The following is a 57,671-nucleotide window of genomic DNA, read 5'->3' on the forward strand; positions in this document are numbered from 1 at the left end:
GGCCCAGCCCGATCAACAGCGCGCCAGCGTAAAGCATTGCGGCGGACTCAAACGGTCCCGCAAACAGCACCAGAAGGAAGGCATTGACGCCGATGACTAAGCCGAGCCCTGCTAAGCGAAGTGGGTCCGCGCCCAGCGACATTTTGCGGCCTGAATAGACAAAGCCAATCAGTGCGCCCAATGCCCATGCGCCGGTAAGACCGGTTGTTGCGCCTACGGACAGCCCAAGAATTTCGCCGCCAAACGGCTCGAGCAGCGCATCCTGCATCGCAAAACCTGCCGCGCCAATTCCGATGGCGGTGAGGAGCCGCGCATTGCGGCCATCGCGCACAAACGCGTTCCACAGCTCGCTAAAGCTGGGTGCATCAGGGTCCGCTTTGGTGCGTTCAGGCGCGCGTGCCTCTTGCTTCCACAATGCGATGAGGTTGAGCACCATGGTGAGCACCGCAGAGCCTTGGATCACCTGCACAAGGCGCGTTGGTGAGAAGTCGATCAGCAGCCCGCCGATCACGAAGGCTGCGAGCATCATGCCGACAAGCAGCATTACATAAAGAAGTGCGACCGCGCGCGGGCGTTTGTCTTCAGGCGCAAGGTCTGTCGCCAGCGCCAAGCCCGCCGTTTGCGTCACATGGAAGCCAAGCCCGGTGAGCAGGAACGCGGCAGCAGCAGCGACAAGGCCAAACTCAAACCGGCCCTCAAGCTCAAGCAGGAGCAGCGCAAAGGGCATGATCGCAAGCCCGCCAAATTGCATCATTGTGCCAAACCAGATGTAAGGCACACGCCTCCACCCGAGAGCTGAGACATGGCGATCAGACTTGTGCCCGATAAGCGCGCGGAAAGGCGCGACCAACAAAGGCACGGCGATCAGGAGAGCAATCAGCCAAGTCGGCGTGCCGAGCTCCACCACCATCACGCGGTTGAGCGTCCCGCTCAGCAAAACCATCGCCATTCCCACGCTCACCTGAAACAGCGACAAACGCAAAAGCCGCGACAAAGGCAGCTCTTTGCTCGCTGCATCCGCAAACGGCAAAAGGTCCGCCATCAAGCGGACGAATTGATAGGGAGGGCGGGGCGCTTGGCTCATCTGTTCTTGATCAGCTCCAGCGCTTGGCTCTTGTAGAAGCCGCTAGAGATCCGTTCAGTGCGGCCAATGCTCCACCCGTTGAGGCGTTGGAGACGCTCGCGAAGGTAGTCCTCTGCAATAGGAACAATCGCTGGCGAACGGTCGCTCTTGGGAAAGACTTTGCCCACCGAATGCATCGCGCCGAGCAGTGCGGTGTGCGGGGCGAAGGTGAAGAGGATTGAGCCGGTTGTTCGTGTGCTGAGCTCCTCCAGCGCATCGACCAGATTGTCGGGCGAATAGTGAATGAGCGAGTCCATCGCCACCACATGCGCAAACTCGCCATGCGCCGGATCAAGCATATCGCCAGCGCGCCAACGCACTTTGCCGTGTCCGCAAAAACCGTTTGCTCTGGACTTGGCGACTTCGACGAGCCCACCTGCCACATCGACAGCGGTCACATCTGCGCCAAGGCAAGCCGCTTCCAAAGCAAGCGCCCCGGTGCCGCAGCCAGCATCAAGCAGGCGCGTGCGTCTCAAATCGCGAGGAAGCCAGCTCACCAAAGTGCGCCGCATCTGCTCACGCCCTGCGCGGACGGTCGCGCGAATACCGCTGACCTTGGTATCAGAGGTTAGGTCGATCCACGCCTGCTTGGCAGTGGAATCGAAATAGGTCGCCAGCGCCTCGCGCCGGGCGGCGTAGGGGGCATCGAGGCTAGGGCGCTCAGGAGCGTGTGTCGCCATCACTCAAACCCCAGAAAGTCGAAGATGTCGCGGTCTTTCATGGGTTGAGCCGTCGAAGGCTCCACACCTGCCCACAACATCGCGGCAAGCCGCATATATTCGTCCTGCGCTTGGATAACCTCAGGGCTATCAGGCATTTCGAACAGGGTGCATTTCTTCAGGCGCGATTTGCGGATTTCATCGACATCGCGGAAGTGCGCAAGGCGCGGCATGCCCACCGCGTCGCAGAAGCGGTCGATCTCGTCGGTCTCACGGCTGCGATTGGCGACGACCCCTGCAAGGCGCACGTCATAGTTCTTGGACTTCGCACCAATCGCCTGAACAATCCGGTTCATCGCGAAGATGCTGTCAAAATCGTTCGCGGCAACCACAACCGCGCGTTCGGCATGTTGCAAAGGCGCGGCAAACCCGCCGCAGACAACATCACCAAGCACATCAAAGATCACCACATCGGTGTCTTCGAGCAAGTGGTGCTGCTTCAAGAGCTTGACCGTCTGCCCGACCACATAGCCGCCGCAGCCGGTGCCAGCAGGAGGTCCGCCAGCTTCCACGCACATCACGCCGTTGTAGCCTTCAAACATATAGTCCTCAGGCCGCAATTCTTCGGAATGGAACTCAACGGTCTCAAGCACATCGATCACCGTCGGCATCAGCTTCTTGGTGAGCGTAAAGGTGCTGTCGTGTTTGGGGTCGCAGCCGATTTGCAAGACCCGGTGGCCCAATTTCGAGAAAGCGGCAGACAAGTTCGACGAAGTGGTCGATTTGCCAATCCCGCCCTTGCCATACACGGCAAAGACCTTTGCGCCCTTGATCTGGTCGCTCGGGTCCAACTGCACTTGGACCGAGCCTTCGCCATCGGCGCGGCTGAAGCCTTTGTTGGGTGTGTGAAGGTTCATGGCTTGCCTCTATCCCTTATTATTCAGCCACAAAGACGCCTTCGAGGCGGTCTTCGAGTTCGTCATTGGCCTCGCGAAGCGCTTCGAGTGTCGCTTCATCGGGCTCCCACAATTGCCTGTCACACGCCTCCAAAAGACGGCCCGCAACACGCGCGCTCGCCTTTGGGTTCAGCTTGGCCAAACGCCGGCGCATTTCTTCGTCGAGCACAAATGTCTCGGAGATTTTTTGGTAGACCCATGGCTGGACCTGACCCGTGGTGGCGGACCAGCCGAAGGTTGAGTTCACATGGCCCTCAATCGCGCGCACACCTTCAAAACCGTGGTCGAGCATGCCCTCAAACCACTTGGGGTTAAGCGTGCGGGTGCGTGCTTCGAGGTCAATCTGCTCAGAGAGCGTACGAACCTTTGCCTTACCGCGCGTCGCATCGAGGATGTAGACCGGCGCGTCCTTGCCCTTGGCTTTGGAAACCGAGCGGCTGACCCCGCCAAGCCCGTCGACATATTGGTCAACATCGTTGATGCCCAGTTCCACGCTTTCAAGGTTCTGGTACGTGAAATCGACGCTAGCGAGATGACTTTGTAACAGTTCGCGTTGTTGCACAGGTTTGCCGCCAACGCCGTAGGCAAAGCCCTTGTTGACCTCGAATGCATTGGCGAGTTCGTCAGGGTCGGCCCAAACACCGCCTTCGATCATCTGATTGACGTTCGCGCCATATGCGCCTTCGGCATTGGAGAAGACGCGAAGCGCGGCCGTTTCAATATCGCAACCGTGCTGTTCTTGCTGAGCAAGCGAGTGTTTGCGAACAAAGTTCTGCTCCAGCGGCTCATCGGCCTGAGAAGCGAGCAATGCAGCCTCCGCCAGCATCCGTGTTTGCAGCGGCAAAAGATCGCGGAAGATGCCCGAGAGGGTCATCACAACGTCGATGCGCGGCCGGCCCAATTCCTCCAGAGGGATCAGCTCAGCGCCTGCTAGGCGCCCGTAGGAATCGCGACGCGGCCGCGCGCCCAAAAGGGTCATTGCTTGCGCAATCTGGACCCCTTCGGTTTTCATATTATCGGTGCCCCAAAGCACCATTGCGATGCTTTCAGGGAAGGGCTCGTCATTCGACACATGGCGCGCGATCAGCTTCTCCGCTTGATCCTCGCCTTGCATACAGGCGTAGGCGGATGGGATGCGGAAGGGGTCGAAGCCGTGGATATTGCGGCCCGTTGGCAGGACCTCCGGGTTGGCGACAATATCGCCGCCGGGCGCGGGTTGGACGTATCCGCCATCAAGCGCATGGATCAGCGAGCCGAGTTCATCGCACTCGTCGATCTTGGCGTTGAGCGCGGCGCGGTCGCCGTCCGAGCCATCGTCTTCGCTTGCTTCCATCATGGCATCAAGCATGTCTTCGCGTTGCTGCCCTTGCGGGTTGCTGCCGAGGACGTGAAGGCCATGGGGGATAAGCGTTTGCTCAAGCTCATAGAGGCGGCCTGAAAGCTCACCGATATCGCCCATTTCAATGTCGAGCGCATCGCATTGGTCAGCGATAAGCTGCGCCAGATCCGCGCGTTCCGCTTCGTCCGAGCCCATGCGCCAGCGTTCAACGCTGGCCTTGAGTTCGGCCAAGTCCTTGTACAGCCCAGCCTGTGCGAGAGGCGGCGTCATATAACTGATGAGCGTCGCCGCAGACCGGCGTTTGGCCAGCATCCCTTCCGACGGGTTGTTGGCGGCATAGAGATAGAAGTTTGGTAGATCGCCGATCAAGCGCTCAGGCCAGCAATGGCCACTCATACCCGCTTGCTTACCCGGCATAAACTCAAGCGCGCCGTGGGTGCCGAAATGCAGCACTGAATGCGCGCCGAAGTCCTCGCGGATCCAGCGGTAGAAGGCGCTGAAAGCATGGGTGGGTGCAAAGCCGCCTTCAAAAAGGAGACGCATCGGGTCGCCCTCATATCCGAATGCAGGCTGCACGCCGACGAAGACATTGCCGAAGTGAGCGCCGTAGATGTGGATGTTGCTGCCGTCGCTTTGCGCTTTGCCCGGCGCTGGGCCCCAAGCGGCTTCGATTTCGGAGAGGTAGGTTTCCTGGCGAACATGCGTGTCGGCTGGAATGCGCGCGGCGACATTCGCGTCCGAGCCGAAGCGCTCGGAATTGCCCTTGAGGATCGCGTCCTGGAGCGCTTCGAGGCTTTCGGGCACTTCGACGCAGTAGCCTTCGTCCGCGAGCCTTTGGAGCGTTGCGTAGAGCGACTGGAACACAGAGAGAAACGCCGCTGAACCCGTCGCGCCTGCATTGGGTGGGAAGTTGAAGAGCACCACCGCAAGTTTGCGTGTGGCGCGTTCTGCACGGCGTAGACCCACCAGTTTGACGACGCGAGCGGCCAAAGCCTCGGCGCGCTCTGGGCAGCCTTGCATGGGGCGCGCTTGGTCCGAGGCCGCACGTTCGCAATGACGATCACAGCCGTTGCAAACTTTGCCAGTCTCGCCAAACCGCCCGCCAAAGACGCTGGGTACGGTCGAGCCGTCTAGTTCGGGCAGCGCGACCATCATCGTCTGCTCAAGCGGGAGGAGCCCTTGCTCGCGCTTTTGCCATTCCTCGATCGACTGAAACTCAATCGCGTGCGCCGCGAGATAGGGCACATCCATATCGCCCAGCACTTCGCGTGCGGCTTCATTGTCGTTGTAAGCGGGGCCTCCGACGAGCGAAAACCCGGTGAGGTTCACAATCGCGTCGACCGTGGGCTTGCCCTTGTCGACGAAGAATTTCTCAATCGCAGGGCGCGCATCAAGGCCGCTTGCAAACACAGGCACAACCTTCAGGCCCGCCGCCTCAAACGCCGCAATTGCGCCGTCATAGTGCCCCGCATCGCGGCCAAGCAGATAGGAGCGCAGTAGAATAAGTCCCACCGTCCCGTTCTTGCCGCCGCCGTCTTTGGCTCGCGCTTTCGGTAGGATGCGAAGGCTCTCCGAAATCCGCTGCTCTGCGCCGGGGTGATAGACACCCGTTTCGGGGTATTCGACCGGAGCCTCTGCCGCAGTCTCACCGCGCCGATCTTCGCGCTCACCGGCCGCATAACGGTCGATCAGAGCGCGCACCATGGCGATCACGTTCTCATCCGAACCCGACAACCAATATTGCAGCGTCAGGAAATAGGCGCGCACATCTTGCGCTGTGCCGGGAATGAATTTGAGGATTTTGGGAAGACGCCGCAGCATCTTCATCTGACCCGCGCCAGAGCTTGCGCCCTTCTTAGGCGATCCGCGCAGTTTCTTAAGCAGCGCCAATGGCCCTTTTGCAGGGGCATCCATCCGGTAACCGCCCATGCGCGTGAGCTTCACGATTTCGCCCGCCGACATAAGGCAGACCATGGCATCGCAATTCTCGCGGCGCGCTTCCAAGGCTGGCAGAATTGCGCGCATATGATCGTCGAGGAAGATCATCGTTGTGATGACGATATGCGCCTCGGCAATCGCCTCTTCGCATTTGGCGAGTTCGCCGGTTTCCGCGCCCCATTCCGAGGCTGCGTGCAGGGTGAGGCAGATGTTGTCTTGGGCAAGCTCTGCATTCGCGCGCTCAACCGCGCCTTTAAGGTGATTGTCGAGCGTGACAATCACAACATTGACCGGTGCCTTGGCACGGATCGTAGAGGCGGTCGCCTTACCGTGCATAATGCGCCTTGGCGTCGTAGAGCGTATCGAGGTCTATCTCCCCCCGGCCAAATTCGGCGGCGAAGGCCTCTGTGTTGCGCTTGGCTTTGCCGCGCACGAAGAACGGGATTTTCTTGAGCTCTTTGCTCGCCTCTTGGGTCCAAGCAGGGCTGTCGAGCTCGGTGACTTCGGGCTCTAGGATCACTTCCTCTTCGACCGCCACCGGAGCCTTGTGAGCCGTGCTAGGCGCATGCGCCGCGTGGTGCGACGGGCCAGCATCGTCGGAAAACTCAAAGTCCTCGCGGAACATGGTGAGAAGGTGCTCTTCAAGGCCCATCACCAGAGGGTGGACCCATGTGTCGAAAATGACATTTGCGCCCTCAAAACCCATCTGGGGCGAGTGGCGCGCTGGGAAGTCCTGTACGTGCACCGGCGAAGAAATCACCGCGCAGGGGATGCCCAAACGCTTGGCAATGTGCCGCTCCATTTGCGTGCCCAGCACCATTTCAGGCGCAGCTTTCGCAATCGCGTCTTCGACCTCGAGATGGTCGTCAGTGATAAGCGGCTCGACCCCGTGGTCCTTGGCAGCTTCGCGAATGTCGCGGGCGAACTCGCGGTTGTAGCAACCAAGCCCGCAAACCTCGAAGCCAAGCTCATCGCGGGCAATGCGCGCGGCGGCCACCGCGTGAGTCGCATCGCCAAAGATGAAGACGCGCTTGCCGGTGAGATACGTCGAATCGACGCTTCGGCTCCACCACGGGAGCCGGGAAGAGGTGTCGCCGAGGGCAGGCGTGGGATCTGCACCCGCCAGCTCGGCGACTTCGGATATGAATGCACGAGTGGCACTCACACCGAATGGGATTGAGCGGACACGTGGCTGTTTGAACGTGCGTTCCAGCCAGCGGGCCGCCTCATCTGCTATTTCTGGGTAGAGGACGATGTTGAAGTCGGCATTGCCGATCGTTGTGATGTCGGAAGGCCGCGCATTGAGCGGCGCCACCAAGTTCACGTCAACGTCCAATTGTTCGAGAATTTTGCGGACCTCGATGAGGTCATCGCGGTGTCGGAAACCCAATGCGGTGGGCCCGAGAATGTTTGCTCGCGCGCGCCTTTTACCATTGGACCCTTCGCGAGGGCCCGGCGTGACCGATGGGTCAGCAAGATGCCGCACGATCTGGTAGAAGGTCTCCGCCGCGCCCCAGTTTTCTTTGCGCTGATAGCTTGGAAGCTCAAGCGCAATAGCGGGGCAGGGCAGGTCCATCGCCTCAATCAGGCCGCCCGGATCATCCTGGATCAGCTCAGCCGTGCAGGAGGCACCGACAATGATCGCCTCTGGGTTGAAGCGGTCAATCGCGTCCAGCGCCGCGTCCTGAAACAGCTGCGCTGTATCCTTGCCAAGGTCGCGCGCTTCAAAGGTGGTGTAGGTCACAGGCGGGCGATGATTGCGCCGCTCAATCATGGTGAAGAGCAGGTCCGCATAGGTATCCCCCTGCGGCGCGTGGAGCACGTAATGTAGCCCCTTCATCGCGGTGGCGACACGCATAGCGCCAACGTGAGGCGGGCCTTCATATGTCCAGACGGAAAGCTGCATCTCTACACCTCCAGCCTGTCGCGCCGACGCATAGGCCGTGCGAAGAGTTCGGCGAGGTCACCCGCTTGATCGAACCCGTGGATGGGGGAGAAGACGAGCTCAATCGCCCATTTGGTGGTGAAGCCTTCTGCCTCCAGCGGATTAGCAAGACCAAGGCCGCACACGGTGAGGTCAGGCTTGTCTTCGCGTACGCGATCAAGCTGGCTGTCGACGTGTTGCCCTTCGCTGATGCGGGTGTGTTTGGGCAGACGCTCAAGCTCACCTTCGCAGTGTTTTGCGTGGAGGTAAGGCGTGCCCACCTCAATCGGCTCCATGCCAAGCTCAGTGTGGAGGAAGCGCGCAAGCGGCACTTCCAATTGCGAATCTGGCAGGAAGCTGATGCGCTTGCCTTCTAGGGCCGCTTTAGAGTGCTCGATCGCACGCGCAGCGCGTTCACGGCCCGGTGCAATGACGCTTTCCACTAAAGCCTGATCAACGCCAAATTCATGGCCAATGGCGCGCAGCCAGTCGCTTGTGCCCTCGACGCCGAATGGAAAGAGCGCTTCGATGCGGCTCGCCCCGCGGTCCTCAAGGGCCATGGCCGTGTCTGACAGGAAAGGCTGGGCCAGAATATAGCGCGTGTTCGGGCCAATCGGCGGCAGATCGCGAGCATTGCGCGCGGGCAACACGCCGACGTTCTCAATGCCAAGCTGACCGAAGAGGCGCAGGAACTGGTCTTCAACAATGTCGGGAAGAGCGCCGACCATCAGCAATTGCTTGGGCGCGCTCGCTTCTTGTACCGGCATCTCTGGGACGAGGCATGCGAGGCAGGCATCTTCGCCTTGGGTAAAGGTCGTCTCAATGCCGCTGCCCGAATAGTTCAGGATGCGAACCTTGGGCATATATTGCGCACCAAGACGCTCTGCTGCTTTGGCCAAATCGAGCTTGATGACCTCAGACGGGCACGAGCCCACGAGGAAAAGCGTTTTGATGTCAGGGCGACGATCAAGGAGCCTTTGAACCACGCGGTCCAACTCATCCTGCGCATCGACCATGCCAGCAAGATCGCGCTCTTCCATAATGGCGGTCGCAAAGCGCGGCTCTGCGAAGATCATCACGCCGGCCGCCGATTGCAGCAAGTGCGCACAGGTGCGCGAGCCGACCACAAGGAAGAATGCATCCTGCATTTTGCGATGAAGCCAGACTATACCGGTGAGGCCGCAGAAGACCTCGCGTTGACCGCGCTCACGCAGGACTGGACGCGGCGAAGTGTCAACCTTGGGGGCATCGCAGCCCGAAAGAGTGGTCGCTACATTCATGCAGGCACCGCCTCAGAGTAAGAACCCTGCAAGCGCGCTTGACGTAACTTCCAAAGGAATTGTCCAGCGTTGATGACATAAGCAGCATAAGCGGCGAGCGCGACGCCGAGCCTCTGATCTACCGTGCCAAACCCGCCAAACAGCATCACGAGGTAAGCCGTGTGCAACGCGAGCACGAGCATTGAGAAGACATCTTCCCAAAAGAACGCTGGCACAAACAGCCATTTGCCAAAGACGACCTTCTCCCAGATCGAGCCGGTGACCATGATCGCGTAAAGCACAAGCGTTTTGACGACGATTGAGACGTCAGCGGCAAACGCGCCTTCGCCGGTCGTAAGCGTGCGCACAACAAGGCCAAGACTTACAAGAAACACAAGGAATTGAAGCGGGGCGAGCACGCCTTGCACCAAAGTCCATACCGATTCGTCACGCCGCCGCCGCTCTTCTGGTGTGTAGAGCGACCCGTTGGTCCGTCGATCATTTCGCCCCTGCGCCCCTTGCGCCAAGCTTGCGCCTGAGGATCCCTGCAGCGGGGGGAAATGGCTTGGGATGCGTGTTCGTTGCGAGTCATCCGCTTTGGTGTGCCTTCTTCCCTAAGATCAGAAGAATGGGCCTTCTCGAATGATGTGTCAATCTATTTGGACGTAAATATAACTGGACAATTAAGATGTCCCGAACCGGCGCACCCAAGGCGGTGATTGCAAATTGCTTGTTTCTCAGGTAATGATCGTGCGTTGGCGGACTAGGAGTCGAAAATCTTTCGGCCTCGCCAACCTCGACGCATTACGCGCCAGCCTCGGAGACTAGCAGCCGAGCGGACGGAGGCGTATCTTGTCATCTTCAAAGACGCCAAAAGGAGGCCGTTCAAAACGCTCCGTGCTTCAAAGCGCGTTTGATGGTTTGTTAAACTCCGGTGGCACTGACAAAATGCAAGGCTTTAGCGAAGAAGTTGACCCGGCAGCAGTGGCGAGGTTTTCACAGCTTCCCCTAAGTATGGAGGCGGCCGATCTCGTCGCGGAAGTCGACGCTCTGCTTGAGCAAGGGATCGCGATCAACACCATCTACATCGAGTTTCTTGCACCAGCTGCTCGCCGATTGGGAGAGCTGTGGGAACAAGATCAGTGCGACTTTGTTGATGTGACGATGGGGCTGTGGCGCCTGCAGGAGGTTTTGTATGAAATCTCATCGCGAGCGGCATTCCGCCCGAAACTGCTAGAGCCTGGTGCAAGGCGTGCATTGTTTTTGCCAATGCCAGGGGATCAGCATTTCTTGGGATCGCAAGTGTTAGATGATGTTTTTGCAAGAGCTGGTTGGGATACGGTTGTGATGACAAAGCCGCTTCGCAAGCAATTGCTCGACGTTTTGTCGCGTGAATCCTTCGACCTCGTAGGATTGACGCTCTCGCGTGATTGCCCTAGCTCGGCCCTACGAAACATTATCAAAGCGATGCGTAGCGTTTCACGCAATGAACACATTTCAATTCTCGTCGGTGGTCATATGATCAACCAAAACCCAGCATTAGTTACCGAAGTGGGAGCCGATGGGACCGGCACCGACGCTCGGGCCGCTCTTGAAGTGGCAGAAGCGTTGGTCCAGTCCTCTAAGGTGCGTGCGCAAACGTTAAGATAGGCTGTCTCCCGCATGCTGACCCGCAAGCATTCGATCGAAGGCAAAAACCCCTTCGGAAAAGCTGCAGAACTTTTCAACTCGCTTGACGCCGACGCGGCGATGAAGCTTGCCATGGTGGCAGGTGACATCACCCTCGTGCTTGATGAGACAGGGCTGATTGTTGATACCGCCTTCGATCCGAAGGAATTCCCCGGTTTTGAAGGCTGGGAAGGCACCAATTGGCTCGACACCGTCACCGTCGAAAGCCGGCCCAAAGTCATGGAAATGCTGGCAGCATCGCGCCGCGGTGAAGTGCAGCATTGGCGCCAGGTTAATCATCCAACCCGCGATGGCGACATCCCGATCCGTTATGCCGTTCTGACCGTTAATGGTGGTGAGCACCGTATTGCCTTTGGACGTGACCTTCGTGAGGCGGGCCGGATGCAGCAACGGTTGCTTCAAGTGCAACAGTCGCTGGAGCGCGACTATTTGCGGATGCGCCAGATGGATGCGCGTTATCGTATGCTGTTTGAGAACGCTGGCGAGCCTATGCTGCTTGTGGATGCAAGCACGTTGAAGATCCGCGAAGCCAATGCGATGGCGCATAGTGTTCTTGGCGCGCGCCCTGGGAATTTGTCAGGCAAGAAGTTGCCTGCATATGTGGATAAATCTTCCAAAGATGATCTCCAAATCCTGGTCGGTGCCGCTCTTGCATCGGACGGCGCATCGCCTGTCAAACTGACCTTGACCAAAGGGTCTCGCGAAGTCTCCGCCTATGCAAGTGGCTTTGTGCAAGACCGAACACAGCATCTCTTGGTGCGCTTTGCGAGTTCTCAGTCGGGCGAAGCGGTGGCTCCAGCGCCCGTGCATGATCTGATTGATGAAATGCCTGATGGCTTTGTGATTGCTGATGGAAATCTCGATGTGGTGAGCGCAAACGCCGCCTTTATCGAGATGGTTCAGGCCGCCAGCCTTGATCCCATCCAGGGGCGCAACCTTTCCAACTGGATCGGCCGCCCCGGCATCGATCTTGAGCTGATCGAAGGTCAGGTTGATCAACATGGCTGCGCGCGCAATGTCAGCACTGTGCTTCGTGCCGGTCATGATCTTGAGGGCGAGCAAATTGAGCTATCTGCGGTGCGCACAGGCGGTGAGGATGGGCATTATGCGTTTGTCATCCGTCCCATTGGCCGCCGTCTTCGTGATCTGCCGCCAGCGCCTCAGGACCTGCCTCGTTCCGTGGATCAGCTTACCGATCTTGTGGGCCGTATGTCATTGAAAGAGATCGTTCGCGAGAGCACCGATTTGATTGAGCGTTTGTGCATTGAGGCGGCGCTCCAATACACCTCTGACAATCGCGCGTCTGCCGCTGAAATCCTCGGGCTTTCGCGGCAAAGCCTCTATTCCAAGCTCCATCGCCATGGACTGGGCAATCTGACGGGCGAAGATTCAGAATAAGCCATCTTAGGTGATCGCGTGATTCTCGCGCGACTCAGGCGTTAGGTTTGCGGTTTGGATGCCGCAATGGGCTCTTTTTGGGCCCATTTGGTGTTTTTGTGCCCTCCTGAAAAATTCGTTTTTTGTCCCCGCGCAGCCAAAAAACGCCTCAAATCGGGATTTAGACTGAATTAGTGTCAAATTAATTTGACGCCTTGAGGTGTCACGCATAGCCTTGTGTGCATGGAGAGGTCCGCCATCTCGGCAAATAATCAATCACTCGCGCGTCCACGCGTGGGCGACGTGGTTGAGCTGCTTAAGCCGATCACGTGGTTTCCCCCGATGTGGGCCTTTATGTGCGGGGCGGTTTCTTCGGGCGCTGGGCTTGATGGGCGCTGGCTGTTTGTTGCTGGCGGAGTGCTGCTTGCAGGGCCGTTGGTGTGCGGGACAAGCCAGGTCGTGAACGATTGGTTCGACCGCCATGTTGACGCGATCAACGAACCTGACCGTCCCATTCCTTCAGGCAGAATTCCGGGCCGATTGGGCCTTTGGATTGCGCTTATAGCAACCGGTTTGTCAGCGCTGGTCGGATGGTTCTTGGGACCGCTCGTATTTGCCGCGGCTCTTGTGGGTTTGGCGCTCGCCTGGGGCTACAGCGCGCCGCCATTTCGTTTCAAGACCAGCGGGTGGACAGGGCCGGCAGTGGTTGGCCTTACCTATGAGGGTTTGAGCTGGTTTACAGGCGCGACCGTCATGCTGGGTGCGTTGCCGCGCGCTGAGGTGCTGATCACCCTTGTTCTTTACAGCATCGGTGCTCACGGCATCATGACGCTGAATGATTTCAAAGCGGTTGAAGGCGACCGGGCAACCGGCCTCAAATCGCTTCCGGTTACCTTAGGTGTGCCAAATGCCGCCAGACTTGCCTGCGCTGTGATGGCGCTTGCACAGCTTGCTGTCATCGCGCTGCTTGTCACTTGGGGTGAGACCCTCTCAGCGATTGCAGTTGGCGCCGTGCTCATCGCGCAGTTTGCCGCAATGCCGCGTCTCTTGAGTAACCCTCGAAAATACGCGCCTTGGTACAATGGCGTGGGCGTGACGCTTTATGTGCTTGGTATGCTTGCCGCCGCTTTAGGGCTGGGAGGCTATATCTGATGCACGCACCCACCGCTCCTGCCGGTATAAAACCTCAAGGCCTATCGTGGCTTGCGATTGTCCGCATTGGGCTGGTGCAGGCCTCAATCGGGGCGATGGTGATGTTGATCACGACGGTGCTCAACCGCTTGATGGTCGTCGAATTCGCCCTTGCTGGCGCAATCCCGGCGGCCTTGGTGGGGTGGCATTATGCCGTTCAGCTGTGCCGGCCATTATGGGGGCACGGTTCTGACACTGCGTCTTCCGGGGGCGGTTCGCGCGCTTTATGGATTGTTGGCGGGATCATTGTCCTTGGCGCAGGCTCCATCCTCGCGGTCCAGGCAACCGTGATGGTCCCTCACAATTTCGGGCTCGCAATGGCGCTCGCCATTCTTGCCTACACGCTGATCGGCGTGGGTGTTGGCGCAAGCGGAACCTCAGCGCTTGCCCTTCTTGCATCCGGGGTGGCACCTGAAAGACGCGCTGCGGCAGCAGCTGTCACTTGGATAATGATGGTCGCCGGGATCGTCGTTTCAGCGATTACAGTGGGCGCGCTGCTTCAGCCCTTTTCGCCAGAGCGGCTTTTGACCGTTGCCTCAGGCCTATTGCTGACGTGCATCTTTATAACAGCGCTGGCGGTGTTCCGGATCGAACCGCGCGCAGGTGTGACGTTTGCAGAAACCGAAAAAAGCGACCCGCCTCCGCCCTTCAAGGAGGCATTGCGCGAAATCTTGCATGAAAAGGCCGCGCGCCGCTTCACCGCCTTTATCTTCGTCTCAATGATGGCCTTCAACATGCAGGACCTGATCCTTGAACCGTTTGCAGGCCTGATTTTTGGCATGACACCGGGCCAATCCACACAGCTTGGCGGTATGCAATCGGGCGGTGTTTTGGCGGGCATGATTGTGGCAGGCCTTGGCGGCAGTGCATTTGCAGGGCGTATGCCGTTTGAGCTGCGCCATTGGATCGTGTTTGGTTGCCTTGGTTCAGCGCTCGCGCTTGCTAGCCTTGCATTTGCAGCGGTCACGGGGCCCGGTTGGCCGATTGAGGCCAATGTCTTTGTGCTGGGATTTTGCAATGGCCTTTTCGCGGTTGCAGCCATCGGCGCGATGATGGGGCTGGCAGGTTCTGGCAAGAAAACTCGCGAAGGCGTGCGTATGGGCGTGTGGGGCGCTGCGCAAGCGATTGCCTTTGGGCTTGGCGGGATGCTGGGCGGAGGAGGGCTCGATGCCACTCGCCGTATCATGAATGACCCACAGGCGTTTCAGTTGATTTTCGCAATCGAGGCAGGGCTGTTTGTCCTTGCCGCTTGGCTCGCGGTTCGCGCGACAGCCAAAGGCCTCTCCAACACGGGGCGGGCCGAGCCAATTCAAAATAGGGAAGCGGAGGTATTCGCATGAGTGAGCACATCTATGACGCCGTCGTCGTTGGTGGAGGGCCTTCGGGCGCGACCGCTGCAACCGAACTTGCGCTTGAAGGGCATTCGGTTTTGTTGATGGAGCGAGGTGGCCGGATCAAGCCATGCGGCGGCGCTGTGCCTCCGCGTATGCTTGAAGACTTTGACATCCCACACAGTTTGCTGGTCGCGCGCGCGCGGTGTGCTCGCATGATTGCACCTTCGGGTCGCGCGGTCGATATGCCGGTGGGCGAGACTGGCTATGTCGGCATGGTTGACCGCGAGGATTTTGACGAATGGCTGCGCGTTCGCGCTGTTGAATGCGGGGCAGAGCGGCTCACCGCCACCTTCGAAAAGATCGAGCGCGATGACGAGGCGCATCCGCTTGTGACGTTTCGGCGCGAGCGCGGCGGGCCGATTGAGAGCGTGCGCGCACGCATGGTCGTGGGCGCTGATGGTGCGCGCTCAGCGGTTGCCAAACAGGCGCTTCCCAATGCCGAGCGTGTCAAATGCGTCTTTGCGTATCACGAGATCATCGCCTCACCTGAAAGCACAGGCCCTCAAAGCAACAAGGATGCGTTTGATGGCGACCGCTGCGATGTGTTCTATCAGGGCAAGCTTTCACCCGATTTCTACGCTTGGGTCTTCCCGCATGGGGACACCGCTAGCGTTGGTGTGGGGAGCGCCAATAAGGGCTTTTCGCTGCGCGGTGCGGTGGCAGAAATGCGCTCTGAACTTGACCTTACCCGGTGCGAGACCATTCGCCGCGAGGGCGCGCCTATTCCTTTGAAGCCATTGAAGCGCTGGGATAACGGTGTCGATGTGATCGTTGCAGGCGATGCAGCCGGCATTGTGGCACCGGCCTCGGGCGAAGGCATTTATTACGCCATGGTTGGCGGGCGCTATTCCGCGCAAGCGGCGAGCCAGGCCCTTAAAACCGGCGAAGCGAAGGCTCTCAAGTCGGCTCGCAAGCGCTTTATGAAGGATCACGGCCGGGTCTTCTGGATCTTGGGGATGATGCAATATTTCTGGTATTCATCCGACAAACGCCGCGAGCGCTTCGTCGATATGTGCGATGACAAAGACGTGCAGCAGCTCACCTGGCAGGCGTATATGCACAAGAAGCTCGTGCGCAAAAAGCCGATGGCACACATCAAAATCTTCCTCAAAGACACCGCTCACTTGCTGGGCCTGAGACCGGAAAATTCTGAAGCGCGTTCGTAAGAGATAAGCCAAGCTAAGAGGAGTGGGATCGTCATGAGCACAAACACCGAAACGGGAGGCGGGCTGCATATTGGGCTTAGCAAGACCTGGATATTGCCTGCCATTGTTGCCGCAATCGCAGCTTCAGTAGTTGCAGCTTTGGGCGCGACCATTACGGATTTGGGGCCTTGGTATCAGTCGTTAGAAAAGCCCGGCTGGAACCCGCCCGATGTGGTGTTCCCGGTTGGCTGGACGATCATCTATGCGCTCAACACTGCGGCCATTGTAAGCGCTTGGCGCGCCGCTCCCACGCCCAAGGTTTCCGATACGATTGTGGGGCTGTTTGCGCTCAACGCATTCCTCAATATCGGTTGGTCTGTACTGTTTTTCCGCATGGAGCGTCCGGACTGGGCGTTTGTTGAGGTGCTGTTCCTGCTTGGTTCGATCCTATCGCTGATCGTCTATTGTGGGCGCTATTCGAAGAATTCTGCGCTGTTGTTTGCTCCCTATCTTATCTGGGTGACATTCGCCGCCGCGCTTAATTGGGCGGTCGTGGGTTTGAACGGGCCATTTGGCTGAGCTGGTTGAGCTGAAATAGGGCGATGGACCCGCTTGAAAGCCTTGCAAACCAGTACATAGGACCCTTCTTCGCAAGCGGCCATGCAGCAGACTTGGTGCTGGTTGTGCTCGCGCTCGAGGCCGTTTGGCTGAAATCGCGGGGGTGGGACCTTGCCAAGATCATCGGTCTTGTCGGACCTGCGGTGTTTATCGTGCTTGCACTGAGAGCCGCGCTTGTGGGCGCGGGCTGGGAGTGGGTTGCGATCTTGCTTGCGCTTTCGCTGCCGCTGCATCTGATGGATTTGAGGGGGCGGTTGGGGTGACCGGTCCTCATTGACGCTGCTGCACGCATTCTCAAACCCGTATGTCTGCGCTAGATCAACGGCATGAGTGATAATGTCGAGTTTAGACTTTCAGGGGGCGGCGGCTCCTTGATACTCAAGCTTGATGGGTATCAATTTCCTGAAATTGTGGACGATGAGTGGGATTCCAATTGGCTAATGGTGTCCGGCCAGGTGTCTATAGCAGCCAAGCCTTGGTCATTCACCGACCCTTGCTTGACCAACTTCGAAGCTGCTGGATTGGCAGACTGGCTCGAAGCCATTGCGCGGGGCGAGGGTAGTGACGCCTTGTTCTTCACTGAGCCCAATCTTGAATTTCATCGCGTAAATTCGTCGAAGATCCGGGTGGATTTCGCATTAGAAGCAGCGCCGCCTTGGGCAGGGGACGAAGATGACGTGACCAGTTACGCCCTAGTGGTTCCAATAGGCCCGCAGCTTACGCAGGCAGCTCGCGCAATGAGGGCGCAGCTTTTGCGATTCCCTGTGCGAGGATAGCGAGACGGCGGATAGATCGGAATGAACCACCTTCTAATGAAAAAGCCCGGCTGCACCTTAGTGAAGCCGGGCCTTTTTCGACCTATGGATGTTGGGTTTCGCCTGAAACCCGTGTCGAGGCTTAAGCCCCTAGTTCATAGGAGCGTAATAGTGCTCCTGTGCCCACAGGTACCAATTGTCGACGACAGTCCCTGTCAGCAAGATGCCAATCCCGCCTGTCAAAGTCGTCAGAACCGCAAACCACCACGCCCAGCGGTGGATTGATTCCATCGTGGCGTTAAAGCCCATGGTCCAGCGCCAGAACAGCGCACCGCGCTCAGAGGCGGTGCCGCGGTCGGTGATTTGTTCAATCTCACGCTCACCGCCGTAACGGCCAAGTGCAAGGATTGTCGCCCCGTGCATCGCGAACAGAACAGCTGATCCATAAAGGAAAGCAATCGAGAGCGCGTGGAACGGATTATAGAACAGGTTCCCGTAAATCAGCGAGAAATTGTTCGTCCAATCCAGGTGGCTAAAGACCCCGTAAGGCACCGCCTGTGACCAGTCCCATAGGAGCAGCGGGCGGATAAAGCCCAGCACCAGGAACAGCCAGATAGCAGAGGCAAATGCCCAAGGGATGTGCATCCCCATGCCAAGCGCCTTGGCCCGCATATAGGTCCGCGCCCACCAGCACAAAACTGCGATGGTAAGGAAAGCGCCCGTCATGATGAACCAGCCGCCCTCATTCAAAGGCACAAACGGGCTAAAGCCGTATTCAGGGCCCGGAGGATCAAGCGAGAGCCAGAACAGCTCACGAATGAAGGTTTGTGGGTCCCATCCGGCCTGCGCCCAGAAGTTGAGGCCAATGATCATGAACGCTGCTGTCCCGAAGGTCAGAGAGATCATGCCAAGCCAGCCTAGGTAAAACGGACCGATTTGCGCTTGGCCCAGCTTACCCATCCAATAGGAATAGAAGGTATCTGGAATGCGCTCTTCGCTGCCATCGGTTAGAGGCACGCCCATTTCGGGTGCGGCTTTGACCTGGATCTGGGTGAAGATGTTTTGATAGGTAGCCATCAGATTGGTTCTCCTTGCCAGATTGGGATCACACGCCACCAATCCCACCAGTCAACCCAGCTTCCTGTCATAAGCGTGCCGGAAATCACGATGCAGACCGCACTCCAGAACGCTGCATTAAGCGCCAGGAACAGGCCGACACGGTGAATGCCAAGCGTACCGACAGAATAGCCGATGAAATCGCGGAAGTAGGTGTCTTCATATTCAGGCGAGCGCACTTCATTGCCTTCGCCAACGTTAACCGCTGACAAAACCAGACCGCCGTGAAGCGCAAGCGCCAGACAGTTGGTGAAGAAGAAGGTGATCGCGATCATATGAACCGGATTATAGTGAAAGTTCACATAGCTGTATCCGGTGTAGGAAACCCAATCCAAGTGGGTCCAAATGCCATAGGGGAATGCATGCCCCCATGCGCCCATCCAAAACGGACGGATGATGTTGAGTGTCACAAAGGCGAGAACAGCAAAGCCAAAAGCAATCGGCACATGATAGCTCATGCCCAATTTGCGAGAGATTTCTGCTTGTCTGAGCGCCCATGCGCTAAAAGCGATCGTCGCGCACAGCGTGATGATCTGGTGGTAACCCCCTTCATTCAGGGGTGCGAATGCTAATCCGGCTTCAATTGCGGGTGGCTGGATATCGATTAGCCAAGGATTGAGCGTCGGGCCCGCAGCAGCAGCAGCAAAGATCAGCATCGTGCCAAGGGCCGCGCTGATTGCCACCAATACTCCGAAGAATCCGACATAAAACGGCCCGACCCAAAAGTCGAAAAGGTCGCCGCCGATCAATGTGCCACCGCGCACGCGGTATTTCCGCTCGAAACTAAGGAGCGCCATAGGTCCATCCTTCCTGCGTCAATGGCAGGTGTTATCGTTTGCGTCGTTCGGTTGTGTGGGAGGCAGGCAGGCGAACCTGCCTCCTCACGAAATTTGCCTGTTCAGCTGTAAACAGCCGACGGGATCAGCAGTTAGCTGAGCCAGCCGTATGTTTCGGTGCTGAGCAGGATGAAGTGGATCGTGAACGCGAGAACCGCGAGGCCGACATGCAGCGCTACGAGGGTCCGGCGAACATCGAAATGATGCCAAATCTTGTACATGAGTATATCCTTATTCCATTAGTCTGTAAGTTAGCCTTCCGCGCCCCGCAAAAGGGCGGCAAACGGCCAAATCAGGCGGTATGGATTATCAGAGTGGGAGCCACGGCTTGTTGATCCACAGTAGAATGTGGGCGACAACCGCGATTGCGACGTAGAGACCAAAAGTGCCCATGAACGCGCCATGGATCTCTTTTGCTTCCTCGTCCGTCAGATACGTCCCCACGTTGGGGCGATCACCATCGGCCATTATAGTATCTCCGTATTGTTACATTGGAGCGGGGACGGAATTGTCCCCAGCGGTATCCGCGCGTGATCCCCCACGTGGATTGCGGATGCCCGATACAATCAGGCAAAACTTGTGATCCCTCAGAAGTTTTTGTGGTGTGAAGGAGCGTACTCATACGGCCTCTCCTTCGAGTAATGCCTCTTGGAGGCAATCTTTGGTAACTGTGTCTGCGCCCTTTGAACGCGCCGTATGTTCGGCGGCATCGCGAAGGCGTTTGGCAGCGGAAATTCGGATAAGGACGGGCTGTTTTTCGACCAGCTCATCAAGGCGTGCCTTCGCCTCGGCGTCCCATGTGACTTCGTGCGTTGGCCGGCCGTTGGAGCCCGCTTTCACCGGCACATCAGCGCCTCTGGCAAGGGTTGGCTCGCCTTTATCCATCTCGGTGCCGAGCGGCAGGATATGGAACAGCGCATCAAACAGCGCATTGCAAACTTCCTGCACCAGATAGGTCGCGCCCGAATATCCCATAAACGGCGTGCCGGTGTGGCGTCTGATCGCGGCGCCTGGGAAGCTTGCTGGGATAAATTGACCCGCAGGACCATGGCCAGCGCCACCCGCTGCTGCTGCCTCGGCCATATACATGCGCTCGTTGTAAGAGCCGAACATGACGAGGGGCGGGGTGGTGTGAATGCTTTCCCGAACGTCTTCGTTCTTAGGCTTTACGCCTGCTTCGCGCGAATAGGCGAATGCGCAGGGCAGGCCCATATCGTCTTCGAGGAAGTGGCGAATACCGCGCGCATAGGTTGCATTGGCGACGATGCCAAAATTGGCGGTCGCAAAGAAGTCTTGTGTGACCGAGCGCCACAGGTCCCACAATGGCTTGATCGTGGTGTGTTTCTCGCGCTCAATGAACGGCTCTGGGTCTAGCCCAAGCTCAGCGCCCAATGCGCGCAGGAATTTGGTTGTGCTGGAAAGACCAACGGGCGCTTGGAAATATGGCCGGTCCAATGTCTCGCAAAGGTTGCGGCCAAATTCGCGGTACATGCAAACATTTGCATCAGCCGTGCCGAGTTTGCGGATATCGGCAAGGTGGCAGCCAAGCGGGAAGACCACGCCAACTTCTGCGCCGATCCCCTCAACGAGCCGCCGGATTTCGGCAAGGTCCGATGGCATGTTGAACATGCCGTAGGAGGGGCCAATGATGTTGACGACGGGCTTTTCACCCTCTTTGCGCGCCTTGATAGCGGGCATTTTTTTAGGGCCAAACTCGGTCCAAAGCCATGTCAAAGCGCGGTCGGCGCTCTCCCACTGATCCTCATCAATGGTGCGCGGCAGGAAGCGCTTAATATTGGTGCCCTCTGGCGTAACGCCGCCGCCGATCATCTCAGCGATAGAGCCTGTGACAACCACTGCGGGCAGCTCTGGGTCAAGCGTTTGCCAAGCGCGTTTCATTGCGCCTTCGGTGCCGGTTTTGCCCAGCTCCTCTTCGCCCAAACCCGTTACCACAATCGGCAATTCATGCGGGGGAAGGGCGTCGGTGTAGTGTAGCACGCTGGTCACCGGCAGGTTCTCACAACCCACCGGGCCATCGATGATGACTTGCAGGCCCTTTACCGCCGTGAAGACGTACGTGGCGCCCCAATATCCGCCAGCGCGGTCATGATCGAGGACGAGGGTCATGTGCCCACCGCCTCTGACGCTTTGCGCGCCGCTTCGTTCAATGCTGCATATTTCTTGCGGAATTTCGGACGGTCGATGGGGGTGTCTTCCCACACGCCTGTCGCATGGCCATCGCCCACACCCTCAAAGAACTCGCGCATCGTGTCGAAGCGCTCTTTATTGCCCATCGCGGCGTTGATGACCTGTGCGAGGCTGCCAGCGCCTGCCGGGCCCATAAGAGGCCGCGCGGAAATGAGGTTGGTGAAGTAGAGCGACGGGATAGCTTTGGACTTGGCGTGCTGAACCACTGGAGTGGTGCCCACGGCCAAATCCGGGCCAAACTCTTCTATCGCGGCAATATCGTCTTCAAGGCTTGCACGGAAATTGACCCGCGTGCCTTTGGCCTCCAGCCATTCGCGGTCTGCATCGGACCACTTGGTCTTAGGACAAGCGCTGCCGACATAAGGCACATCCGCGCCGCTTTCGATCAGCAGGCGGGCGACCAAAAGCTCTGAACCCTCATAGCCAGAGACTGTCACGCGGCCTTTGATGGGCGAACCCGCCAAAGCGCCTTTGCAAGCACCGATCATGGCGTTTTTCACGCCTGCGACTTTGTCAGCGGGAAGTCCCATCACATCGCCAAGGCTGTCGAGCCATGCGGCGGTGCCGTCAGCACCGACGGGCGCTGAACCAATGACCGGGCGACCGGCGTGTTCAAATTCGCGAATGCTGGCGGTGTAGAACGGGTGGATCGCGGCTGCGACCGAGCAATCGAGCGCAGAATAGAGCTCGCGCCACTCGCGCGTTGGAACCACCGGACCTGCTGCCAAGCCCAAAGGCTCAAGCATTTGCCCAATCACCACCGGATCGGCTGGGAACATTTCTCCCAAAAGCGCAACCGTAGGCTTGTCAGAGCGTTTCTCAGGTGTCGCCACCGGCCCTTCCATCGCCTCATTGCGCGCATAGGCGAGCATTGCGCCAGCCAGCACATCCTTCGCCTCAGCATGCGTTGGAATGCCAAAGCCGGGAACGTCGATGCCGATAATGCGCACGCCGTTGATCTGATCTGGCAGCAAGCGCAAAGGCACACCGCTTGCGGTGGGAACGCATAGGTTCGTCACCACAACCGCGTCGTAGTGCTCTGGGTCTGCGAGATCCTCGACAGCTTCTTTGATGTCCTCAAACAGCTTGCCGGTGACCAGCGTTTCGGAGGAGAACGGGACATAGCCAACCGTGCGCCGCGCACCGTAGAAGTGCGAGGTAAAGGTCAGGCCATAAACACAGCAAGCCGAGCCTGAGAGCACGGTCGCGGTGCGCTTCATACGAAGGCCAACGCGCAATGACCCGAATGCTGGGCACATGGACTGCGGTTGATCGTGGGGTCCTTTTGCAGGGTCCACGGGATAGTCAGCAGCGTATTGGTCGAGAATGTCACTTTTCCCGGCCGCGCGCGCCGCCTCGCGCATGGTGTCCTTGCTCGAACACGCGCCGCTTGGTTGCGCGGCAGTGCCACTGCCCACATCCCCATTGGTTATATCCAACGTGTCACGGTTGCGTTGCGCGTTCGAGGAAGGACTATCTGTCAAATCAAACCTCGTCGTAGATCACTTCGAGTGATGGTTTTTCTTCAAAGATACCGCCGCGCATGTCGGCCTGGGTGGCTGGGATCAATTCAACATTTCCGCCGGTTTCTTCCGGTGAGAAAAGGTCGAGGAGGCCATCCTGGTCGAGTGGAGAGGGTTGGCGCGGCGGGGCCTCAGCGACATTTTGCGCAAGCTCTTCAAAGAGACTTGCCCACTCGCCGCCAGGCTTACCGATAATCTGATAGTTGGCACTTTTGCGCCGGATGTCTTCGTCCGCAGGAATTGCGGTGAGAACGGGAATATCGACCGCTTCGGCAAAGGCTTGCGCCTCGCCAGTGCCATCATCCTTGTTCACAATCATGCCAGCAACACCGACATTGCCGCCCATTTTGCGGAAGTATTCAACCGCATGGCAAACATTGTTGGCAACATAGAGTGATTGGAGGTCGTTTGACCCGACCACGATCACTTTTTGGCACATATCGCGCGCAATCGGCAGGCCGAAGCCGCCGCACACTACGTCTCCGAGGAAGTCCAAGAGAACGTAGTCAAAGCCCCATTCGTGGAAGCCCAATTTCTCAAGCAGTTCAAAGCCGTGGATGATGCCGCGGCCACCACAGCCCCGGCCCACTTCCGGCCCGCCAAGCTCCATTGCGAACACGCCGTCACGCTGAAAACACACGTCCTCAATGGTGACGTCTTCGCCAGCGAGCTTCTTCTTGGAAGAGGTCTCGATAATGGTTGGGCACGATTTGCCGCCGAATAGCAGGCTGGTCGTGTCGGACTTGGGGTCGCAACCGATCAGAAGTACACGCTTGCCCTGCTGCGCCATCATATAGCTGAGGTTGGAGAGCGCGAACGATTTGCCCGAGCCGCCTTTCCCGTAAATCGCGATGACCTGCGTTTCCGAAGTCACCTCGCCCGTGTGCACGGGGTCGGGTTCTTGCGAAGCTTCATCGCGCAGGGCTTGATCCTGTGCTTCCAACATCGTCATTGCACTTCGCTCCAATCCAAAACCATTTTGAGGCAGTCAGGGTCGCTGAACGCCTTTGGGTATGCGTCAGTCGCCCGCGTCGCGGGGCTGACGTCTGTTATGAGGCCATCAAGGCCCAAAGCCTCGGCCTGAATAAGCGCGATTGTTTGCGCGATATCTTTGGGTTGCCACTCGGCTGCGACACGAAGGCGCGCCTCTTTCATGAAGGCCGCCGGGAAGGCGAAGCTCACCCGGTCTTTGTAAAAGCCAGCAAGCGTGATCTCACCGCCTTTTGCAAGGCGTCCCATCAAGCTATCGATCAGGTCTGCGTCACCGCTGGCGTCATAAATCGCCTTGTAGTCGGTGCGCGTGTCGTTCTCTGGCGTAATGACTTCGTAGCCAACTGCACCCTCGCGGCGATTGGGGCTGACTTCCCAAACGGTAGGCGCAGCGCCGCCAAGAGCAAGGGTGAGCCGCGCGAGCAAGCGTCCAAGCACACCGTGTCCGATGATGAGGTCAGGCAATTCGCCATCATTGATCGCATGAAGAGCGGTAGCCGCCAGCGCGCATAGAACGCCGTTTGCACCAAGATGTTCAGGAACAGCCAAAGCGCGCGCCGAGGGCAGCATCACTTTGCTCGCGGTGCCACCGAACAGTCCGCGTGCACCTGAATAACAATTGGAGCCGGGCACAAAAACCCACTCGCCGATGCGCTCTTTCGCGGCATTGCCGGCCTCGACAATTCGACCAATAGATTCGTACCCGGGAACCAGCGGATAGCCCATGCCAGGAAAATGCGGCATTTGCCCTGTGAACAGGAGCTTTTCTGTGCCCGTGCTGATCCCGCTCCAGGCGATATCGACAAGCACATCGGATGCAGCAGCAGGGCTGAGCTCAAGCGACTGAAGCGCGATCGCCTCAGGTCTCTCAAGTATAACAGCCAAACTATGCATTGCGTGGACTCACTTCCCCGGTCGTTATTTCCCGGCCCGGATTTACTTCCCGGTTCACCCCTCCATTCGATTTGTCGCACTCAATGTTCGACTCGGCGAATGTCCCAGGAAGGATTACCTCTCTGACATCTGCTACGCTTTACACCCATATGTGTCAACTAAAGCGGACAGTTTATGGTGAATGACGCAAATTACGCGTAAGCGACTAGGATGCTGGCATTAACTGGCTGGTCTGTGGGGATGGCTTTTGTCCGTGCAAAGCCAGCTTTGCGGGCCATTGCGGCAATTTCCGTCTTACTGCGCGCCCGGCCTGAACCCATCGCCCATAAATACATGCCAAAAAACGCCTCGCCCATACCCTCAGCGCCCGGTTCGCGTGCCATGGGCTCTGCGATTAGGAGCTGTGCACCGGGAGCGAGGCTTTTGCGGATGTTGGTGAGCAATTTGAGGGCGGGTTCATCGTCATGGTCATGCAGAATGCGCACGAGCGAGACCACGTCGTAGCCTTGCGGGATGGTGTCCTCGAAGAAATTGCCGGGGTGAGCGCTCACTCGTGCCTCGCCGAAACGCTCTGAGAGGATTTGCGCGCCTGTGTTGGCAACTTCGGGAAGGTCAAACAGCCCCAAGTGCAAATTGTCATGAGCTGCCCCCATATGGGACAAAAATGCCCCGTGTCCCCCGCCTACATCGAGTAGGCGTGCGCCTTTGGGGAAGCTATAAGAACCAAGCACTTGATCCGCGACAAAGTGCTGTGAGGTTGCCATGAGCTGTGAATATTCGGCCGTTTCTTCCCCGCGCTGCGCCGCGCCATGCAGGGCCCCTGCGTATGACCAGAAACGCGACAACTGCGTTGGCTCCTTGCGGTCTTTGCGAAGCAGTTCGATTGGGTCAGTAAGGTCGCGGTAGAGCAGGCGGTGATGGCGGACCATGGCTTGTGCGCCTTTGTCCGCTGCGAGCACCGCGCCTGCTTCGCCTAGCATCCAGCCATCGTCCATTGGTTCTTCGGACAGTTTCAATGCGCGGCCCGCCCGCAAGAGGGTGAGGGCTGCGTCATGGCTAAGCTCCAATTTGCGTGCGATATGGGCATGACCGATGGGCCCATCTTCAAGCAGGTCGAATAGCCCTGTCTCCACATAGCTGCGCAAAATCTGGGTATAGGTAAAGCCTGCCACCAAGTCGAAAGCTTCGCCTGCGCGGGTCTTTGCAATGCGTTTCACCAAAGGCAGCTTAGCGCACCAATATTGAAAGCGCGGGGACGCAAAGACCGCATTGCGGCGCGCAACCCAGCGCACTTTTAGAGGTGCTTTTGTCGATCCCATTGACGTCTCTTGTGTCAATAATCCATCCCAGATGACACTTCAGTTGTCCAAACAAGTGGACACATGCTACAGTCAGGTCAACCAGAATGTCACATTAGTTCGGTTGCGATCACCGGCTGGAGGGGAATTGGACGCTCACGTCGTCATCATCGGAGCGGGAATGGGTGGGCTTGCCAGCGCTGCCCGTCTGGCTGCGCGTGGGATCGCGGTTACCTTAGTTGAGAAGGCCGATGCAGTGGGCGGAAAGGCGCGCCGGGTAGAGGTCGATGGAGCCTCGATTGATGGTGGCCCCACGGTCTTCACCATGCGCGATGTGTTCGACGCGATTTTTGAAGAATGCGGCGCGCGACTCGAAGACTATGTGACGGTCAAAAAGGCCGAAGTGCTCGCAAGGCACGCTTGGGCCAGCGACGGGGATGGTGGCGATACGCTCGATCTTTTTGCAGATAGCGAGCGCAGTGTGGATGCGGTCGGGGATTTTGCAGGGCTAGAGGCTGCACGCGGATATCGCCGGTTCCAACAAGAAACCCGGCGCATGCACGATATCCTCGATAAAACGATGATGCGCGGCGATAATGTGTCGAGCCCGCTGCCGCTTTTGTGGCGCATCGGCCCAACGCGTTTCGGTGATTTTGCCGCGATGCGCCCGCATAAATCCATGTGGAAGGCGCTGCGCGATTTCTTTCCCGACCCGCGCCTTCAGCAGCTGTTTGGTCGCTACTCGACCTATTGCGGGTCTTCACCGTTTAAATCGCCCGCGACCCTTATGCTCATCGCGCATGTAGAGGCCATGGGGGTGTGGCAAATCGAAGGCGGGATTCACGCGCTCGCCAAGGCCTTGCGAAAACTCGCCGAGGAGCAGGGCGCAAGAGTTCGCACCGGTGAGACGGTCACCGAAATCCTGACAGATACAAGCGGCACTGCGCGCGGTGTGCGCCTTGCCAGCGGTGAGGAAATTCGCAGCAGTGCGGTGATCTGCAATGGCGATCCCAACGCGATTGCTACGGGGCACTTCGGAGCGGTCGCGAAGCGCGCGGTCAAGCCATTAGCGCCCTCTAAGCGCTCGCTCTCTGCGCTCGTCTGGTACGCGCACACCGAGACAAGCGGCTTCGACCTCACCCATCACAACGTGTTCTTTTCACGCGACTACAAACGCGAATTTGATGAGATTGCGAGTGGCCGGAGCCCAAGCGAACCCACCGCCTACATCTGCGCCATCGACCGCAGCTCAATCGCGCAAGCCGGCGCCGTCCCGACCGGGCGGGAACGCCTGCAAATCATCGTCAACGCACCCGCCAATGGCGACACATCTTCCTACGATCCCAAGGAGACCAACCAATGCACGAGCCAGATGAGGGCGACACTCGCCAGATGCGGCCTGACGCTAGAGAAGGACATGCCTCACACGCTGGCCACACCGGCCACATGGGAGAGGCTGTTCCCGGCCACCGGGGGGCTCTATATGGCAGAGCGTCGCACGGCTCGGCGGCCTCTTTCCTGAGGCAGGGCCCGCGCACGCGGATCAAGAGACTCTATTGCGCTGGGGGCGCGACGCACCCTTCAGCCGGCGTCCCGATGGCCGCCTTATCCGGGCTGCTTGCGGCGAAAAAGGTCGAACAGGACCTCGCTTCGACGAAGACGTTCCACCCGGCGGCTACACCTGGTGGTATATCGACGCGATCAGCGACGACGGAGCCCACGCTCTCACGATAATTGCGTTTATCGGCAGCGTTTTCTCGCCCTATTACAAGGCATCGGGCAGGGGCGTACCGCTCGACCACTCCTCTTTGAACGTCGCGCTTTACGGACCACAGCACCGCTGGGTCATGCATGAGCGGCCCGAAAGGGATTTGCGCCGTGATGCGAGCAATCTGGAGATCGGCCACAGCGCCATGCGTTGGACCGGTGACCATTTGGAGATCGAGATTGAGGAACATGATACGCGGCTGTTCAATCCCATCCACCGGCGGGTTGCGGGCAAGGTGCGCGTCTATCCCGAGGCTCTGAACCGCACCAGCTTTGCGCTTGATCCAGCTGAGAACCACATCTGGCATTGCATGGCCCCCCGCGCGCGCATTGAAGTCGATATGGAAGAACCCGGCCTTTCATGGTCCGGCAGCGGATATTTCGACCACAACCGGGGAAGCGAACCGCTCGAAAGCGGGTTCAACACCTGGCATTGGTCGCGGGCGCATATGAAGGAAGGCGCGGTGGTCTGCTACGAAGGCGAGCGCGGCGATGGCTCGCTGTTCGCCAGCGCCATCCGGTTCGACCGCCACGCTGAGACATCATACCTGGAGCTACCTTCGGTTGCACCTTTGCCCAAAAGCAAATGGCGGGTTGATCGGCGCACACGCTCCCAAATTGGAGTGGCTGAGGTGCGCAGGACTTGGGAAGACACGCCCTTCTATGCGCGCTCGGAGCTATCGTCGAAGCTTTACGGTGAAGAGGTCTTAGCAGTTCAGGAAAGCCTTGATATGCGGCGGTTTTCATCAGGGGTAGTGCAATTCATGCTGCCCTTTAGAATGCCCAGAAAAAGCGCGTAGCAAGAGAGCTTAAGTCTCCGCAGGGCCGTCGCCCTTTTCGGCCTTTTTGCGCGCTGCTTCCTCTGCCTCGCGTTCAAGTGCTTCTTTGGCTTCGCGTTCCGCGCGCATTTCGCGGACCTCGCGGCGCATTTTCCACCATTGCCAAAAGCACACGCCAATCGCGATGGAATAGAAGAATGCAATCTCGAGCCAGCCGAAGTTTTCGGTCATGTTCTTGCTGTAGTCTTCCATCAGACCGCTTCCTTCAGCGTTTCTTTCGCGAAATCTACGATCCACTTGGCGGCAAGTTCCGGGTCTTCCTCATGCGCGAGGTGGCCAAGGCCTTTGAGCACTTCCAATCGCGATGTGGGAAGCCATTCATGCGCCTCTTTCGCCCAATCGAGCGGTATCGCGCCGTCATTGTCCGAATGCACCATGAGTATGGGATTACTGATTTCCCCCATACGCGTGCGCAAAGTGGGCAGGTCCCAATTTGCCATCATCGACAACGCGCCCTTGGTGTGGCGCGGGTTCTTGATGAGAGCTGCGTAACAAGCAAGCCCTTGCGGCTCGAGGTGTGAGTGGGTGGAGCGATAGATAAACCGCTCAGCCTCCCCCCAAAGCTTGCCATTTTCGAAAAGATGCGCGGCACAAAGGGATTTACGAACAACACCTTGGCAATAGCCGGGAATATCTCTGCAGCGGGGCCGGGGAAGGGGCGAAGCGCGGAATTGAGACCCACGATGGGCCCGCGAAATCCGTGGTCGAGAGCGCCTTGAAGGGCCAACGCGGCCCCTGCCGAGTGGCCCACGATCATGTCTGGATCGAACCCGGTGTGCGCCAAAAGATCGCGGATCGCGCGCGCCATGCCGACGAGTGAAGTCTCTTCAGGCGCATGGCCGCTGGTGAAAGCGTGGCGGGGTAGGTCTGGCGCGAGAAGTTCGAAATCCTTCGCAAGGAGGGGTGCTAAATCCCTCCATGAATGGACCGATCCACCTGTGCCATGGAGCAGAAGAATGCGCGGACTTCCGGGTTTGCCGAAGCGCTGGACATGCCAAGTCGCGCGGCTTTGGCGAACAAACTCACTCGCCTCACGGTGGGGCCAGATTTTGCCCTCGCGCTCCCAGTTGAGCGGCGTGCTCATGCAGGTTCTGTGGCGGAGATTGCCGCGTGCAAAGTCTTTGCATCGGCGCGGGGGAGGGCAAGGTAACGGGCGTTCATGGCGTCTGCGAGTTCGCCGCCCTCGCGGCTGGCTCTAGCGGATATGTCCACGACCAGCGCATCAATTCCCTCGCGCGCAATAGCTTTGGCAGCGGCGGCCGCATCTCCGCCTGCTTGCTTGCGGCCCGGTTGACCGTCTGCGTCAATATTCGCGCGTCCATCGGTAAGGACAATAACGCTGGGCGTGCGGCCCCGCCCCTTCACCGAATGTGCAAGTTCGCGCGCGGCATTGAGACCCATCGCAAGCGGTGTGCCGCCACCTCCGGGTAGCTCGGCAAGTGCACGCCGCGCCCGTGTGAGCGAGCGGGTGGGAGGCAAAAGCAGCTCTGCTGTCTCTCCGCGAAAGGCGATCAACGCCACCTCGCTGCGGGTGACGTAGGCTTGGGCGAGCATCAGTTCGACTGCACCCTTTGCCTCCGCAAGGCGCGCTGCGGCGGCGGATCCAGAGGCATCGACGGCAAAGATCGTTACGCGCGCAGATTTCTCTTCAAAGCGCCGCACCCGCAGGTCGTCTTTGCGCATGATCAGCGGCGCATTTGGGTTAGCGCCCGCCTCGCGTCGCCTCACACCCTGCCACGGCACAGCGGCGCGCAAAGTGTCGATCATGGCGAGGCGAGCCCCGCCTCTCGGCATTCCGGGACGCGCACCCAAGGGCTTGCCGCGAAGACCTGATTTGCGTTTCTGCCCAGACCCACTGCCGCCAGCTTGGCGCGGGGCAAGACCTTTGGCGAGTTGTTCTAAAAGGTCCGCCGGGATCGCGGCGGCGGCGGCTTCTACGATTTTGTCTTCGAGTTTTTGATCGGTCGATTGCTGATTGTTTTCCTCGGGGCTTTCACCGGGCTCGGGTGGTGGTGGATTATCGCTCTCGGGCTGTTCGGGCGGTGGCGGCAATTGCGTTGCGCGCGGTGCCAGCACTAGGCGCGCTGCCGCTTCGAGGTCGCTGTTCTGCACCAGCTCGTGACCAGAAATGGCCGCATGGGCCCGCGCCGCTTCGCTGGCATGGATAAGCGCGCGGACCGAGTGCACCCCGAGCGCCGCGCCGGTGGCTGCAATCGCGCTCAATGCAGCATCATCCAGAGGCGCAGCATCCCCCAGCACCGCCTTGCCAAGTGCCGCCTCGCGCTCACGTGAGTGTATAAGGTCGCACTGAAACGCGCATCTTTCCATCAGCGCCAATGGCGGGCCCTCATCCGCCTCACGCGCGTCATCAAGCAGAATCAGCGCCACGCGTTTGTCATCCAGCGCCTGTGCGAGCCGCCCAGCCAAAGCCTCATCCATGCGCTCTGCCATAGGCACGATCAGCGCGCCGCCTTCCGCCTCGGTGAGGAGCCCCTTGCTCTCCACCGGCCTGCCCGCAGCGAGGCTCGCCGCAATGTCGATGCCGCCAAGCAAACGTTCGTCATCGACATGGGTGGGCAGGCGGCGGGTGGGGAGCTTCTCGGCAATTGCGGCGACTAGAGTATCGCGCGCAGGCGAGCTTCCTCGCATCACAATTCCGCCAAAGCTCAGCGGGTTTTGGGTGAAGAGAGTGGCGGCGAGCTGTGCGTCGTGAATAGGATCAGGGGCGGCTTCGCCCGTCACCCGAAGAGCTCTTCGAGAGCGCGAGTGATACGAGCGGTGGAACCCGTTTCATCAAGCACATCGCGGCGCAAACGGTGGCGAAGCGCCGAGGGCGCGACCGCAATCAAATGCTCGCGTTTGACTTTGCGCGCGCCTTGCAAGGCCGCCAATGCGCGGGCGGCTCGCATTAAGGTCAGCTCCCCGCGAAGGCCGTCGGCACCCACTGCCATGCACAAGTGTGCTGCGTCCATGAGGATGTCTTCACCCGCTTCCAGCTTGGCAAGTTTCGCCTTGCCGCGCGCGATTTGCTTGAGGATTTTTGCGTCCTCCTCCGCCCATTCAGCCGCAAACGCAGCCGGATCGCGCTCATTGGCGGCGACGAGGCGCATGATTGCAACGCGGGTCTCGATGTCCTCTGGCGTGCGGACCTCGACTGAAAGCCCGAAACGGTCGAGCAATTGTGGGCGCAGTTCCCCTTCTTCCGGATTGCCGCTGCCGATTAGGACGAATTTCGCCGGGTGCCGCACCGACAACCCCTCGCGCTCAACCACATTCTCACCCGAGGCAGCCACGTCGAGGAGCAGGTCCACAAGGTGGTCTTCGAGCAGGTTGATCTCATCGATATAGAGAAAGCCCCGGTGCGCTTTCGCCAAAAGCCCCGGTTCAAAACCCTTTTCGCCTGACCTTAGAGCTTTCTCCAAGTCCAGCGAACCAATCACCCGGTCCTCTGTTGCGCCAAGGGGAAGGTCCACGAAGGGCACAGGCCGCTTTCGCAAAGGGCCACCACCGCACACATCTGGATAGGCGAGCGCGTCTTCTTTCGAACCGCCATAGGGGCAGTTTTCATGCGCGGTGATCGGCGGCAAAAGGCTCGCCAATGCGCGCGCAGCGGTGCTTTTGCCGGTGCCCCGGTCGCCAAACACCATGACCCCGCCCAAAGACGGGTCCACAGCAGCGATCAAGAGCGCCTGCTTCATTTCGTCTTGTCCGACGATTGCCGAGAATGGGAATTTTGCCATTACGCGCGGTACTTTGGACGCATCGGAAGCATTCGACAAGTCCAGTTTACACGGTAAGTGACAATCTGCCCTTACATGAAGCGTTTTAGCCTTTGCCAGTCCGCGTCAGCAGCAGCACTGGCACCAGCCCTGCTGCGAGCAGGATCAATGCCGGGATCGAGGCTTCGACCAGACGCTCATCGCTCGCCAAGCGGTAGGTGCGCGTGGCGAGGGTTTCCAGATTGAAAGGGCGCAAGATCAACGTTGCAGGCAATTCGCGCACCGTGTCGATGAAGACAAGCGCGGTTGCAGCGGCAAGGCTGGGGCTTAAAAGCGGGGCATATATCCGGGTCAGAACGCGGGCCGGACCCGCTCCCAGAGACCGCGCGGCGGCTGCGAAGGATGGCGGAATTTTTGCCATGCCGCCATCAATGCTGTTGTAGGCAACGGTGAGGAACCGCACTGACAAAGCGTAGATCAGGATCGCGCCCGTTCCGGTGAGCACCAGTCCGCCCGAGTACCCCAAAACGTCGCGTGCAAAGCGGCTGATGGTGACGTCGGCGGCTCCCAAGGGTGCCAACAGCCCCACAGCCAAGAGGGCTCCGGGAAGCGCGTAACCCAGCGTTGAAACGCGGATGGATGCTTTCACTGCGCCGCTATCGGAGCGTGATTTCGCAAAAGCGAGCACGAGCGCTGAGAGCACGCAAACGATCCCGGTGCCAAGGCCCAGCCACAAACTCCCGCTGGCATAAGACCAAAGATCGCCCGCAGCCGCGATGGCGGTATCACTCAGCGACATGGTGAGGAGGTAGCCCGCAGGGATCAGGAACCCGAGGAGCAGCGGGATAAAGCACGCGAGCGTGGCCAAAACTTCGCCCAAAGGCGAAAGCTGGATCAGCGGCTCGTGATCGGCGCGCGCGTCTTTGCTAACCGCGCGGCCTTGGCGGGTGCTGGCCTCCAGTACGATAAGAGCAATCACAAACAGCAGCATCATGGCCGCCAGTTTAAGCGCTGCTTGCTTGTCTCCCATGGAAAGCCAGCTGCGAAAGATACCGGTCGAGAATGTCGGAATGGCGAAATATTGCGCAACGCCAAAGTCCGCGAGCACTTCCATAAGCACCAGCGCCAAGCCGCCTGCAATCGCCGGGCGCGCGGCGGGCAGGGCGACTTGCCAGAATGCGCGGGCTGGCTTTGCGCCTAGGCTACGAGCGGCGCGGAATTGCGAGACGCTTTGCGCGGCGAAGGCGGCGCGGGCGAGAAGGTAGACATAGGGGTAAAGGACGATGCCAAGGACGAAAGCCCCACCGGGCAATGAGCGAATTCTGGGGAACCAATAGTCACCGGAGCTGAGCCCAAGTCCCTCGCGCAGCAAGGTCTGCACCGGCCCTGTAAACTCAAGCAGATCTCCATAGAGATAGGCCGCGATATAGGCCGGGACCGCCAAGGGAAGCACCAAGGCCCATGCAAAAACCGAGCGCCCCGGAAAACGCGCAGCGCTCACCAGCCACGCACAGCCTGTGCCCAACACAAGCGCAATCGTGCCCGCCATCGCCATCAGCGCGAGCGTGTTGAGGATGTAGGTGCCAAGCACGGTGCGGGCGAGATGCGCAATCGCTTCGGCACCCCCACTTGGAGCGGAAATGAGGATCGTGACGATGGGCACCGCGGCAAGCGCTGCCAGCAAACATGCGCCCATGGTCCACGCGTCGAATTTGGGCGCAGGCATCACAAGTCCACTTGCCGGGATGGCGGTCGATTGCCTAAGGCTCACAGGCGACGACTTCCTGAAAACACCTGCATCGGACAATTGTGTGAGCCTTGAATTTCGACATATTGCCCATGCTTACACCGGTCGAACCGGGCGGGTTGAAGCGCTAACAGACATCGCCTTTACAGCGCCTACGGGAAAAATCACCTGCCTGCTTGGCTCGTCCGGCTCGGGCAAGTCAACCTTGTTGAATTTGGCAGCAGGGCTTTTGCCAGTGCAATCGGGCAGCATCGCGGTGGACGGCGAGGAGATGGTGAGCGCGGGCATTAATCCGCCACCTGAAGCACGTCCCATTGGTCTTGTGTTTCAGGACGGCGCGCTTTTTCCGCATATGACGGTTGCGAAGAATGTGGCCTTTGGTTTGCCTGGTAGAGGCGATGCAGACGTGATCGAGGCTTGGCTTGAACGGGTGGGCCTTGCAGGGCTGGGCCCGCGTTTCCCCCATGAGCTTTCCGGAGGGCAACAGCAGCGCGCGGCATTGGCCCGTGCCATGGCGCCAGAGCCGCAAGTCCTTTTGATGGATGAGCCGTTTTCCAGCGTCGATATTGTGCTTCGCCGAAGCCTTCGCCGCGATTGCCGCAGGCTTTTGCGCGAGGCGGGGACAACCACGGTTCTGGTCACACATGACCCGGAAGAAGCGCTCGATATTGCCGACCACATTGCGGTGATGGAGGGCGGACGAATCATTCAATTCGGCACGCCAGAGGATTTGCATGAACGCCCCGCGACCCCTTCCGTGGGCGCGATTTTCGGCGGAGCGCAAGTGGTCAAAGCGCGGCGCGAGGGCGATGCCTTGATCACATCTCTGGGCTCGTGGCCGCTTTCGTGCATCGCGGGCGATGTGCCCGGCGCTGGCGAGATGGAGCTGCTTGTCCACGCCGAAACGCTTGGCTGCGTCGCTGATGAGGGCGGCCTTGCCGTGGTGGATGTGCACCCTTTGGGCGTGGCCAGCCGCTTGCTGCTGCAAACGGCAGACGGTGATGAGATTACGGTGCAATCAACCGCGCAGGTCGAGGAGGGCACGCGCTACCGTGTAATCCCCCATGAAGGCAGCGTGAGAGCATTTGCGCACAGATAAGGCTTGCAATGCGCGATATACTATTGCAACGCATTCGCAACAAAGAATGAAGGGCAATGATCCATGAAAAAACTGATTCTTGGCTGTATGGCGGCGCTTACTGTCACGGCCTGCGCCGAAGAGGCTGGCGACACCGCTGGTCAAGGGGGCGAGGTAAACATCTATTCCTCGCGTCACTACGACACCGATCTTGCGCTCTATGATGATTTCACCGCTCAGACCGGGATCAAGGTGAACCGTATCGAAGCGGATGCGGACGCATTGATCGAGCGTATTCAGACAGAGGGCGAATTGTCGCCAGCTGACCTGCTCATCACCGTCGATGCGGGCCGTCTTTGGCGCGCGGAGGAAGCGGGGATCTTCTCGCCCGTGGAATCAGACGTTCTGGCCGAGCGCCTGCCCGATCACCTGCGCCATCCCGATGGCCTGTGGTTCGGCCTGTCGACCCGTGCCCGCGTGATCATTTACAACAAAGAGCAAGGCGTGCCCGAAGGTCTCGATACCTATGCAGACCTTGCCGACCCGGCGTGGAAGGGCGACATCTGCATTCGTTCCTCGTCCAACATCTACAACATCTCGCTCCTTTCCAGCATCATCGCCAATGACGGTGCAGAGGCAGCGGAAGCCTGGGCCAAGGGCGTTGTTGCCAACTTCGCGCGTCCTCCCGAGGGCAATGACACAGCCCAGATTGAAAGCGTTGCCGCGGGCGAATGCCGGATTGGAGTTGTGAACTCCTACTACCTTGGCCGTTTCGCAGGCGGCGAGGGCGAAGAACGCGCGGTCTTTGACAATCTGGGCGTGATCTTCCCCAACCAGGCAGACGGTGATCGCGGCGCGCATGTTAATGTGAGCGGCGCAGGGGTCACGGTGAACGCTCCCAACAGGGACAATGCGATTGCCTTCCTCGAATATCTCACGTCGGAAAGCGCACAGCGGTATTTTGCGGACGGCAACAATGAGTATCCGGCAGTCACCGGCATGTCTGGCAATTCCGCTTTGGAAGAGATGGGCGAGTTTCGCGCCGACACTTTGAACGCGGCCACTATTGGCTCTGGTCAAACAGAAGCGGTGCAGATTTTCGACCGCGCTGGCTGGAACTAAGGCGAAGCAATCGGGGGCGGGGTGAAGCCACACCCAAAAGTCTCACTTCGCCCCCCAATCGCTAATCTAACTTGAAGCGCGCTCGCAAAAGGGCCATTTGCGCCTCCGATAGAGGCTGCGACTCTCCCGCAGCTCACTCAAATGTTTAGAGGCCGACTTTGACCGATACAGCTGTCACATCTCCAATCCCGCCGCGCGATGCTTTTAATGAAAGCGGTGCCGTATCGGTCGAGACGATCACCCACGTCCACCAGTGGAATGATGACCTGTTCACGCTCAAAATGACGCGGCCTGCATCGTTCCGGTTCCGCTCAGGCGAGTTTGTCATGATCGGTCTTCCCAAAGAAGACGGCAAACCACTTTTGCGCGCTTACTCGGTCGCCTCGCCATCCTATGATGAAGAGCTCGAGTTTCTCTCGATCATCGTGCAAGATGGCCCGCTCACCTCGCGGCTTCAGCATATCAAAGAAGGCGACCCGATCTACCTTGGCAAGAAACCAACGGGCACGCTTGTGACCGATGCACTCTTGCCGGGTAAGCGCCTGTTTATGCTCTCCACCGGCACCGGTTTGGCGCCATTTATGAGCCTCGTGCGCGATCCAGAAGTGTATTCCATGTATGACGAGGTGATCGTTGTGCATTCGGTGCGCCGGGTCAAAGACTTGGCATATCGCGACCTGCTTGAAAGCAAGCTTGAGGGCGATCCGCTGCTCGAGGATGAAGATCGTGAGCGCATGATCTATGTCCCGACAGTGACCCGCGAAGAATTCCACACCAGCGACCGTATTCAGGTGCTGATCGACGATGGCCGCCTGTTCAAGGACAGCAAGGGCCCGCAAAAGTTCGACCCTGAAACCGACCGCGTGATGCTGTGTGGTTCCATGGCGATGATTAAAGACCACGCAGCCGACCTTGAGCGCCGCGGCTTCGAAGAGGGCGCAAACAACAAGCCGGGTCAATTCGTGATCGAGCGCGCTTTCGTAGGTTAGTGTTTTCCTGCAAAGGCAGTAATCCATCTCCTACGGCGCATGATGGGCTCCTGCTTTCGCAGGAGAGCAATGAGTTGCATCTTTCTCGCTTGACGTGAACGTCAGGGCGCGCTTCACTCTCGTTTCGAAAAACAACGTATTTGAAGAGAGAGACACCACCCCATGATCGAAACAGCGCACCGTTCTGCCTATAACGAGGACCACGAAGCGTTCCGTGACACCGTTCGCAAAGTGTTCGCCGAGCACATGGTGCCCAACCTCGACAAACACGAGGAAGAGGGCATTGTCCCGCGTGAGGCGTGGAAGGCGCTGGGCGAGGCGGGTATGTTGTGCATGACGGTGGGCGAGGAAAACGGCGGGCTTGGCCTCGATTTCGGTTTTAACTGTGTGCTCGATGAAGAGCTTGCCTACATTGGTTCGTCCGCCGGGTTTACTCTGCAAAACGACATCACCGTCAATTATTTTGAGCGGTTGGGAAGCGATGAGCAAAAGGAAAAATATCTCCCCGGTATGATTTCCGGCGATATCATTGCCGCGATTGCGATGACCGAACCGGGCGCTGGCTCAGACCTTCAGGGCATTCGCACCACAGCGGTCGAGGATGGCAATCACCTCGTCCTCAATGGCTCCAAAACCTACATCACCAACGGACAGCTTGCAGATGTTGTGATCGTGGTCGCCAAGACCGATCCGACAGCGGGCGCGAAGGGCACATCGCTGATCCTCGTCGATGCTGACACCCCCGGTTTTGCGCGTGGGCGCAACCTCGACAAGATCGGGCAACATGCAGCGGATACGTCTGAGCTGTTTTTCGAAGATGTGCGCGTGCCCAAGACCAACATTCTGGGCGGCGAAAACCGCGGCTTCATCCACCTGATGGAGGAGCTTCCTCAAGAGCGCCTTTCGATCGCGGTGTCGGCCATGGGCGGGGCCCAGCGCGCGTTTGACGAGGCGGTCAAGTTCACCAAAGAGCGCAAGGCTTTTGGCTCCACCGTCTTCCAGTTCCAAAACACGAAGTTCACCCTCGCTGATCTTTCCGCCAAGCTCCAAGTCGGCTGGGCGCATCTCGATTGGGCGATTGCGCGCCACCTTAAAGGCGAGCTCACCACGGGCGAAGCATCAGCGGCGAAATTGTGGCACACCGAAATGCAATGGGAGATGGTCGACGCCTGCCTGCAACTCCACGGCGGCGCTGGTTATATGAACGAATACCCAATCGCGAGACTTTGGCGCGATGCCCGCGTTCAGCGCATTTACGGGGGCACGAGCGAGATCATGAAAGAAGTCGTCAGCCGCGAGATTTGAGTGAGACTTTGCAATCTACTGCCTAGTCGCAGCGGGGTGGGCCTTGTCAGGCCCATGCCCACCCCCAACCCCTCCCGCAAGCGGGAGGGGAGATAAGAAATGGGAGAGAACCAAATGACCAATCCACTCGACTTCACCGGTAAGAGCGTTGTCGTCATCGGCGGCTCGTCTGGCATCGGCAATGGTATCGCGCATGAGTTTCGCAAGAACGGGGCGCAGGTGCTGGTGACAGGCACACGGCCTGATGAGGGCGACTATCTCGAGGCCGAAGACAGCGACTTTACCGGGCTCTCCTACGCGCAGCTCAATGTGAGCGACCGCGATGCGGTTGGTGCTTTGGCAGAGACGCTGGGAGCGGTGGACGTGCTCATCCAATGCCAAGGGATCGTGCGCTATGGCCGGGGTGAGTTTCAGCGAGAGGGCTGGGACGATGTCATTGACGTGAACCTCAATTCGGTGATGGATGTGGCGCGCGCTTTCCACGGCAAACTTGCCGAAGCGGGCGGTACTATGACGGTTGTGTCGTCGGTCGCAGGGTTCAAAGCAAACATCGGCAACCCTGCCTATTCCGCCTCCAAAGCGGGCGCGGTGAGCCTTGTGAAGACGCTGGGCGCGGCATGGGCAAGGGATGGCATTCGCGTGAACGGCATTGCGCCGGGACTGGTGCCGACCAAGATCACCACGGTGACGACCGAGCATCCCGACCGCCTCGAAGGTGCGCTGCAAAGGATACCTTTGAGAAGACTTGGCTCGGCCCAAGATATGGCAGGGGCTGCCCTGTTTTTGGCCTCTCCTTTGTCGGCCTATGTGACAGGGCACACGCTTGTGGTGGATGGTGGATTGACGCTGCAATAGGGGGCTGCTGGGAGGCGAGAACGCGCCGCTTTCCTACTGTGCGGGAAAGCTGCTAAACCTGCGTCCTACATTTTGCATGAATGTGTCGAGGGTTGATTTTCCGGATGTTCGCTGAAAAATTCAATAATATCAATTTTTTAGGGTCGTCTGCGGGGCATCGGGTTTTTGGCCTCTGGACAGTGTGCCAAGTGTGCCAAACTTGCCTCAAAACTGACGTGCTCAAAGGAGCGATCTGATGAAATTCACAAGGCTTGGAAACTCCGGTCTCAGCGTCTCGCGCCTCTGCCTTGGCTGCATGACCTATGGCGACAAAAGCAAGGGTTGGCACGGCGATTGGCTGCTGGACGAAGGCGAAAGCCGCCCATACTTTCGCCAAGCTTTGGAAGCGGGCATCAACTTCTTCGACACCGCCAATGGCTATGCGGGGGGCACGTCGGAAGAGATCACGGGCAAGCTCCTTAAGGAAATGGCGAGCCGCGATGAGATTGTGGTGGCGACCAAGGCCTTCATCCCTTGGCGACAGGCCCCGAACACCGGCGGTCTCTCGCGCAAGAGCCTCATGCAAGCCATCGACGACAGCCTCGCGCGGCTGGACATGGACTATGTGGACCTCTTCCAGATCCACCGATGGGACGACGAAACCCCGATTGAGGAGACGATGGAGGCGCTGCACGATATCAGACAAGCGGGCAAAGCGCGCTATATCGGTGCCTCGTCCATGTACGCTTGGCAGTTTGCGAAGGCGCAAGAGGTCGCGCGGCGCAATGGCTGGACCCGCTTCATCTCCATGCAGAACCAATTGAACCTCCTCTATCGCGAGGAAGAACGCGAGATGCTGCCGCTTTGCGAAGACCAAGGCGTGGGTGTAATCCCGTGGAGCCCGCTTGCGCGTGGACGCCTCGCACGGCCCTTGGGTGAGGAGACGGTGCGATCCAAAACCGATGGCTTTGGCAAGGTGATCTACCCCGAGGATGAGGCAGACAACGCAACCATAACCGCGCTCGCCGAAGTGGCAAAGGCGCGCGGGGACACAATGGCGAGCGTGGCGCTTGCGTGGCACTTCACCAAGGGGGTCGCTGCTCCCATTATCGGAGCCTCCAAACCCCGCCACATCGCCGATGCGGTGGCGGCGCTCGACATCGAATTGAGCGCGGATGAAGTCGCTAAACTCGAAGCGCCTTACCGCCCCAAAATGCCCACCGGCATGGCGATGGGATTGCCGCCAATGGACAAGGTCACGCTTAAGGGAGAATAGGTCGTTTTCACTGCCCCCATGCCGTCACAATCGTCACAAGCGCGTCATGAACTTGCGCCACTGCAAGGTCTGAGTATCGCAACGCAATTGTGGGCATTTTGCAGCATGGAAATCGTCAACATTTTCCTCACGAGTGACCTCGGGGAAGGGCTTGAGGATTTTGTGCATGACGAACGCCGCTTCACCTTTGATCGCATGGATGCAAACGGCCCCCGGCGGCTTGTCGATGGCCCGGTTTGGGCCTTTGTCGATTGGGTGATGGATGACCTTGCAGGCCTTGAGATGTGCCGCCGGTTGCGCGCGGATGAGCGCCTCGCCGATGCGCATGTGACCATGGTGCTCGAAGAGGATAATGCCGAGGATCGCAGGCGCGCATTGAAAGCGGGCGCAGATGATTATCTGGTGGGCCCATTGGACCGAACCGTGGTGCTTGACCGGGTGCTTGCGCTTCAAGCAGGGCGCGGCAATGCCAACGCCTTAAACACCGTTGAAAAAGGCGATTTGGTGATCGACTTGGCCGCGCTTCAGGCACGCTGGAGGGGCAAGGTGATCAAAGCGCGGCCGAACGAATTCCGGCTCCTGCGCTTCTTTGCTGAGAACGCAGGGCGCGTGATGGACCGCGAAGAAATCATCGCAGGTCTTGGCAAAACGGAGCCTGCGATGGATGAGCGCACCGTTGACGTCTGGGTTGGCCGCCTTCGCCGAGCGATCAAAGCGGCTGGCGGTGGCAATCCGCTGCGCACTGTGCGCTCTATCGGGTATGTCTTCGACCTCTAGGTAAACGACTGAGCTTTCCTACTCGGCAAAGCACCTTTAGCTCTCCCACCACACAAAGAAAAAGGCCGTCCCTTTCGTGTGAAAGGAACGGCCAAAAGGTATCGGCCCCTTGGAGAGAGGGTAGAGAGAGGAGCCGATTAAAACTCTGCTTTGAGACCCACGGAGAAGCTGGTCCCAATATCGAAGGTGTTGATTTCCAGGCGGCCGGTGTCGCTTTCCTGGAACTCGAAATTGTCGCGGCCAAAGATATTGCGCACTTGGACGGACAATTCGACGTTCTCGCCGATTTGTCCAAGGTGCGTGCGGGCGACGAAATCGACGGTAAAGCCGGGGTCTTCGACCACATCGGGCAGTGGGCCACCACGCAAGGTCACACGCTCGCTGGCGTAGTTCACAAGGATGCTGGCTTGCTGCGTCTTTTCCGTATCCTCGATACCGATGGAGAAGTTTGCGATGTGATCTGACTGACCCACAAGCGGTGCCCCGTCGTCGAACAGGAGGCTGGCAAGCTGGTTGGGAGCCCCGATAATCGGCGAAACATCATCCTCACCCACTTGGATTTCCGACTGGGTGTAGGTGTAGTTCAACTGCATCAGGATCTGCTTCGTTTCGAAGAAGGTCCCGCCCAGATCATAAAGGTCGATGCCATAAGTGATGTCGAACTCTGCACCGTAAAGCTCTGCGGTTGGCGCGTTGGCAAAGCCGGTGCGCACGACGCCCGATGCCGACTGGAGAGTGTTCTCAATCGGGTTGTCGATCTTCTTGTAGAAGCCGGCGATGCTCACCTTGTCAGGGCCGCCGAAATAGTATTCGCTACGCGCCTCAAAGTTGAAAAGCTCGCTGTCATCCAGAAGCGGGTTACCGACAAATTCGCGGTTGCTTTCCGGGTCGAAGTACACCTGCTCGACAAGCTCACGGAACTGTGGGCGGGCAATGGTCTGCGAGGCCGAGAGACGCAGTTGCAGCTCTGGCGTTGCTTCCCAAGTGATCGTGCCGCTTGGCAGGAGGTAGTCATTGGCAAGGTTGGTTGCGGTCGCCCCTGCAATCGGATCGTTGAACACCGATTGGTCAAGCGCCACGGCTTGGGTCGCATCTTCGAAACGAAGACCGGCCTCAAGCGTGATCGTATCGGTCGGCGTGAAGCGGACAAGGCCGTAGCCAGCGTTGATCTCAAGCCCAGCGTCAAACACTGGGAATGGTGTCGCTTCGGTAAGTGTAACGTTGAAACCAGCGAGGGTTGCGCCATCGATAATGTCACCAGGACGGCGAAGGCCGAGTGCGGGCACGAGGCTGTCATCGAGCACATCGCCAGAGATGAACGGGCGGAACTCGCGGCTTTCGGAACGGCGTGTGGTGTCCGAATAGGCATAGCCCGCTGTCACACTGAGGTTGTCGAGCAGCTCATACGACAAATCGATGCTGCCGAACCAAAGCTCTTCGCGAAGGTCATCGAATGCAACGGTCGAAATGCCAGCGTCCGAGAGCTGGTTGAAATAGGCAACGAACTGATCGCCGAACGGATCACCGGGAAGGTTCGTGCGTGTGTAGCTGAAGCGCGAATTGAAGGGTGCCTCGCGGTCTGTGCGAGCATAGCCACCGCGAACATCGACGCTAAGGCGGTCAAACTCAAACTCGCCGACAAGCTGGGTGTCCATAAGCTGGCGCTCGAACCAAGCGGTCTGCTGGTTCTGGAAATCAAATCCGGTCACACCAGGGAAGATGTCGAAGGCCTGCGACAAACGGGCAGTTTTCAGGGTGTCGCGAATGAACAGATTGGTCCAACGAATGGTGTTCTCACCAAAGTCGAGACCAAAGCTCAAAAGGCCGTTCACCAGAATGTTTTCATCGGTGATGAAGGTCTCTTGCTGTTGGAAGACCTCAGTGAGATCGCCGCTACCGCTTTGGCTGAGAACCTGGCGATTGCGCAGATTGTTCTTGATGCCAGCGGTTGCGATGATGCCAAGAAAGGTGTCTTCGCCAATATCAAACGACAATCCGCCCGTGATCGAGCCCGAAAGGTTCGCGCGCTGGCGGCTAGTGCGTTGCAGCGTCACGAGGTTGGTCGGGAAAAGCTGGCCTGCAATGCCTTCGGTAACCGAAAGAGGTACAGCGCCAATGCGCTCACCGCTGTCCAAGAAAGCTTGGAGGTTGGAAGGGATGGAGCGGTTGCCATTGTCAAAACCGAAGGAATCGAGGTCGGATCCGAAATAGGAAAGACCCTCTCTGAAGGTCGTCTCGGTATCGCCGCTTGCGCCAACGCTAAGGGTGAGGAAATCCTCTGTTGGCACCGCTTTGGTGGTCAGGTTGATCACGCCGCCGCCAAATTCGCCAGGGTAGTTGGCAGAGTAAGTCTTCTGAACCAACGAAGAGGCCACAACGTTGGTCGGGAAAATGTCGAGCGGAACAACGCGGCTAAGCGGTTCCGGGCTCGGGAGAGGAAGGCCGTTCAAAAGCGCGAGCGAGTAGCGATCACCAAGACCGCGAACAAACACCCGGCCATCGCCGACAACCGAGAGACCGCTTACGCGGGTCAAGGCGCCTGCGATATCGCCTTCGCCGGTGCGCGCGATGTCTGCTTCGGTAAGAACGTTAAGGACCTGCGTCGAGGAGCGAACCGGATCGCGATTGCGCCGCCCGGTTACGATGATTGCCCCGCCAGGGACCGAAATCTCTGGTTGCTGCGTGTCATCCTGATCGTCTTCATCCACGGCACCAACGTCCTGAGCCAGTTCGTCGTCCTGAGTTTCCGCCGGGTCAGCGGTCTGCGCATAAAGTACAGATGGGAAAGTGAGCGATGATGTGAGAAGCAGCAGTCCAGCGAGGCGCGAGCCGGTCGACATAATACTAGACCCCCTTGTTATTAGGTCTGAAATTGGGATGCCCGTGGTTGGGCTATTAGATAAGTTGAAGGGGGCGCTGCGATTGACGCTGCGCCCCCTAAAACTGAAAGGCGCGTGTCTTAGTATACCGGGATCGAGGTGCAATCGCCGGTCGCGCTGCCGAAGTCTTGGATGCTGGAGTTACAGGTCCAGTCGCCAAAGTCTGCGGAAAGGTCTGATTCAACCGCGCCGATGACTGTCGAGGCACTGAAGAACGAGGAGCGAGCCGTTGCATCAAAAACAGTAACACCGTTCTCACTCGCACCGTTCACCAAGTTGTTGGTGAGTGAGAGCGTGAACGTGAGGTCGTTATTGGTGCCTGCGTCGACTTCGGTTTGCACTTCGGCATCGCTGACGCCTGAAGAGCCGCGAACTGGGCGGTTAACGCCGTCACACACGACTGAATCGAAACCAATGATGGCAGCCAGAGTGATCTGTTCGTCGATGCGGATGCAAACGCTGTCATCGGTGTTTACGTCGATCACGCCGTTGGTAAGACCAAGAGCTGGTCCACCGCGCGCACGAACTGCTTGGCCGGACGCTGAAGAACGCTGAACGAAGGTGAAGTTGTTCACGTTGAGCGAGCTTTGTGGAAGCGCGTTGCCTGGCGTGCCGTCTGCAAGATCGTCTGGCGAGTCAAACTCGATGATGCTGTCGCCTGTGCTGCCGCGTTGTACGACCACTGCGTCTTCGATGTTGGCTTGAACACCTGAGTCTGCGTCGATCGAATCGTCCGATGCGCCGATCACCGCAAGCTGGCTCATGTTGACTGAACCGCCGAAGAATTCGACGCCGTCATCTGAGCTGTTGAAGCTCATGATGTGGTTGAATGTAGTGCCAGAGCCAGTGCCGCCAGTGGTCAGACACTGAAGCTCGTTACCTTGGGTAAGCTCAAAGCCGCAGTAGCGCATTTGAACAAATTCCATGGTGCCTGAGCTGTCCGCATCATCGCCGCCGCCGAAGAAGAAGGTTTGTGCTGCACCCTCAAGACGCTGTTGGCAGGTTGCGTTTGCATTTGGAGCAGCGGCTGTGTTGAACACGTTGTCCTGACAATCAGAAACCGGTGCGCGGCCCAAAAGAACGATGCCGCCCCATTGTGCTTGTGAGTTGTCATTGTTGAGGCCCAGGATGTTGTCACGGCTTGTGAAAACGATCGGCATGGTTGCAGTGCCGCTTGCGTCGAGCGCGTTGCCGCGGTTGACGATCAGAGCGGATGCAGCCTGTGCGAAGAAGATCGCGCCTGGCTCAACCGAAAGAGTGACTTCCGTACCCGTGCTGCTGAAACCTTCGTCTGCACCAACGGTGACGGTGTCGCTGATTTGGTAGAGCAGACCGTCGATGAAGGGCAGGTTGTCGTCTGCGTCAAACGTCGTTGGAAGAGTACAAACGCGGTATTCACCCGTTGGGCCAGAGATAGTGCCATCGTCGGTCAAACCACCGGTCGAAGCGATCGTCGGGCAGCCAGCAGCAGGTGTAACCGCAGAACCTGTAGGCGTTGGCGTTGGCGTAGGCGTAGGTGTTGGAGCAGGGTTGTTGATGATGATGTCACCTGATGTACCAGGCGAGACGATTTCGTCCGCTCCGCAACCAGCAAGCGCAACGATGCTGGCACCAAGGATGAGAGTGCGTTGAATGTTCTTCACAGCGAGGGGTCCCCTAAAAACCGAGAATCAAAAGGCGCGATTCTGATCGCGTGCCGCCCAGCTAGGGGTCGGATGTGACACAATTTTTGCGGCCTAAAGGTTTCCGCGTAACTTTTGTCACAATTGCTGGAAGTTACATTCTGCTGCTTTCACAAAAATAGACCACGCAGAAAATTTCTCATAACCGTAACAAAAGTGAAACATTCAAGATCGTCAAAGTTGCTGATAATAAAGAGAAATCACCTCAATAAATTCAGAAATATGACAATGTTTCAGATATATTGCATTTTTGTGAAAGATCCGTCATCTTGCTCATCTATTGAGAAGGAGATGGGATATGAACCTGTCAAATGTGACCAAATCCAGCCTCGTTGCTCTTGCGGCAATCGGTATGGCGACCGCTGCTCCAGCGGTTGCCCAAGAGGCGTCAGATTCTGGATTGGCCTCTGCAAGCTTGGCTGATGGCGAAACCACAAAGGCAATCCAGCTTATTAAAGCCCAGCTGAAGCAGTACCCAAATGATCCTGCCTTGCTGATAAATCTTGGAATTGCTCAAGCGCAGATCGGAAATGAAGCCGAGGCGCGCACCAATTTTAAAGCCGCTTTGGCATCGCGCGACGTTGTTGAGCTCGACACAGCAGATGGCCGCACAACCAATTCGCGTCGACTGGCGCGACAAGCTATTGCGATGTTGGAGCGCGGCGAATTCCGGCCAGCGCCTGCAAAGTCTAACCAACTTACCCTTCGCAACTAAGCGTCAGGCTTTTTGGTCAACAAGCTGTCTTAAGAAAAGACGGCTACCAATCATGAGCGCCGGATGGCAGCTTTTGAGCTCAGCTCAATTGCTATCATCTCGGCGCTTTTTTGCGTCAGCATGACGTGTCATACAAGCCGTGACAAAGCACAGGGTGTCACGCGGGCGTCATATAGGCTAGACATTGGCCGTGTCTTGGAAAGGGATGCGCAATGATTCTCGCATTGGGGAACCGACATATTATCGCTGTGATCTCGGCGACGATGGCATGCATGGCCATTGCGACACCTGCCTATGCTGACGTTTTGGAAGTCACCCAGCAAGGCGCTCGCTGGGTTGCTGGGGGACCCCGCAACCCTCTGAACAGCTTTTGACTACAAGCCCAGTAGAGGATGTAAGCGGCCTCGCAATATCAGACACCATCATTGCCAACCCGCAAGCTCACGCAGCGGGCATTCCTGCGCAATACGCGGCCAAAATTGCCGAGCTTTCTCATCGCTTTGATTTAAGTCCCGCTTTACTAGAGGCGCTTGTCTGGCAAGAGAGCCGTTGGCGCGAAGGGGCGGTGTCTCCCGCTGGTGCGCGCGGCCTTGCGCAACTGATGCCTGGAACCGCTCGCGATCTGGGGGTGGACCCCGACGATCCCATGCAAAACCTTGAGGGCGGGGCACGGTATTTGCGTGAACAGCTCGACCGCTTCGAGGGGAACCTTGAAAAAGCGCTAGCCGCTTACAACGCAGGCCCCGGACGCGTCATTCGCGCTGACGGTGTTCCCAACATTCGCGAGACAAAGCATTACGTCGCGGCAATCATGGGCCGTCTCGCCGATCATTCGCGCCCTCCTGTTCATGCTGTGCCAATGGCTGCACAATGATAAGATATGCGGGTTTGGAATATCCGCGCCGTCGTTACGTCTAAGGGAATATGAGAATAATAATGAAATCGCTTTTTCGCATGCCTGCCCCTTTATTGGCCCGCTTATGTGCAGGCCTTGCGCTTTTCACCGCGCCAAGCGCTGCTTTAGCTCAACAGGCGGCCAATCAGGGCGGTGACCCGATCACCAGCGCTCTGCTTTGGATGCAAAGCATTCTTCTTGGACCGATTGCGACCGCTCTTGCGGTTATGGCTGTGGCGGGCGTTGGTTTCATGATGCTGACGGGCAGAATGAATTGGCGCTATGGCATGACCGTGATCATCGGGGTCTTTATCATTTTTGGGGCACCGCGTTTGGTGGCAACGATCGCTGGCGGCGCGGGGGTATAGCGCTTTGAGCGATCTCATCCGCCATCCCGTTCACCGCACTTTAACGCGCCCACAAATGTTTGCAGGCGTCACGATGGTGTTCTTTATCATCAACATCACTGTGTCGATGATTGCCTTTCTCATCCTTGCTGATCTTTTGACGGGCGTTTGGGGCTTGTTGTTCCTTTTATTGCCGCTTGTCATTCATGTGATCGGCTATTTTGCATCCTTGCGCGAACCGCGTATTTTCGACCTCTGGATTGCCAAGGTGTCAAAGTGCCCGCGCATTCCAAACTTTAAGCGCTGGGGCTGTAACAGCTACACGCCGTGACGCATAAGAATTGAGGCCTTTTAAGGAGGGCCTGTACGAATGGTGAAATGGATAGGACCTGCAAGCTGGAGCGCTAAGGAAGCGCGGGTTGGTGATCGCCTGCCTTATGAGCGCTTGGTCGATGAAAACACCGTGCTTTTGCGTGATGGGTCGGTGATGAGCGCCATCCAGGTGCCGGGACTTTTGTTTGAAACCGAAGATTCCGATGCCCTCAATTCGCATGCTGCAACCCGCGAGGTGGTGCTTCGTTCGACACTGGATGCGCGCTTTGTCCTCTATCACCACGTCATCCGCAGGCGAGTTGAGGTGGAGCTGGACGCAGAATTTCCTGATCCGCTTTCCCGACATATCGATGCGCGGTGGAAGGAGCGGCTTGCGGGGGGCTCGCTGTTCATCAACGATCAGTTTGTCACACTTATTCGCCGCCCGGCACGTGGTAAAACGGGTCTGCCTGAACGCATGGCAAAGTTCTTCTCGCGCACCACGCAAGAAGAACTCGAAGCTGATCCCAAAGACATTCGCAGCCTTAAGGCAGCGGTCACAGGCCTAACCGCGGCGCTTTCGTCTTACGGTGCCAGCGTCCTTGGCGATTACACCTCGCCGGTAAGCGGCGGCACGCATTCTGAGATGCTGGAGCTCCTTTCCGCGCTTTATAATGGTGAAATGCGCCCCGTGCGCCGCCCATCGGACGACACCGATATTGGTCACATGGTGCCTTACCGCCGCGCAAGTTTTGGTCTTGATGCGATGGAGCTTAAGGGGTCTGGCGGGCCAGAATTCGCCGCGATATTGGGCCTCAAGGAGTATCCCGAGGCAACTTCGCCGGGCTTGCTTGACCCGCTTTTGCGCTTGCCGTTCGAAATGATCGTGACCGAAAGCTATGCTCCTAATGAGCGGACAACGGCGCGTGAGCGGATTGACTTGGCGCTTCGCCGGTCGCGTTCGGTTGACGAAGAGGCAGCATCAGAGCGCGCTGATATGATGGCGGCGCGCGATGCATTGGGGAATGGCGCGGTTGGTTTTGGCGATCATCATTTGACCGTCCTTGTGCGTGAACGCACTTTACCAGCCCTTGATGATGCCTGCGCCTCTGCTTCTGCAGCGCTTGCCGACACTGGCGCAATTGCGGTGCGCGAAGATACCAATTTGGAGCCGTCATTCTGGGCGCAGTTCCCCGGCAATGAGGACTTTGTTGTCCGCCGCGCGCTTATTTCCAGCGCCAATATGGCAAGCTTTGGCAGCTTCCACGGCTTTGCTCTGGGGCAGGCAAGCGGCAACCATTGGGGCGATGCTGTCACGCTTTTGGAGACCACCAGCGCGACGCCGTTCTTCTTCAACTTCCACAATGGTGATCTGGGCAATTTCTCGGTTATTGGGCCATCGGGTTCAGGCAAAACCGTTGTAATGAACTTCCTCGCGGCCCAAGCGCAAAAGTTTAAACCTCGCACCATCCTGTTTGATAAAGACCGCGGGGCAGAGCTCTTCATCCGAGGCATTGGTGGACGCTATGACCGGATTAATCCGGGCGAACCCACCGGTTTCAACCCCCTTTCGCTTCCTGACACGGCAAGCAACAAGGCGTTCCTTCGCGATTGGCTTGGCGTGTTGCTTGAAGCAAACGGCCCTGAGGAATTTGCCACCATCAGCGCGGCCGTCGAGGCGACCTATGCCAATGATCCTTCCTTGCGCCGCCTTCGCCACTTTAAAGAGCTTCTGGCAGGCGCGCGCCGTCCGCAGCCGGGCGATTTGGCCGACCGACTGAGTGCATGGATCGGCACAGCCTCCGGTGAGGGCGGTGAGCATGCGTGGCTGTTTGACAATGAAGCCGATGCGCTCGACCTCGACAACCGGGTTCTGGGCTTTGACATGACGCAGCTGCTAGAAAATCCACGTCTGCGCACGCCAACGATGATGTATCTCTTCCACCGCATTGATGAGCGGTTGGATGGTGAGCCCACCATGATCCTTATCGACGAGGGCTGGAAGGCGCTGGATGATGAGGTCTTTGCCGCGCGTATTCGCGATTGGCTTAAAACTTTGCGTAAACGCAACGCGCTCGTCGGATTTGCAACGCAAAGCGCCAAAGATGCTCTTGAAAGCCGCATTTCAACCGCGCTGGTCGAACAGACTGCCACAATGGTCTTCATGCCCAACAGCCGCGCGCGGCCTGAGGATTATTGCGATGGCTTTGGCCTCACCGAGCACGAATTGGCGCTTATTCGCACGCTTCCTGCCCACTCGCGCTGTTTCCTTGTGCGTCAGCCCGATGCGAGCGTTGTGGTGCGGCTTGACCTGTCAGGCGCGCCAGAAGTGCTCACCATTCTCTCAGGCCGTGAGGCAGCAGTGCGCCGACTTGATCTCCTGCGTGAGGCGGTGGGTGATGAGCCAAGTGCTTGGTTCCCCGCACTCACTAACCGTCCTTGGCCTGATGGCGGGGGCGAGGTGAATGAGGACGGCTCACCTATCTGGCAGGTTGCCGAATGACGAGCGCTTGCGATCTTGCCGCTGAGGAAATGGGCTCTGGTGTTGCCGGAGCGTTGACGGCTGTTGATTGCATTGCCAGCGAGGTCAGCGAGCAGGCGTTTGAGCGGCTTTTTGGTGCGGACGGTCAGCTTGGGGCTGCACTGATGATCGTGCTGACCCTCTACGTCGCCTTTTTTGGCATTTCGCTTCTACTGGGTCGCTCGAACCTCTCTGTCAGAGCCTTGATCCCCAAAATGGTCACCCTTGGACTGGTGCTGACCTTTGCGACGAGCTTCGCCGCTTTTTCAACGATCTTTTACAATGTCTTTGTTGCGACGCCCGACTATCTGGCAGGCGTGCTCACCGATAGCGATGGGTCGGCTACTGCGACCTTTGCGCTCAAGCTCGATATCGTATTCCTCGCAGTGCAAGAGGCCAGCACCGGAATTTCGGATATCAGCGCCTTTTCGCCTCCGGGGATGATGTGGATCGGGGCCATGCTGCTTCTGATCGGCACAGTAGGGCTCTTGGTCACTGCACGCATTGGGTTAGCATTGCTGTTGGCGGTCGGGCCGATCTTCGTGGTTCTGGCGTTATTCAACGGCACACGCGGGCTTTTTGTTGGCTGGCTCAAAGGTTTGGTGATGCTCGCACTTGCGCCTTTATTCGCAGTGGTTGGCGGCTCGATCATGCTTGAAATGGCTGTGCCGATCCTTGCCGCTTTGGTCTCAACCCCCGGTGTGATCGATCAACAAGCGGCTATGGCTTTTTTCCTCGTTGGCTTTGTCCATTGTATGCTTATGCTCATGGTTCTTTATGTCGGCGCCAAAATGGTCAGCGGATGGCAGGTGTTTGGCTTTGCGACCCCCGATATCGTGACTGAGCCCAATCCAGATGCCTATCGCGCACCTCCAGTGCCTGTGATTGCGCCAACGCAAACACGCGCGGCCCAAACCGCGCCCGCAGCCGTTGCTCCGGGGACAGGACGCCGGGTCGATGTGAACGTTCCAACATCTGTTGCAGCCAATGACACAGGCGGTGGTTCCAGCCAGGTCACTGTTCGCGAAACCAAAGTCTACGCCGCAAACTCTGGCAATGCCGGAGCCCCCACTTCCGCGGCCGCATCCCGTACGCGGGGTATCGGCAATCGCTTCCGTTCTGCTGTTCCTTCGGCAGGCGCGCCCCCCAAATCGGAGACACGTTCATGATCCGCCGCCGGTACTTTCGGCTTTCTCTTCTTGCAGGCGCGCTAGCTTTTGCTGCGCCCGGTTTTGCTCAGGATGCAAAGCCCGGCATGCCGGCTGATCCGCGCCTTGTGACGCAGGTTTTTGACGAGTCTCAAGTCTATACGATCAGCGGCAAGGTGAAGGTCCAAACAACCATCAAATTTGCACCTGACGAAGCGATCCAGAATGTCGCCATCGGTGACAGCAGCGCATGGCAAGTGCAACCCAATCAGGCACAGACCTTATTGTTCGTCAAACCGCTCGCGACCTCTGCGCGGACCAATATGACTGTGGTGACAAGCAGGCGCACATATCTGTTCGATCTTGTCGCAAGCCCGCGCAATGCGCCGCTTTATGTGCTGCAATTCCGTTATCCCGAGCTTGAGAAAGCCGCCGAAGAAGCGCGGATTGCTGCTGCAGCACAGGCCGAGCAAGAGCAGGCCAATGCGATCGAACTTGCAGCAGCGCGCGATCCTTACGCAGTGATTGATCCTGCCAGTCTCAACTTCGATTGGGCCCCTGAAGGCGAACGCGATTTGTTCCCGGCGCGCGCTTATGATGATGGTGAGGCGTTGTTCCTGACATGGCCTGCTGGCACCGCGATCCCAGCGATCTTGACGACTAATGCTGATGGCGACGAGGGGCCGGTAAACTTCACAGTCCGAGGCGAAACCGTGGTGCTTGATATGGTCCCCTCGCAGATTATCCTGCGTTCGGGCAAAGAGCGCGCCACGCTTACCAATTTGGGACCTGCGCCCTCGCGCAGTGCGAGCGCTGACTTGCGCCCTGGGAAGGGTTCATAAATGCGCAGAGTTCATAAAAGGGAGATGATCTGATGCGTCTTGCTATGCGACTTCCGTCAAAGTCTGGCGGTGGCGGCTCCGATAATGTCGACCCGCGAGAAAGCGAATCTGCTGAAATCATTGACCTTGCAAGTCGCAACGGTTTTTCCGCTGTTGCTGAGCGCAAGACAAAGACCGAAGGGCTTGGCCTTGCTGCGGGAGTGGCGATTGTGGGTCTGCTTGGGGCGACAACCTTCTGGGCGATGAACGCAGCTGAGCTGCCTCAAGCCGAAACTGTTGGCACCGCAGCACCCGCACCCGCAACACAGCCCGTGCCTGCTCCTGCACAAGTGGAGGTGCCTGCACCCGTCGCACCGCAAGTGCCGCGTCCTGACCCTGCGCCCGCGCCAGTGCTTGCAAACGCACCTGCCACGGGTCCTGCGGTCAATCCCTTCGCCAGCCCTTCGCTCGTCTTCGATGCAAGCGCGGCCGCACGTCAGGCGGCTAACGCAGCAGAGGCAGCAGCCACGCCGGCACCTGGCACAGCCATCAATGAAGGAAACGGTGCAGGCGGTGCAGCAGCCGCTTTTGCAAGTCGCATTGGCGGTGTAGGCGGCGCGCCTGCTCAGGCCCGCCCCATGACCAACCCTTCGACCACGGTAACCGAAGGCACAATGATCCCTGCGATCCTTGAAACCGCAATCAACACCGACGTGCCCGGATATGTGCGCGCGGTCGTCAGTCAGGACGTGCGAAGCTTCGATGGCACCAAAGTGCTTGTCCCGCGATCCTCGCGCTTGATTGGTCAGTACCAGTCCGGCGTACAGCAAGGCCAAAAGCGTGCCTATGTCATTTGGACAAGGTTGATCCGGCCCGACGGCGCATCGGTGAATATTGCCTCGCCTGCGGTTGGCTTTGACGGGACCACCGGGCTTGAGGGTGATGTCAACAACCACTTTTTCCGCCGCTTTGGTTCTGCCATGCTGCTTTCGGTTGTTGGCGGGCTTGGCGCGCTTGCGTCCGGGGGCACATCGGTGATCCTTGGCGGAGCAGGGCAGGGCGCTGCTTCTGTCGCTGCGCAGCAAGATGGCGCGATCAGCCCCACTATCCGCGTGCGCATGGGTGAGCCAATCCGTGTCTTTACCGCGCGCGATCTTGATTTCAGCTCTGTGACCCAGTGATTGGCCCGGAGGTGAGCGCAGACATTCACTCGATTGCCTCGGGCAGTGTTGCAGACGAGGGGGCATCGCAGGATGCGCCAATCAGCGGTGAGCGCAGCGTCTATCTTGAGGCTTACCTTGCGCCATTCCAACGCTGGTTAGAACGCGACACCGTCACCGAGATTATGGTCAACCGGCCTGGCGAGGTTTGGGTCGAGGATGCGAGTGATCCCGGGATCAAGAAACTCGACACCCCCGAGATTGATGACCGGCTGGTTCAACGCCTTGCAGAACAGGTCGCACGGGTAAGCCATCAGGGTATCAACCGCGAACACCCGCTTTTGGGTGCAACCCTTCCCGATGGCGCGCGCATTCAATTTTGCGGGCCACCTGCAAGCCGAAAGCATTGGGTTATGGCAATTCGCCGCCACCGCAGGCTTGATCTGCCGCTTGATGCGTATGACACAGGCCCCCTCGCAGGTGAGCGCGCGGTCACCATGCCTGACCCGTCCAGCGAACCTATCGCCTTTTTGCGCAAGGCTATCCAAAATCGCCGTACCATTCTGATCTCTGGTGGGACAAGCACCGGAAAGACCACATTTCTCAACGCGATGATGGGGGAAATACCGCGCGAAGAACGTGTGGTAATGGTCGAAGATACGCCTGAGCTTAAATTTCCAGGCGAGAATTCGGTGGGTCTTGTTGCGGTCAAGGGTGAACTTGGCGAGGCGAAAGTTACGCCAAACGAACTTCTTCAAGCCGCTCTTCGCTTGCGCCCGGACCGCATCGTTTTGGGCGAACTTCGCGGCGCGGAAAGCGTGTCTTTCCTGCGGGCGATTAATACCGGGCACCCGGGCAGTTTCTCCACCATCCACGCCAATTCATTGCGCGGTGCATTAGAGCAATTGTCTTTGATGGTGATGCAAACAGGGATCGGGCTGACCCGGCAAGACACCATCGAATATGCAGCAAGCGTGATTGATGTGATCGTTCAGCTGGGCCGCGACGCAGGTGGCAAGCGCGGAATTTCAGCAATCGCGGAAAGCAAATCACTACTTTAACATTCTCATGCTATCCGCCATTGGGTTCGAGGCGAAGGAAACAGGACCTGAGATGAGCAGCCCAAAGATCGTTGATGCAGCCAATGATGAGGCGAGTGATGAGGCGGTTGCTGGACCGGCCGTTTCAGCAGCATCACCTCCCTCGGCACCGCAAGGGGTGATTGCGCCCGGCGGTGAGGCTTACTTCAACCGCGAGCTTTCTTGGCTTGCCTTTAATGAGCGCGTGCTCGCAGAAGCTGCGAACGAGCGCTATCCATTGCTTGAGCGCCTGCGATTTCTCTCAATCTCCGGAAGCAATCTCGACGAGTTCATGATGATCCGCGTCGCAGGCCTTGTGGGACAAGCCCAGCGCGGGATCGATAAGCCTGCAATCGATGGTCGCTCACCCGGCCAGCAATTGACAGCAATCCGCGATAAGCTTGCCTCGATTTCCACACGCCAGCAGAGCATTTGGCGAGATGTCCGCGAATTGCTTGCTGAAACCGATATTCACATTGCTGATGAACAACGCATCAAATCTGCCGCGCATCAATGGCTCGAGGCGTTCTTCCTTGAAGAGATCCTGCCCGTCATTACCCCGCAGGCCCTCGACCCGGCTCACCCGTTTCCGTTCGTGCATAACGAGGGCATGGGACTGCTTTTTACGCTGACCCGAGACGAGGATGCTGAGCAGATCATTGAGATGATCCTTATTCCGACCGCTCTCCCACGGTTTGTGCGAGTGCCGGGAGATATCGCGGGTGCGGGCGAGGCGGTTTACATTTCCATCGCGTCCTTGATTCAGCGGTATGCGAAGAAGCTCTTTCCCGGTTTTACGATTGAAGGCGATGGTCTGTTCCGTGTGCTGCGTGACAGCGATATCGAGATTGAGGAAGAGGCAGAGGACCTGGTGCGCACCTTCCGCAGCGCCATCCAACGCCGCCGCAGAGGGCAAGTGATCCAGTTAGAGCTTGAGGAAGACTTCGATCTCGAAAGCTGAAGAAATCTTGCTTGAACAATTGGGCGTGCACGAGGCTGCCGTCATCAAAACTGACGGGATGATCGGGATCGATGGCCTTTCCGAGATTGTTGATGAGGATCGCCCGGATTTAAAGTTTGATGCCTATTCCCCGCGTTATCCCGAGCGCGTTCGTGAACATGATGGCGATGTTTTCTCTGCCATTCGCGAGAAGGACATTATCGTCCACCACCCCTATGAGAGTTTTGAGGTCGTCGTTGACTTCATCCGCCAAGCAGCAGTGGATCCCGATGTGGTGGCGATCAAACAAACTCTGTACCGCGCAGGCTCTCAATCGGCGGTCATCAATGCTCTTATTGAGGCAGCGGAAAACGGCAAGTCTGTGACCGCCGTGGTCGAATTGAAAGCCCGCTTTGATGAGGAGCAAAACCTCAAATGGGCAACCAAGCTTGAGCGTGCAGGCGTTCAGGTGATTTATGGATTTACCGATTGGAAAACCCATTCAAAGGTCGCGATGGTTGTTCGGCGCGAAGAGAAAGGTTTTCGCACTTATTGCCACTTTGGCACGGGCAATTATCATCCCATCACAGCTAAGATTTACACCGATATGAGCTTCTTCACCGCTGATCCGAAATTGGGTCAGGATGCAGCTAAGATGATGAATTTCGTGACCGGCTATGTCGAGCCAGCTGGTCTTGAGCGCATTGCTATTGCGCCGCTTAACCTGCGTGAGACGATCTATAAGCGGATCGACAAAGAGATCACCAATGCGCGCAAAGGCAAGCCTGCGGCAATCTGGATGAAGTGCAATCAGATCACCGACCAAGGCATGATCGATCGGCTGTATGCCGCGAGCGATGCAGGCGTTTCGGTGGAGCTTGTTGTGCGCGGTATCTGTTGTCTGAAACCCGGTGTGCCCGGCATGTCAGAAAACATCCGCGTCAAGTCCATCATTGGCCGCTTTCTCGAACACAGCCGTATTTACGCGTTCGCCAATGGTAAGCCCATGCCAGGGCCCGATGCATTGGTTTATATCTCTTCAGCTGACCTAATGGGCCGCAACCTTGACCGCCGCGTCGAGGCTCTCATTCCGATCCGCAATCGCACTGTGCACGATCAGATTTTGCAGCAGGTCCTGCTTGCCAATATGCTGGACACCGAGGGGAGCTGGTGGCTCCATGCAGATGGCAGTTATACACGGGTTGAGGCAAAACCTGAAGGTGACAGCAAGCCGTTTAACTGCCACAGATATTTTATGACGAACCCATCATTGTCAGGTCGCGGCGGTGCTTTGGAAGCGGGCGGGGTGCCTAAACTCTCTTTGCGCAAAGGTCGCTCTGGATGAGTTCTGCAAAACGGCGCGGTGACCGCGACGGTACGTTTTCCGGCAATACGCCGGGGCGCGCGATTATCGATATCGGTTCAAACACAGTGCGCATGGTCATCTATGGCGGCACAATGCGCGCGCCTACCATTTTGCTGAACGA

At 58.2% G+C, this 57,671-nt stretch carries 50 protein-coding genes and 2 pseudogenes (2 of these 52 running past the window's edge); 28 read left to right on the plus strand and 24 right to left on the minus strand.

Translation table 11 applies throughout. From position 1 onward, the window contains the following. The 7 genes in view from AC0V61_RS10395 to bchF are tightly spaced (at most 19 nt apart) and all read right to left on the minus strand, a layout consistent with a single transcriptional unit that may run on beyond the window. Nucleotides 1–1,084 carry the 5' portion of a BCD family MFS transporter gene (locus AC0V61_RS10395; protein ID WP_486157274.1) on the minus strand. The gene continues 350 nt to the left of window position 1, outside the view, so 1,084 of the gene's 1,434 nt are visible here — the first part of the coding sequence; its start codon is at nt 1,082–1,084; its stop codon lies beyond the left edge, outside the window. Beyond that, nucleotides 1,081–1,803 (minus strand): magnesium protoporphyrin IX methyltransferase, encoded by a 723-nt coding sequence (gene bchM, locus AC0V61_RS10400; RefSeq protein WP_486157276.1) that lies wholly within the window; start codon nt 1,801–1,803, stop codon nt 1,081–1,083. The genes AC0V61_RS10395 and bchM overlap by 4 nt, the downstream gene beginning before the upstream one ends. After that, nucleotides 1,803–2,699 carry a ferredoxin:protochlorophyllide reductase (ATP-dependent) iron-sulfur ATP-binding protein gene (bchL, locus tag AC0V61_RS10405; protein WP_486157278.1) on the minus strand — a complete coding sequence of 299 codons (897 nt, stop codon included), beginning with the start codon at nt 2,697–2,699 and terminating at the stop codon, nt 1,803–1,805. The genes bchM and bchL overlap by 1 nt, the downstream gene beginning before the upstream one ends. A gap of 19 nt (nt 2,700–2,718) precedes the next feature. Then, nucleotides 2,719–6,351 (minus strand): magnesium chelatase subunit H, encoded by a 3,633-nt coding sequence (locus AC0V61_RS10410; RefSeq protein WP_486157280.1) that lies wholly within the window; start codon nt 6,349–6,351, stop codon nt 2,719–2,721. Next, a complete protein-coding gene (gene bchB, locus AC0V61_RS10415; protein ID WP_486157282.1) occupies nt 6,341–7,921 on the minus strand; it encodes a ferredoxin:protochlorophyllide reductase (ATP-dependent) subunit B in 1,581 nt (526 codons plus the stop codon). The genes AC0V61_RS10410 and bchB overlap by 11 nt, the downstream gene beginning before the upstream one ends. Before the next feature lie 2 nt (nt 7,922–7,923). Next, complete coding sequence (locus AC0V61_RS10420; protein WP_486157284.1) at nt 7,924–9,219, minus strand: ferredoxin:protochlorophyllide reductase (ATP-dependent) subunit N; 1,296 nt, start codon at nt 9,217–9,219, stop codon at nt 7,924–7,926. Next, nucleotides 9,216–9,725 (minus strand): 2-vinyl bacteriochlorophyllide hydratase, encoded by a 510-nt coding sequence (gene bchF / locus AC0V61_RS10425; protein WP_486157286.1) that lies wholly within the window; start codon nt 9,723–9,725, stop codon nt 9,216–9,218. Before bchF ends, AC0V61_RS10420 begins: the two co-directional genes overlap by 4 nt. A 325-nt stretch (nt 9,726–10,050) precedes the next feature. On the opposite strand from bchF, the gene AC0V61_RS10430 reads away from it, so the two are divergent. From AC0V61_RS10430 to AC0V61_RS10465, 8 genes are all read left to right on the plus strand, one after another. Next, nucleotides 10,051–10,848, plus strand: coding sequence for a cobalamin B12-binding domain-containing protein (locus AC0V61_RS10430; protein ID WP_486157288.1), 798 nt, complete (start codon nt 10,051–10,053; stop codon nt 10,846–10,848). A 12-nt stretch (nt 10,849–10,860) separates the two neighbouring features. Further along, a complete protein-coding gene (ppsR, locus tag AC0V61_RS10435; RefSeq protein ID WP_486157290.1) occupies nt 10,861–12,285 on the plus strand; it encodes a transcriptional regulator PpsR in 1,425 nt (474 codons plus the stop codon). Between the two features lie 222 nt (nt 12,286–12,507). Continuing rightward, the gene (chlG, locus tag AC0V61_RS10440; protein WP_486157292.1) at nt 12,508–13,416 is read left to right on the plus strand and encodes a chlorophyll synthase ChlG; all 909 of its coding nucleotides are present in this window, start codon (nt 12,508–12,510) and stop codon (nt 13,414–13,416) included. Beyond that, entirely contained in the window at nt 13,416–14,795 is a 1,380-nt protein-coding gene (locus tag AC0V61_RS10445) for a BCD family MFS transporter (RefSeq protein WP_486157294.1), read from the plus strand. Before chlG ends, AC0V61_RS10445 begins: the two co-directional genes overlap by 1 nt. After that, nucleotides 14,792–16,015: a geranylgeranyl diphosphate reductase gene (locus AC0V61_RS10450; RefSeq protein WP_486157296.1), complete on the plus strand. Its 1,224-nt coding sequence runs from the start codon at nt 14,792–14,794 to the stop codon at nt 16,013–16,015. The genes AC0V61_RS10445 and AC0V61_RS10450 overlap by 4 nt, the downstream gene beginning before the upstream one ends. A 33-nt stretch (nt 16,016–16,048) precedes the next feature. After that, nucleotides 16,049–16,573 carry a TspO/MBR family protein gene (locus tag AC0V61_RS10455; protein ID WP_486157298.1) on the plus strand — a complete coding sequence of 175 codons (525 nt, stop codon included), beginning with the start codon at nt 16,049–16,051 and terminating at the stop codon, nt 16,571–16,573. Between the two features lie 23 nt (nt 16,574–16,596). Next, nucleotides 16,597–16,875: a hypothetical protein gene (locus tag AC0V61_RS10460; protein WP_486157300.1), complete on the plus strand. Its 279-nt coding sequence runs from the start codon at nt 16,597–16,599 to the stop codon at nt 16,873–16,875. 63 nt (nt 16,876–16,938) lie between these two features. Beyond that, nucleotides 16,939–17,388 carry a WapI family immunity protein gene (locus tag AC0V61_RS10465; protein ID WP_486157302.1) on the plus strand — a complete coding sequence of 150 codons (450 nt, stop codon included), beginning with the start codon at nt 16,939–16,941 and terminating at the stop codon, nt 17,386–17,388. 129 nt (nt 17,389–17,517) lie between these two features. Here the strand turns inward: AC0V61_RS10465 and pufM are convergent, their stop codons facing one another. The 9 genes from pufM to AC0V61_RS10510 form a co-directional block, all read right to left on the minus strand. Next, on the minus strand, nt 17,518–18,444 hold the full coding sequence (gene pufM, locus AC0V61_RS10470) for a photosynthetic reaction center subunit M (RefSeq protein ID WP_486157304.1): 927 nt from the start codon (nt 18,442–18,444) through the stop codon (nt 17,518–17,520). Next, the gene (gene pufL / locus AC0V61_RS10475) at nt 18,444–19,280 is read right to left on the minus strand and encodes a photosynthetic reaction center subunit L (RefSeq protein WP_486157306.1); all 837 of its coding nucleotides are present in this window, start codon (nt 19,278–19,280) and stop codon (nt 18,444–18,446) included. The genes pufM and pufL overlap by 1 nt, the downstream gene beginning before the upstream one ends. A gap of 131 nt (nt 19,281–19,411) precedes the next feature. After that, nucleotides 19,412–19,540, minus strand: a complete 129-nt coding sequence (gene pufA, locus AC0V61_RS10480; protein WP_223071764.1) for a light-harvesting antenna LH1, alpha subunit — start codon at nt 19,538–19,540, stop codon at nt 19,412–19,414. 88 nt (nt 19,541–19,628) lie between these two features. Continuing rightward, nucleotides 19,629–19,787, minus strand: coding sequence for a light-harvesting antenna LH1, beta subunit (gene pufB / locus AC0V61_RS10485; RefSeq protein WP_486157309.1), 159 nt, complete (start codon nt 19,785–19,787; stop codon nt 19,629–19,631). A gap of 150 nt (nt 19,788–19,937) precedes the next feature. After that, nucleotides 19,938–21,446: a chlorophyllide a reductase subunit Z gene (bchZ, locus tag AC0V61_RS10490; RefSeq protein ID WP_486157311.1), complete on the minus strand. Its 1,509-nt coding sequence runs from the start codon at nt 21,444–21,446 to the stop codon at nt 19,938–19,940. After that, complete coding sequence (gene bchY, locus AC0V61_RS10495; protein WP_486159521.1) at nt 21,443–22,891, minus strand: chlorophyllide a reductase subunit Y; 1,449 nt, start codon at nt 22,889–22,891, stop codon at nt 21,443–21,445. The genes bchZ and bchY overlap by 4 nt, the downstream gene beginning before the upstream one ends. A 121-nt stretch (nt 22,892–23,012) precedes the next feature. Beyond that, complete coding sequence (locus tag AC0V61_RS10500; protein WP_486157313.1) at nt 23,013–24,002, minus strand: chlorophyllide a reductase iron protein subunit X; 990 nt, start codon at nt 24,000–24,002, stop codon at nt 23,013–23,015. Then, entirely contained in the window at nt 23,999–24,934 is a 936-nt protein-coding gene (gene bchC / locus AC0V61_RS10505; RefSeq protein WP_486157315.1) for a chlorophyll synthesis pathway protein BchC, read from the minus strand. Before bchC ends, AC0V61_RS10500 begins: the two co-directional genes overlap by 4 nt. A 191-nt stretch (nt 24,935–25,125) precedes the next feature. Then, on the minus strand, nt 25,126–26,253 hold the full coding sequence (locus AC0V61_RS10510) for a methyltransferase (protein ID WP_486157317.1): 1,128 nt from the start codon (nt 26,251–26,253) through the stop codon (nt 25,126–25,128). 127 nt (nt 26,254–26,380) lie between these two features. Between AC0V61_RS10510 and AC0V61_RS10515 the strand changes: the two genes are divergently transcribed. Both AC0V61_RS10515 and AC0V61_RS10520 read left to right on the plus strand, forming a co-directional pair. Next, nucleotides 26,381–27,754, plus strand: coding sequence for a phytoene desaturase family protein (locus AC0V61_RS10515; protein ID WP_486157319.1), 1,374 nt, complete (start codon nt 26,381–26,383; stop codon nt 27,752–27,754). 34 nt (nt 27,755–27,788) lie between these two features. Beyond that, nucleotides 27,789–28,799 carry a hydroxyneurosporene dehydrogenase gene (locus AC0V61_RS10520; protein ID WP_486157321.1) on the plus strand — a complete coding sequence of 337 codons (1,011 nt, stop codon included), beginning with the start codon at nt 27,789–27,791 and terminating at the stop codon, nt 28,797–28,799. Between the two features lie 9 nt (nt 28,800–28,808). Here AC0V61_RS10520 and AC0V61_RS10525 read toward each other — a convergent pair whose 3' ends face one another. From AC0V61_RS10525 to AC0V61_RS10550, 6 genes are all read right to left on the minus strand, one after another. Next, nucleotides 28,809–29,030 (minus strand): hypothetical protein, encoded by a 222-nt coding sequence (locus AC0V61_RS10525; protein WP_486157323.1) that lies wholly within the window; start codon nt 29,028–29,030, stop codon nt 28,809–28,811. Then, on the minus strand, nt 29,030–29,281 hold the full coding sequence (locus tag AC0V61_RS10530; protein WP_486157325.1) for an alpha/beta hydrolase: 252 nt from the start codon (nt 29,279–29,281) through the stop codon (nt 29,030–29,032). Before AC0V61_RS10530 ends, AC0V61_RS10525 begins: the two co-directional genes overlap by 1 nt. Next, nucleotides 29,278–29,922: an alpha/beta fold hydrolase gene (locus AC0V61_RS10535; RefSeq protein WP_486157327.1), complete on the minus strand. Its 645-nt coding sequence runs from the start codon at nt 29,920–29,922 to the stop codon at nt 29,278–29,280. The genes AC0V61_RS10530 and AC0V61_RS10535 overlap by 4 nt, the downstream gene beginning before the upstream one ends. Next, a complete protein-coding gene (locus tag AC0V61_RS10540; protein ID WP_486157329.1) occupies nt 29,919–31,580 on the minus strand; it encodes a magnesium chelatase subunit D in 1,662 nt (553 codons plus the stop codon). Before AC0V61_RS10540 ends, AC0V61_RS10535 begins: the two co-directional genes overlap by 4 nt. After that, nucleotides 31,577–32,578, minus strand: a complete 1,002-nt coding sequence (locus AC0V61_RS10545; RefSeq protein WP_486157331.1) for a magnesium chelatase ATPase subunit I — start codon at nt 32,576–32,578, stop codon at nt 31,577–31,579. Before AC0V61_RS10545 ends, AC0V61_RS10540 begins: the two co-directional genes overlap by 4 nt. Before the next feature lie 85 nt (nt 32,579–32,663). Beyond that, complete coding sequence (locus AC0V61_RS10550) at nt 32,664–34,283, minus strand: ABC transporter permease (RefSeq protein ID WP_486157333.1); 1,620 nt, start codon at nt 34,281–34,283, stop codon at nt 32,664–32,666. Between AC0V61_RS10550 and AC0V61_RS10555 the strand changes: the two genes are divergently transcribed. The 7 genes from AC0V61_RS10555 to AC0V61_RS10585 all read left to right on the plus strand — a co-directional run bounded on the left by AC0V61_RS10555 (nt 34,252) and on the right by AC0V61_RS10585 (nt 41,685). Next, nucleotides 34,252–35,403, plus strand: coding sequence for an ABC transporter ATP-binding protein (locus AC0V61_RS10555; protein WP_486157335.1), 1,152 nt, complete (start codon nt 34,252–34,254; stop codon nt 35,401–35,403). The genes AC0V61_RS10550 and AC0V61_RS10555 overlap by 32 nt on opposite strands. 63 nt (nt 35,404–35,466) lie before the next feature. Further along, entirely contained in the window at nt 35,467–36,504 is a 1,038-nt protein-coding gene (locus tag AC0V61_RS10560) for a Fe(3+) ABC transporter substrate-binding protein (RefSeq protein WP_486157337.1), read from the plus strand. Between the two features lie 158 nt (nt 36,505–36,662). Next, nucleotides 36,663–37,493 carry a ferredoxin--NADP reductase gene (locus AC0V61_RS10565; protein WP_486157339.1) on the plus strand — a complete coding sequence of 277 codons (831 nt, stop codon included), beginning with the start codon at nt 36,663–36,665 and terminating at the stop codon, nt 37,491–37,493. A 162-nt stretch (nt 37,494–37,655) separates the two neighbouring features. Beyond that, nucleotides 37,656–38,798 (plus strand): acyl-CoA dehydrogenase family protein, encoded by a 1,143-nt coding sequence (locus AC0V61_RS10570; RefSeq protein ID WP_486157341.1) that lies wholly within the window; start codon nt 37,656–37,658, stop codon nt 38,796–38,798. 114 nt (nt 38,799–38,912) lie between these two features. Then, nucleotides 38,913–39,653, plus strand: a complete 741-nt coding sequence (locus AC0V61_RS10575; RefSeq protein ID WP_486157343.1) for an SDR family NAD(P)-dependent oxidoreductase — start codon at nt 38,913–38,915, stop codon at nt 39,651–39,653. Between the two features lie 235 nt (nt 39,654–39,888). Next, nucleotides 39,889–40,908, plus strand: a complete 1,020-nt coding sequence (locus tag AC0V61_RS10580; protein ID WP_486157345.1) for an aldo/keto reductase — start codon at nt 39,889–39,891, stop codon at nt 40,906–40,908. Between the two features lie 105 nt (nt 40,909–41,013). Further along, nucleotides 41,014–41,685, plus strand: a complete 672-nt coding sequence (locus tag AC0V61_RS10585; RefSeq protein ID WP_486157347.1) for a response regulator transcription factor — start codon at nt 41,014–41,016, stop codon at nt 41,683–41,685. A 137-nt stretch (nt 41,686–41,822) separates the two neighbouring features. Here the strand turns inward: AC0V61_RS10585 and AC0V61_RS10590 are convergent, their stop codons facing one another. Both AC0V61_RS10590 and AC0V61_RS10595 read right to left on the minus strand, forming a co-directional pair. After that, nucleotides 41,823–44,525, minus strand: coding sequence for a TonB-dependent receptor domain-containing protein (locus AC0V61_RS10590; protein ID WP_486157349.1), 2,703 nt, complete (start codon nt 44,523–44,525; stop codon nt 41,823–41,825). A 119-nt stretch (nt 44,526–44,644) separates the two neighbouring features. Continuing rightward, nucleotides 44,645–46,207 carry a hypothetical protein gene (locus tag AC0V61_RS10595; RefSeq protein ID WP_486157351.1) on the minus strand — a complete coding sequence of 521 codons (1,563 nt, stop codon included), beginning with the start codon at nt 46,205–46,207 and terminating at the stop codon, nt 44,645–44,647. A gap of 337 nt (nt 46,208–46,544) precedes the next feature. Here AC0V61_RS10595 and AC0V61_RS10600 point away from each other — a divergent pair, with 337 nt between their 5' ends. From AC0V61_RS10600 to AC0V61_RS10650, 11 genes and pseudogenes are all read left to right on the plus strand, one after another. Beyond that, nucleotides 46,545–46,961 (plus strand): tetratricopeptide repeat protein, encoded by a 417-nt coding sequence (locus tag AC0V61_RS10600; protein ID WP_486157353.1) that lies wholly within the window; start codon nt 46,545–46,547, stop codon nt 46,959–46,961. Nucleotides 46,962–47,173: 212 nt separating this feature from the next. After that, nucleotides 47,174–47,835, plus strand: a pseudogene (locus AC0V61_RS10605) (lytic transglycosylase domain-containing protein). Nucleotides 47,836–47,897: 62 nt separating this feature from the next. After that, nucleotides 47,898–48,224 (plus strand): TrbC/VirB2 family type IV secretion system protein, encoded by a 327-nt coding sequence (locus tag AC0V61_RS10610; protein WP_486157355.1) that lies wholly within the window; start codon nt 47,898–47,900, stop codon nt 48,222–48,224. 4 nt (nt 48,225–48,228) lie between these two features. Continuing rightward, on the plus strand, nt 48,229–48,534 hold the full coding sequence (locus tag AC0V61_RS10615) for a VirB3 family type IV secretion system protein (RefSeq protein ID WP_486157357.1): 306 nt from the start codon (nt 48,229–48,231) through the stop codon (nt 48,532–48,534). 39 nt (nt 48,535–48,573) lie between these two features. After that, nucleotides 48,574–51,018 carry a VirB4 family type IV secretion/conjugal transfer ATPase gene (locus tag AC0V61_RS10620; RefSeq protein ID WP_486157359.1) on the plus strand — a complete coding sequence of 815 codons (2,445 nt, stop codon included), beginning with the start codon at nt 48,574–48,576 and terminating at the stop codon, nt 51,016–51,018. Next, nucleotides 51,015–52,205: a TrbL/VirB6 family protein gene (locus tag AC0V61_RS10625; RefSeq protein ID WP_486157360.1), complete on the plus strand. Its 1,191-nt coding sequence runs from the start codon at nt 51,015–51,017 to the stop codon at nt 52,203–52,205. The genes AC0V61_RS10620 and AC0V61_RS10625 overlap by 4 nt, the downstream gene beginning before the upstream one ends. Next, nucleotides 52,202–53,026 carry a TrbG/VirB9 family P-type conjugative transfer protein gene (locus tag AC0V61_RS10630; RefSeq protein WP_486157362.1) on the plus strand — a complete coding sequence of 275 codons (825 nt, stop codon included), beginning with the start codon at nt 52,202–52,204 and terminating at the stop codon, nt 53,024–53,026. The genes AC0V61_RS10625 and AC0V61_RS10630 overlap by 4 nt, the downstream gene beginning before the upstream one ends. A gap of 32 nt (nt 53,027–53,058) precedes the next feature. Continuing rightward, nucleotides 53,059–54,186 carry a TrbI/VirB10 family protein gene (locus tag AC0V61_RS10635; RefSeq protein ID WP_486157364.1) on the plus strand — a complete coding sequence of 376 codons (1,128 nt, stop codon included), beginning with the start codon at nt 53,059–53,061 and terminating at the stop codon, nt 54,184–54,186. 11 nt (nt 54,187–54,197) lie between these two features. Continuing rightward, complete coding sequence (gene virB11 / locus AC0V61_RS10640; protein ID WP_486157366.1) at nt 54,198–55,226, plus strand: P-type DNA transfer ATPase VirB11; 1,029 nt, start codon at nt 54,198–54,200, stop codon at nt 55,224–55,226. A 52-nt stretch (nt 55,227–55,278) separates the two neighbouring features. Further along, a pseudogene (locus AC0V61_RS10645) lies at nt 55,279–57,529 on the plus strand (RNA degradosome polyphosphate kinase). Continuing rightward, nucleotides 57,526–57,671 carry the 5' portion of a Ppx/GppA phosphatase family protein gene (locus tag AC0V61_RS10650; RefSeq protein WP_486157368.1) on the plus strand. It continues 1,384 nt past the right edge of the window, so 146 of the gene's 1,530 nt are visible here — the first part of the coding sequence; the start codon lies at nt 57,526–57,528; the stop codon falls past the right edge of the window. Before AC0V61_RS10645 ends, AC0V61_RS10650 begins: the two are co-directional and overlap by 4 nt.

Source organism: Erythrobacter sp. JB1-4 (assembly GCF_057365025.1).

Coding starts and splice junctions, on each gene's coding strand:
- AC0V61_RS10500 (WP_486157313.1), bottom strand. CDS start 24,002: ATGACGATGTTGGAAGCACAGGATCAAGCCCTGCGCGATGAAGCTTCG.
- AC0V61_RS10580 (WP_486157345.1), top strand. CDS start 39,889: ATGAAATTCACAAGGCTTGGAAACTCCGGTCTCAGCGTCTCGCGCCTC.
- AC0V61_RS10525 (WP_486157323.1), bottom strand. CDS start 29,030: ATGGAAGACTACAGCAAGAACATGACCGAAAACTTCGGCTGGCTCGAG.
- AC0V61_RS10445 (WP_486157294.1), top strand. CDS start 13,416: ATGCACGCACCCACCGCTCCTGCCGGTATAAAACCTCAAGGCCTATCG.
- bchY (WP_486159521.1), bottom strand. CDS start 22,891: ATGCGCGAGGCGGCGCGCGCGGCCGGGAAAAGTGACATTCTCGACCAA.
- AC0V61_RS10420 (WP_486157284.1), bottom strand. CDS start 9,219: ATGAATGTAGCGACCACTCTTTCGGGCTGCGATGCCCCCAAGGTTGAC.
- AC0V61_RS10620 (WP_486157359.1), top strand. CDS start 48,574: ATGGTGAAATGGATAGGACCTGCAAGCTGGAGCGCTAAGGAAGCGCGG.
- AC0V61_RS10635 (WP_486157364.1), top strand. CDS start 53,059: ATGCGTCTTGCTATGCGACTTCCGTCAAAGTCTGGCGGTGGCGGCTCC.
- pufL (WP_486157306.1), bottom strand. CDS start 19,280: ATGGCGCTCCTTAGTTTCGAGCGGAAATACCGCGTGCGCGGTGGCACA.
- AC0V61_RS10625 (WP_486157360.1), top strand. CDS start 51,015: ATGACGAGCGCTTGCGATCTTGCCGCTGAGGAAATGGGCTCTGGTGTT.
- AC0V61_RS10585 (WP_486157347.1), top strand. CDS start 41,014: ATGGAAATCGTCAACATTTTCCTCACGAGTGACCTCGGGGAAGGGCTT.
- AC0V61_RS10455 (WP_486157298.1), top strand. CDS start 16,049: ATGAGCACAAACACCGAAACGGGAGGCGGGCTGCATATTGGGCTTAGC.
- AC0V61_RS10510 (WP_486157317.1), bottom strand. CDS start 26,253: ATGGGATCGACAAAAGCACCTCTAAAAGTGCGCTGGGTTGCGCGCCGC.
- bchC (WP_486157315.1), bottom strand. CDS start 24,934: ATGCATAGTTTGGCTGTTATACTTGAGAGACCTGAGGCGATCGCGCTT.
- bchB (WP_486157282.1), bottom strand. CDS start 7,921: ATGCAGCTTTCCGTCTGGACATATGAAGGCCCGCCTCACGTTGGCGCT.
- AC0V61_RS10465 (WP_486157302.1), top strand. CDS start 16,939: ATGAGTGATAATGTCGAGTTTAGACTTTCAGGGGGCGGCGGCTCCTTG.
- bchL (WP_486157278.1), bottom strand. CDS start 2,699: ATGAACCTTCACACACCCAACAAAGGCTTCAGCCGCGCCGATGGCGAA.
- AC0V61_RS10560 (WP_486157337.1), top strand. CDS start 35,467: ATGAAAAAACTGATTCTTGGCTGTATGGCGGCGCTTACTGTCACGGCC.
- AC0V61_RS10630 (WP_486157362.1), top strand. CDS start 52,202: ATGATCCGCCGCCGGTACTTTCGGCTTTCTCTTCTTGCAGGCGCGCTA.
- pufA (WP_223071764.1), bottom strand. CDS start 19,540: ATGTACAAGATTTGGCATCATTTCGATGTTCGCCGGACCCTCGTAGCG.
- AC0V61_RS10545 (WP_486157331.1), bottom strand. CDS start 32,578: ATGGCAAAATTCCCATTCTCGGCAATCGTCGGACAAGACGAAATGAAG.
- AC0V61_RS10450 (WP_486157296.1), top strand. CDS start 14,792: ATGAGTGAGCACATCTATGACGCCGTCGTCGTTGGTGGAGGGCCTTCG.
- chlG (WP_486157292.1), top strand. CDS start 12,508: ATGGAGAGGTCCGCCATCTCGGCAAATAATCAATCACTCGCGCGTCCA.
- AC0V61_RS10570 (WP_486157341.1), top strand. CDS start 37,656: ATGATCGAAACAGCGCACCGTTCTGCCTATAACGAGGACCACGAAGCG.
- AC0V61_RS10575 (WP_486157343.1), top strand. CDS start 38,913: ATGACCAATCCACTCGACTTCACCGGTAAGAGCGTTGTCGTCATCGGC.
- AC0V61_RS10550 (WP_486157333.1), bottom strand. CDS start 34,283: ATGCCTGCGCCCAAATTCGACGCGTGGACCATGGGCGCATGTTTGCTG.
- pufM (WP_486157304.1), bottom strand. CDS start 18,444: ATGGCTACCTATCAAAACATCTTCACCCAGATCCAGGTCAAAGCCGCA.
- bchZ (WP_486157311.1), bottom strand. CDS start 21,446: ATGACCCTCGTCCTCGATCATGACCGCGCTGGCGGATATTGGGGCGCC.
- AC0V61_RS10590 (WP_486157349.1), bottom strand. CDS start 44,525: ATGTCGACCGGCTCGCGCCTCGCTGGACTGCTGCTTCTCACATCATCG.
- bchM (WP_486157276.1), bottom strand. CDS start 1,803: ATGGCGACACACGCTCCTGAGCGCCCTAGCCTCGATGCCCCCTACGCC.
- AC0V61_RS10610 (WP_486157355.1), top strand. CDS start 47,898: ATGAAATCGCTTTTTCGCATGCCTGCCCCTTTATTGGCCCGCTTATGT.
- AC0V61_RS10600 (WP_486157353.1), top strand. CDS start 46,545: ATGAACCTGTCAAATGTGACCAAATCCAGCCTCGTTGCTCTTGCGGCA.
- AC0V61_RS10410 (WP_486157280.1), bottom strand. CDS start 6,351: ATGCACGGTAAGGCGACCGCCTCTACGATCCGTGCCAAGGCACCGGTC.
- pufB (WP_486157309.1), bottom strand. CDS start 19,787: ATGGCCGATGGTGATCGCCCCAACGTGGGGACGTATCTGACGGACGAG.
- AC0V61_RS10535 (WP_486157327.1), bottom strand. CDS start 29,922: ATGAGCACGCCGCTCAACTGGGAGCGCGAGGGCAAAATCTGGCCCCAC.
- AC0V61_RS10530 (WP_486157325.1), bottom strand. CDS start 29,281: ATGATGGCAAATTGGGACCTGCCCACTTTGCGCACGCGTATGGGGGAA.
- ppsR (WP_486157290.1), top strand. CDS start 10,861: ATGCTGACCCGCAAGCATTCGATCGAAGGCAAAAACCCCTTCGGAAAA.
- AC0V61_RS10460 (WP_486157300.1), top strand. CDS start 16,597: ATGGACCCGCTTGAAAGCCTTGCAAACCAGTACATAGGACCCTTCTTC.
- AC0V61_RS10555 (WP_486157335.1), top strand. CDS start 34,252: ATGGTCCACGCGTCGAATTTGGGCGCAGGCATCACAAGTCCACTTGCC.